The organism is Mesorhizobium sp. M0870 (genome assembly GCF_040319775.1).
Lineage (GTDB): Bacteria > Pseudomonadota > Alphaproteobacteria > Rhizobiales > Rhizobiaceae > Mesorhizobium.
Map to the genome: position 1 here is coordinate 280559 of NZ_JAMYOI010000002.1, position 57109 is coordinate 337667.

General features: G+C 62.0%; 54 protein-coding genes (2 of these 54 cut by a window edge). 12 read left to right on the forward strand and 42 right to left on the reverse strand.

The window, feature by feature from the left end; all coding sequences use genetic code 11:
- The 5 genes from ntrX to dusB form a co-directional block, all read right to left on the reverse strand.
- Positions 1-814, reverse strand: the 5' portion of a protein-coding gene (ntrX, locus tag NKH97_RS04510; protein ID WP_023812026.1) for a nitrogen assimilation response regulator NtrX. 548 nt of this gene lie to the left of the window's left edge; only the first 814 of its 1362 coding nucleotides appear in the window; the start codon lies at positions 812-814; the stop codon falls past the left edge of the window.
- Positions 804-3089: a sensor histidine kinase NtrY-like gene (locus NKH97_RS04515; protein ID WP_023812027.1), complete on the reverse strand. Its 2286-nt coding sequence runs from the start codon at positions 3087-3089 to the stop codon at positions 804-806. The genes ntrX and NKH97_RS04515 overlap by 11 nt, the downstream gene beginning before the upstream one ends.
- Positions 3090-3218: 129 nt before the next feature.
- Positions 3219-4679 (reverse strand): nitrogen regulation protein NR(I), encoded by a 1461-nt coding sequence (gene ntrC / locus NKH97_RS04520; RefSeq protein ID WP_023812028.1) that lies wholly within the window; start codon positions 4677-4679, stop codon positions 3219-3221.
- The gene (locus NKH97_RS04525; RefSeq protein ID WP_023812029.1) at positions 4676-5818 is read right to left on the reverse strand and encodes a two-component system sensor histidine kinase NtrB; all 1143 of its coding nucleotides are present in this window, start codon (positions 5816-5818) and stop codon (positions 4676-4678) included. The genes ntrC and NKH97_RS04525 overlap by 4 nt, the downstream gene beginning before the upstream one ends.
- A complete protein-coding gene (dusB, locus tag NKH97_RS04530) occupies positions 5815-6843 on the reverse strand; it encodes a tRNA dihydrouridine synthase DusB (RefSeq protein WP_352611759.1) in 1029 nt (342 codons plus the stop codon). The genes NKH97_RS04525 and dusB overlap by 4 nt, the downstream gene beginning before the upstream one ends.
- A gap of 262 nt (positions 6844-7105) precedes the next feature.
- Here dusB and NKH97_RS04535 point away from each other — a divergent pair, with 262 nt between their 5' ends.
- Both NKH97_RS04535 and NKH97_RS04540 read left to right on the forward strand, forming a co-directional pair.
- On the forward strand, positions 7106-8335 hold the full coding sequence (locus tag NKH97_RS04535) for a bifunctional 2-C-methyl-D-erythritol 4-phosphate cytidylyltransferase/2-C-methyl-D-erythritol 2,4-cyclodiphosphate synthase (protein ID WP_352611735.1): 1230 nt from the start codon (positions 7106-7108) through the stop codon (positions 8333-8335).
- The gene (locus NKH97_RS04540; protein ID WP_352611734.1) at positions 8332-8814 is read left to right on the forward strand and encodes a CinA family protein; all 483 of its coding nucleotides are present in this window, start codon (positions 8332-8334) and stop codon (positions 8812-8814) included. The genes NKH97_RS04535 and NKH97_RS04540 overlap by 4 nt, the downstream gene beginning before the upstream one ends.
- A gap of 45 nt (positions 8815-8859) precedes the next feature.
- Here NKH97_RS04540 and plsY read toward each other — a convergent pair whose 3' ends face one another.
- The 18 genes from plsY to NKH97_RS04630 all read right to left on the reverse strand — a co-directional run bounded on the left by plsY (position 8860) and on the right by NKH97_RS04630 (position 23410).
- The gene (gene plsY, locus NKH97_RS04545; RefSeq protein WP_352552030.1) at positions 8860-9534 is read right to left on the reverse strand and encodes a glycerol-3-phosphate 1-O-acyltransferase PlsY; all 675 of its coding nucleotides are present in this window, start codon (positions 9532-9534) and stop codon (positions 8860-8862) included.
- Positions 9535-9544: 10 nt separating this feature from the next.
- A complete protein-coding gene (locus NKH97_RS04550; protein WP_127294439.1) occupies positions 9545-10000 on the reverse strand; it encodes a type II toxin-antitoxin system RatA family toxin in 456 nt (151 codons plus the stop codon).
- Between the two features lie 12 nt (positions 10001-10012).
- Entirely contained in the window at positions 10013-10978 is a 966-nt protein-coding gene (lipA, locus tag NKH97_RS04555; protein WP_023812035.1) for a lipoyl synthase, read from the reverse strand.
- A 137-nt stretch (positions 10979-11115) separates the two neighbouring features.
- Positions 11116-11373 carry a GlsB/YeaQ/YmgE family stress response membrane protein gene (locus NKH97_RS04560; protein ID WP_023812036.1) on the reverse strand — a complete coding sequence of 86 codons (258 nt, stop codon included), beginning with the start codon at positions 11371-11373 and terminating at the stop codon, positions 11116-11118.
- Between the two features lie 89 nt (positions 11374-11462).
- Entirely contained in the window at positions 11463-12908 is a 1446-nt protein-coding gene (gene lpdA / locus NKH97_RS04565; RefSeq protein WP_128304448.1) for a dihydrolipoyl dehydrogenase, read from the reverse strand.
- A 12-nt stretch (positions 12909-12920) separates the two neighbouring features.
- Positions 12921-13556, reverse strand: a complete 636-nt coding sequence (locus NKH97_RS04570; protein WP_128304447.1) for an SGNH/GDSL hydrolase family protein — start codon at positions 13554-13556, stop codon at positions 12921-12923.
- Positions 13553-13969, reverse strand: coding sequence for a hypothetical protein (locus NKH97_RS04575; protein WP_023812040.1), 417 nt, complete (start codon positions 13967-13969; stop codon positions 13553-13555). The genes NKH97_RS04570 and NKH97_RS04575 overlap by 4 nt, the downstream gene beginning before the upstream one ends.
- A 13-nt stretch (positions 13970-13982) precedes the next feature.
- Positions 13983-15365: a pyruvate dehydrogenase complex dihydrolipoamide acetyltransferase gene (locus NKH97_RS04580; protein ID WP_352795552.1), complete on the reverse strand. Its 1383-nt coding sequence runs from the start codon at positions 15363-15365 to the stop codon at positions 13983-13985.
- 18 nt (positions 15366-15383) lie between these two features.
- Positions 15384-16787 carry a pyruvate dehydrogenase complex E1 component subunit beta gene (locus NKH97_RS04585; protein WP_352795554.1) on the reverse strand — a complete coding sequence of 468 codons (1404 nt, stop codon included), beginning with the start codon at positions 16785-16787 and terminating at the stop codon, positions 15384-15386.
- Positions 16788-16802: 15 nt separating this feature from the next.
- On the reverse strand, positions 16803-17840 hold the full coding sequence (gene pdhA, locus NKH97_RS04590; protein ID WP_023812042.1) for a pyruvate dehydrogenase (acetyl-transferring) E1 component subunit alpha: 1038 nt from the start codon (positions 17838-17840) through the stop codon (positions 16803-16805).
- Between the two features lie 194 nt (positions 17841-18034).
- Positions 18035-18358, reverse strand: a complete 324-nt coding sequence (locus NKH97_RS04595) for an FtsB family cell division protein (RefSeq protein WP_352552016.1) — start codon at positions 18356-18358, stop codon at positions 18035-18037.
- A gap of 272 nt (positions 18359-18630) precedes the next feature.
- Positions 18631-19905 (reverse strand): phosphopyruvate hydratase, encoded by a 1275-nt coding sequence (gene eno, locus NKH97_RS04600; RefSeq protein WP_352795555.1) that lies wholly within the window; start codon positions 19903-19905, stop codon positions 18631-18633.
- 375 nt (positions 19906-20280) lie between these two features.
- Positions 20281-20646, reverse strand: coding sequence for a PRC-barrel domain-containing protein (locus tag NKH97_RS04605; protein WP_127294419.1), 366 nt, complete (start codon positions 20644-20646; stop codon positions 20281-20283).
- Between the two features lie 86 nt (positions 20647-20732).
- Positions 20733-20936: a dodecin family protein gene (locus NKH97_RS04610; protein ID WP_127294417.1), complete on the reverse strand. Its 204-nt coding sequence runs from the start codon at positions 20934-20936 to the stop codon at positions 20733-20735.
- A 96-nt stretch (positions 20937-21032) separates the two neighbouring features.
- Complete coding sequence (gene kdsA / locus NKH97_RS04615) at positions 21033-21893, reverse strand: 3-deoxy-8-phosphooctulonate synthase (protein ID WP_031213495.1); 861 nt, start codon at positions 21891-21893, stop codon at positions 21033-21035.
- Positions 21890-22780 (reverse strand): VOC family protein, encoded by an 891-nt coding sequence (locus tag NKH97_RS04620; protein ID WP_352552014.1) that lies wholly within the window; start codon positions 22778-22780, stop codon positions 21890-21892. Before NKH97_RS04620 ends, kdsA begins: the two co-directional genes overlap by 4 nt.
- Positions 22781-22893: 113 nt before the next feature.
- Positions 22894-23184, reverse strand: coding sequence for a Dabb family protein (locus tag NKH97_RS04625; RefSeq protein ID WP_352795558.1), 291 nt, complete (start codon positions 23182-23184; stop codon positions 22894-22896).
- Positions 23185-23275: 91 nt separating this feature from the next.
- A complete protein-coding gene (locus NKH97_RS04630; RefSeq protein WP_023812051.1) occupies positions 23276-23410 on the reverse strand; it encodes a hypothetical protein in 135 nt (44 codons plus the stop codon).
- 331 nt (positions 23411-23741) lie between these two features.
- Between NKH97_RS04630 and NKH97_RS04635 the strand changes: the two genes are divergently transcribed.
- Complete coding sequence (locus NKH97_RS04635) at positions 23742-24998, forward strand: class I SAM-dependent methyltransferase (RefSeq protein ID WP_352795560.1); 1257 nt, start codon at positions 23742-23744, stop codon at positions 24996-24998.
- A gap of 86 nt (positions 24999-25084) precedes the next feature.
- Here NKH97_RS04635 and NKH97_RS04640 read toward each other — a convergent pair whose 3' ends face one another.
- Positions 25085-27064, reverse strand: a complete 1980-nt coding sequence (locus NKH97_RS04640) for a bifunctional 2',3'-cyclic-nucleotide 2'-phosphodiesterase/3'-nucleotidase (RefSeq protein ID WP_352795561.1) — start codon at positions 27062-27064, stop codon at positions 25085-25087.
- Positions 27065-27212: 148 nt separating this feature from the next.
- A complete protein-coding gene (locus tag NKH97_RS04645) occupies positions 27213-28478 on the reverse strand; it encodes an NAD(P)/FAD-dependent oxidoreductase (protein WP_352795562.1) in 1266 nt (421 codons plus the stop codon).
- 172 nt (positions 28479-28650) lie between these two features.
- Here NKH97_RS04645 and NKH97_RS04650 point away from each other — a divergent pair, with 172 nt between their 5' ends.
- On the forward strand, positions 28651-29304 hold the full coding sequence (locus NKH97_RS04650) for a 5-formyltetrahydrofolate cyclo-ligase (protein ID WP_352795563.1): 654 nt from the start codon (positions 28651-28653) through the stop codon (positions 29302-29304).
- 362 nt (positions 29305-29666) lie between these two features.
- Here the strand turns inward: NKH97_RS04650 and NKH97_RS04655 are convergent, their stop codons facing one another.
- Positions 29667-30140: an Lrp/AsnC family transcriptional regulator gene (locus NKH97_RS04655; protein ID WP_023812056.1), complete on the reverse strand. Its 474-nt coding sequence runs from the start codon at positions 30138-30140 to the stop codon at positions 29667-29669.
- A gap of 155 nt (positions 30141-30295) precedes the next feature.
- On the opposite strand from NKH97_RS04655, the gene ald reads away from it, so the two are divergent.
- On the forward strand, positions 30296-31411 hold the full coding sequence (ald, locus tag NKH97_RS04660; protein WP_352795564.1) for an alanine dehydrogenase: 1116 nt from the start codon (positions 30296-30298) through the stop codon (positions 31409-31411).
- A gap of 207 nt (positions 31412-31618) precedes the next feature.
- The gene (locus NKH97_RS04665; RefSeq protein WP_127295827.1) at positions 31619-32926 is read left to right on the forward strand and encodes an outer membrane protein; all 1308 of its coding nucleotides are present in this window, start codon (positions 31619-31621) and stop codon (positions 32924-32926) included.
- Between the two features lie 234 nt (positions 32927-33160).
- Here the strand turns inward: NKH97_RS04665 and NKH97_RS04670 are convergent, their stop codons facing one another.
- The 6 genes from NKH97_RS04670 to NKH97_RS04695 all read right to left on the reverse strand — a co-directional run bounded on the left by NKH97_RS04670 (position 33161) and on the right by NKH97_RS04695 (position 37667).
- Positions 33161-33628, reverse strand: a complete 468-nt coding sequence (locus NKH97_RS04670) for a DUF1203 domain-containing protein (protein WP_352795566.1) — start codon at positions 33626-33628, stop codon at positions 33161-33163.
- 132 nt (positions 33629-33760) lie between these two features.
- Positions 33761-34318: an OmpA family protein gene (locus tag NKH97_RS04675; RefSeq protein ID WP_128305998.1), complete on the reverse strand. Its 558-nt coding sequence runs from the start codon at positions 34316-34318 to the stop codon at positions 33761-33763.
- Positions 34319-34429: 111 nt separating this feature from the next.
- Complete coding sequence (locus NKH97_RS04680) at positions 34430-34993, reverse strand: GNAT family N-acetyltransferase (protein WP_023812061.1); 564 nt, start codon at positions 34991-34993, stop codon at positions 34430-34432.
- 5 nt (positions 34994-34998) lie between these two features.
- Positions 34999-35850, reverse strand: coding sequence for a 3-mercaptopyruvate sulfurtransferase (gene sseA, locus NKH97_RS04685; RefSeq protein ID WP_023812062.1), 852 nt, complete (start codon positions 35848-35850; stop codon positions 34999-35001).
- Positions 35851-35889: 39 nt separating this feature from the next.
- Positions 35890-36633 carry an alanyl-tRNA editing protein gene (locus tag NKH97_RS04690; RefSeq protein ID WP_352795569.1) on the reverse strand — a complete coding sequence of 248 codons (744 nt, stop codon included), beginning with the start codon at positions 36631-36633 and terminating at the stop codon, positions 35890-35892.
- On the reverse strand, positions 36633-37667 hold the full coding sequence (locus tag NKH97_RS04695; protein WP_352552002.1) for a cysteine synthase A: 1035 nt from the start codon (positions 37665-37667) through the stop codon (positions 36633-36635). Before NKH97_RS04695 ends, NKH97_RS04690 begins: the two co-directional genes overlap by 1 nt.
- Before the next feature lie 226 nt (positions 37668-37893).
- On the opposite strand from NKH97_RS04695, the gene NKH97_RS04700 reads away from it, so the two are divergent.
- Positions 37894-38715 carry an SDR family oxidoreductase gene (locus NKH97_RS04700; RefSeq protein WP_023812065.1) on the forward strand — a complete coding sequence of 274 codons (822 nt, stop codon included), beginning with the start codon at positions 37894-37896 and terminating at the stop codon, positions 38713-38715.
- Between the two features lie 78 nt (positions 38716-38793).
- Positions 38794-39768: an alpha/beta hydrolase gene (locus NKH97_RS04705; RefSeq protein ID WP_352793894.1), complete on the forward strand. Its 975-nt coding sequence runs from the start codon at positions 38794-38796 to the stop codon at positions 39766-39768.
- Between the two features lie 101 nt (positions 39769-39869).
- Here NKH97_RS04705 and NKH97_RS04710 read toward each other — a convergent pair whose 3' ends face one another.
- Positions 39870-41291 carry a DEAD/DEAH box helicase gene (locus NKH97_RS04710; RefSeq protein WP_023812066.1) on the reverse strand — a complete coding sequence of 474 codons (1422 nt, stop codon included), beginning with the start codon at positions 41289-41291 and terminating at the stop codon, positions 39870-39872.
- Positions 41292-41699: 408 nt separating this feature from the next.
- On the opposite strand from NKH97_RS04710, the gene NKH97_RS04715 reads away from it, so the two are divergent.
- A complete protein-coding gene (locus NKH97_RS04715) occupies positions 41700-43232 on the forward strand; it encodes an acyl-CoA carboxylase subunit beta (RefSeq protein ID WP_352795572.1) in 1533 nt (510 codons plus the stop codon).
- Positions 43233-43275: 43 nt separating this feature from the next.
- Here the strand turns inward: NKH97_RS04715 and NKH97_RS04720 are convergent, their stop codons facing one another.
- Positions 43276-45279: a hypothetical protein gene (locus NKH97_RS04720; RefSeq protein WP_352441548.1), complete on the reverse strand. Its 2004-nt coding sequence runs from the start codon at positions 45277-45279 to the stop codon at positions 43276-43278.
- Positions 45276-46820, reverse strand: coding sequence for an NAD(P)H-hydrate dehydratase (locus NKH97_RS04725; protein WP_352795575.1), 1545 nt, complete (start codon positions 46818-46820; stop codon positions 45276-45278). The genes NKH97_RS04720 and NKH97_RS04725 overlap by 4 nt, the downstream gene beginning before the upstream one ends.
- Positions 46821-47178: 358 nt before the next feature.
- Between NKH97_RS04725 and NKH97_RS04730 the strand changes: the two genes are divergently transcribed.
- The gene (locus NKH97_RS04730) at positions 47179-47517 is read left to right on the forward strand and encodes a P-II family nitrogen regulator (RefSeq protein ID WP_006205430.1); all 339 of its coding nucleotides are present in this window, start codon (positions 47179-47181) and stop codon (positions 47515-47517) included.
- A gap of 64 nt (positions 47518-47581) precedes the next feature.
- Positions 47582-48991 (forward strand): type I glutamate--ammonia ligase, encoded by a 1410-nt coding sequence (gene glnA, locus NKH97_RS04735; RefSeq protein WP_128306005.1) that lies wholly within the window; start codon positions 47582-47584, stop codon positions 48989-48991.
- Between the two features lie 736 nt (positions 48992-49727).
- Here the strand turns inward: glnA and NKH97_RS04740 are convergent.
- Positions 49728-50768 carry a glutamine synthetase beta-grasp domain-containing protein gene (locus tag NKH97_RS04740; RefSeq protein ID WP_352441550.1) on the reverse strand — a complete coding sequence of 347 codons (1041 nt, stop codon included), beginning with the start codon at positions 50766-50768 and terminating at the stop codon, positions 49728-49730.
- Positions 50769-51083: 315 nt separating this feature from the next.
- On the opposite strand from NKH97_RS04740, the gene NKH97_RS04745 reads away from it, so the two are divergent.
- Positions 51084-51281: a DUF2735 domain-containing protein gene (locus tag NKH97_RS04745; RefSeq protein ID WP_023812072.1), complete on the forward strand. Its 198-nt coding sequence runs from the start codon at positions 51084-51086 to the stop codon at positions 51279-51281.
- 104 nt (positions 51282-51385) lie between these two features.
- Here the strand turns inward: NKH97_RS04745 and NKH97_RS04750 are convergent, their stop codons facing one another.
- From NKH97_RS04750 to NKH97_RS04775, 6 genes are all read right to left on the reverse strand, one after another.
- A complete protein-coding gene (locus NKH97_RS04750; RefSeq protein ID WP_023812073.1) occupies positions 51386-53272 on the reverse strand; it encodes an MFS transporter in 1887 nt (628 codons plus the stop codon).
- Between the two features lie 191 nt (positions 53273-53463).
- A complete protein-coding gene (locus NKH97_RS04755; protein ID WP_023812074.1) occupies positions 53464-54255 on the reverse strand; it encodes an ATP12 family chaperone protein in 792 nt (263 codons plus the stop codon).
- Between the two features lie 11 nt (positions 54256-54266).
- On the reverse strand, positions 54267-55139 hold the full coding sequence (locus NKH97_RS04760) for a DMT family transporter (RefSeq protein WP_050592714.1): 873 nt from the start codon (positions 55137-55139) through the stop codon (positions 54267-54269).
- 62 nt (positions 55140-55201) lie between these two features.
- Positions 55202-56182 carry an RluA family pseudouridine synthase gene (locus NKH97_RS04765; protein WP_023812076.1) on the reverse strand — a complete coding sequence of 327 codons (981 nt, stop codon included), beginning with the start codon at positions 56180-56182 and terminating at the stop codon, positions 55202-55204.
- A gap of 62 nt (positions 56183-56244) precedes the next feature.
- On the reverse strand, positions 56245-56619 hold the full coding sequence (gene crcB, locus NKH97_RS04770; RefSeq protein WP_023812077.1) for a fluoride efflux transporter CrcB: 375 nt from the start codon (positions 56617-56619) through the stop codon (positions 56245-56247).
- A 76-nt stretch (positions 56620-56695) separates the two neighbouring features.
- Positions 56696-57109 carry the 3' portion of a hypothetical protein gene (locus tag NKH97_RS04775; protein ID WP_245273248.1) on the reverse strand. Its footprint extends 255 nt past the window's final position, so only the last 414 of its 669 coding nucleotides appear in the window; its start codon lies off the right edge, out of view; its stop codon occupies positions 56696-56698.

Genomic DNA, 57109 nt, shown 5'->3' on the forward strand with positions numbered 1-57109 from the left:
CATCGACCTTGACCCGCTTGGTTCCCCCTACCCGCTCGAACTGCTGCTCGACCAGCACGCGCAGGATCTTGTTCTGCGTCTCGCGCGGCATGTCGGCCACCTCGTCGATGTAGAGGATACCGCGATGGGCCTCCTCCAGCGCCCCGACCTTGCGCTCGACGCCATTCGATTCGGTGCCGAACAGCTCGATCTCCATGCGCTCGGGCGTGATGTTGGCGGCGCTCAGCGTCACGAAAGGTGCGCTCTTGCGCGCCGACAGCGTGTGGATGGCGCGCGCGGCCAGTTCCTTGCCCGAGCCAGACGGTCCGATGATCATCACGCGGCTGTTGGTCGGCGCGACGCGTTCGATCGTCTGGCGCAACTGGCTCATCGCCGACGACATGCCGATCAGATCGAAGGTTTCGCCGCTGCGCAGCTTGAGGTCGGAAACCTCGCGCCGCAATTTCGAGGTCTCCAGCGCACGCTCGGCAATAAGGATCAGCCTGTCGGCCTTGAACGGCTTTTCGATGAAGTCATAGGCGCCGCGACGGATGGCGGAGACCGCCGTTTCGATGTTGCCGTGGCCGGAAATCATCACCACCGGCAAGGTCGGATGCATGGTCTTGATCTCGTCGAGCAGCGCCAGCCCGTCCAGGCGCGAGCCCTGCAGCCAGATATCGAGGAAAATCAGCCGCGGCGCGCGATCAGCTATAGCAGCGAGCGCGCTGTCGGCATCGAATGCCGTGCGGGTTTCGTGACCTTCGTCGCTCAGTATGCCCGCGACGAGTTCACGGATGTCTTCCTCGTCATCGACGATGAGAATATCAGACGCCATTACCGACCTTTTCAGTTTCTCTTTCGTTTTCCGCCCTGCTTTCGCCGCGCGGAGCCGTTGCGGCCGCAGGCGGCAGGATGATGCTGATCATCGCGCCGCGCCCATCGTGGAAGTCCGCTGGAGCATCGTGTAGTTCCAGCCTGCCGCCATGGTCCTCCACGATCTTCTTGACGATAGCGAGGCCAAGTCCGGTGCCCTTCTCGCGTGTGGTCATGTAGGGCTCGAGCAGCCGTTGGCGATTCTCGCGCGGCAGGCCTTTGCCATTGTCGATGACGTCGATTCGAATCGCACCATTCTGGCGCCCGGCTTGAATCCGGATTATGCCGTGCGAACCGTCCTTCTGTTCCAATCCGTCGATGGCCTCGGCGGCGTTCTTGATCACATTGCCGAAAGCCTGCGCCATCAAGCGGCTGTCGAAAGTGCCCTTTAGCGGCTCCGTGCCGAAAATCCGCTCGAAAGTGATGTCGGCGCGGCTGACCTCGACCAGGAACGAGGCCTCACGCAGCGATTCGCGCAGATCTATCGCCTTCATCTCGGGCTTTGGCATGCGCGCGAACGCCGAGAATTCGTCCACCATACGGCCGATATCCTCAACCTGACGGATGATGGTGTCGGTGCATTGGTCGAAAACCTCGCGGTCCTCGGTAATCACCTTGCCGTAACGGCGCTTGATACGTTCGGCCGAGAGCTGGATCGGCGTCAGCGGGTTCTTGATCTCGTGGGCGATACGCCGCGCCACGTCCGCCCAGGCCGACGAGCGCTGCGCCTGAACCAGGTCGGTGATGTCGTCGACCGTCACCACATAGGATTTTTCCTCCGAGCCGTCGTCGCCGGCCTCGATCGTGATCTGCACGTTGAAGGTCCGCTCGGCACCGGCGCGGTAAAAGGTCACCTGCTCACGATAGACGGGTTTGCCGGACTTGCGGCCGATCTCGAAGACGCGGCCGACATGCGGCAGCACGGCGGAAAGATTCTGCCCAAGGGCTGCGCTGGCCGAAATCGCCAGCATCGCCTCGGCCGAGCGGTTGACGATGGTGACGATGCCGTAGGGATCGACGCCGATGACGCCGGCGGTAACGCCGGCAAGCACGGCTTCCGAGAAGCGGCGCCTCTCATCGATCAGGTCCTTGGCGGACAGGATCTCATTGCGCTGCGATTTCAGTTCGAGAAGCATCTTGTTGAACGTATCGCCGAGCGACGCGACATCGCCGTCCGAAGGCCTGACGGGAACCGCGACGTCGAGATTGCCGGTCGCGACCTCGTCGGCGGCGCCGATGAGCTGGCGAATGGGCCGCACCAGACGGTCGGCGACCGCAATGCCGGTCCAGATCGCGGACAGGATAATGATGAGCGTCAACGACAGATAGGGCAGCGCGAAGGCCACCTGAGAGGTACGGCGGTTATCTTCCAGCCCCCGATATTCGTCGGTGTTGGACCTGACGATCTGCCTTGCCTTGATCACTTCGGGGTCGACGAGCCGAATGGTGTAGAGGTAGAGTCCTTCGATCTCCCGCAGCTTGACGATGGCACCCATGATGTTGCGCGTTTTCGGTTCGATCAGCACCGGCTTGCCGTCGGTAGCGCTGGCCACCGCGCCTTCCGGCGGCTCGGGCATGGCGAAATCCGTATCGGTCTTGGCGCTCATGACGAAAGAGCCGTCCGGCTTGATCAGCGCCGCATGGGCCAGCGAACGGCCCACGGCTTCCTTGTTCATCAGGTCGAGAAAGCCGGTACGATCAAGGCCGTAGAGCGTGCGCGACGCATCGAGATCATAGGCCATGGACAGCGTCGTGCCCTGGAGGTTGCGGGCATTTTCCTGGACATAGGCGTCGGCGATCGACAGCGATGAATTGACGATCGTCTTGGTGCGGATCTCGAACCAGCGGTCGAGGCCGATGTCGAGCGTGATCGACGCGATGATGGCCACCATGATGGCTGGAATGGCAGCAACCAGGGCGAACATGGCGACAATGCGCACATGCAGCCGCGAAGCGGCCTTGCCATGCCGGCGCGCCATCAGGATGCGGTGCACCTCACGCCCGACCAGCGCGATAAGAAACAGGACGAAAGCCGTGTTGAGGGCAATCAACGCCAGCGTAGTCGACTCGTTCGGTGTGATCGGCGTGGCGCCAACGAGGATGGCGAACGAGATCGCCGCCGTCATCAGCGCGCCGACGACCGCGATCACGCCTGGCAGCGCAAGCAGCCGGCGCCCGTCACGAGCGCCGGGTTCGCTGAAAAGCGGTTGGTTTGTTGTCGGTGCCTGCGGAGCCATGTCGCCGTCTAGAGCCATGATTGCGTCGGATGTATGCAACGCATTGTGGCGATTATGCAACAAGTGTGACCGAGACGGAAATCTTTCGCGAGCCGATCCCCTGAAAAGAGCGCGGGCTCAGATCAAGGCTCAGCCCTGCCGCGATGATTTGTAGACGTTGACGCCGAGCTCGCGAATCTTCTTGCGCAGCGTGTTGCGGTTCAAGCCCAGCAGTTCCGCAGCCTTGATCTGGTTGCCACGCGTTGCCGTCATCGAGGCCAGGACAAGCGGAAACTCGACCTCGGACAGGATGCGCTGATAGAGCCCGGCAGGAGGCAAGTCGCCGGCAAACGACGCGAAATAGCGCTGCAGGAAATGCTCGACCGCCTGGCCAATCGACAAATCGTCGGGAATGAGGTTACCGCCTCCCGGCACTACGGGGCGCTCGCCGGTCTTCAGCTCGGCCTCGATGATCTCGGCGGAAATTTCGTCCTGCGAATAGAGCGCGGCAAGCCTGCGAACCAGGTTTTCCAGTTCGCGAACATTGCCTGGCCACGGATAGCGCTTCATCAACTCGATGCCGCCGGAAGAAATGCGCTTGGTCTGTAGGCCTTCCATTTCGCCGAGCTTGAAGAAGTGGCGGACGAGGTCCGGCACGTCCTCGGAGCGCTCGCGCAGCGCTGGCAGCCGGAGCGGCACGACATTGAGGCGATAGAAAAGATCCTCGCGGAAAAGCCCCTGGTTGATCAGCGTGCGCAGATCCTTGTTGGTGGCGGCGACGATGCGCACGTCGGTCTTGATCGGCGTGCGTCCGCCAACCGTCGTGTATTCGCCCTGTTGGAGCACGCGCAGCAGCCGCGTCTGCGCCTCCATCGGCATGTCGCCGATTTCGTCGAGGAACAGCGTGCCGCCTTCAGCCTGCTCGAAGCGCCCGGTCGAGCGATTCTGTGCGCCGGTGAAGGCACCCTTCTCGTGACCGAACAGTTCCGATTCGATCAGGTCGCGCGGGATCGCCGCCATATTGATGGCGACGAAGGGGCCGCCGCGGCGGCGGCCATATTCATGCAGCGCGCGCGCCACCAGCTCCTTGCCGGTACCGGATTCGCCCGAGATCATCACCGTCAGGTCGGTCTGCATCATGCGCGCCAGCATGCGGTAGATGTCCTGCATGGCGGCCGAGCGGCCGACCAGCGGCATTGCATCGGGCTGCTCTTCCGGCCGCGCGTCGATCTTCGGCCGACGCGGCTCGGAAAGCGCGCGGTTGACGATGTTGAGCAGTTCGGTCAGGTCGAACGGCTTAGGCAGATATTCATAGGCGCCGGTTTCGGAGGCGCGGATCGCCGTCATGAAGGTGTTCTGAGCGCTCATGACGATGACCGGCAGCTCCGGCCTCGCCTTCTTGATGCGCGGCAGCATGTCGAAGGCGTTCTCGTCCGGCATGACCACATCGGTGATGACAAGGTCGCCCTCGCCCGCCGCCACCCAGCGCCACAAAGTCGAAGCATTGGAGGTGACGCGCACCTCGTGGCCGGCGCGCGAAAGCGCCTGGTTGAGGACGGTACGGATCGCCGCGTCGTCGTCGGCGACGAGAATATTGCCGCGAACGGTCATTTGCGGTCTCCTTCACCGTCATCATCGGCGCCGTTTGGCGCTTCTTTCCAGGCCGGCATCAGGATGCGGAATGTGGTGCCGCGCGGCGTCGATTCGCATTCGATGATGCCGCCATGCTCGCCGACGATCTTGGCGACCAGCGCAAGACCCAACCCGGAGCCGTTCGGCTTGGTGGTGATGAACGGGTCGAACAGGATCGGCAAGATGTCTTCCGAAACGCCGGAGCCGTTGTCGCGCACGCAGAATTCCAGCGGCAGCGACACGCGGTCCTGCGTGCCCGGAACGGAAACACGGATGCCTGGCCGGAAGGCGGTCGACAGCACGATCTCGCCCTGCGGGTCGCTGCCGATCGCCTCGGCGGCGTTCTTGACCAGGTTGAGGAACACCTGGATCAACTGGTCGCGGTTGGCAAACACCGGAGGCAACGAAGGATCATAATCCTCCAATATCTTGATTCTCTTGGCAAAACCGTTCTTGGCAATCGCCTTCACATGGTCGAGAACGACATGGATGTTGACGGGGTAGCGGTCGATCGGCCGCTCGTCGGAAAATACCTCCATGCGATCGACCAGCGACACGATGCGATCGGTCTCGTCGGTGATCAGCCGCGTCAGCGCGCGGTCTTCGTCGGAAGCCGACAGTTCGAGCAACTGGGCAGCGCCGCGGATGCCTGAGAGCGGGTTCTTGATCTCATGGGCAAGCATCGCCGCCAGACCGGTGACCGAACGTGCCGCGCCCCGATGCGTCATCTGCCGGTCAATCTTGTCGGCCATCGACCGTTCCTGGAACATAACCACCACCGAGCCCGGAAATTCCGGTACCGGCGCGACATAGAGATCGACGACCTTCTCGATGCCGAGCCGCGGCGACGACACGTCGACGCGGTACTCGTTGACCGGAGCCCGGCGCTCGCGCACCTGGTCGACCAGTGTCAGCAGCGGGCTGCCGAAGGGAATGAGTTTTGACAGCGTGTTGCGGGCGAGCATGGTCGCGCTCGAGCGAAAAAAGTCTTCCGCATCGGCGTTGGCGAAGGTGATGAACCCCTCCTCGCTGATCATGATCACCGGGCGGCGGATGGTGTTGAGCACGATTTGGGCGGCATCCGCCATTTCGGCGCCCTGGCCGGCGGCGGCGTTCATGCGGCGCTCCGCAGGTTCAAGGGTTGCGGATCGCGCGAAAACACATCGCGCAGCAAGGCAATAACGCGCGCGGGCTCGAATGCGGTCAGTATAGCCTTTCGGCTGTCGTCGGCGACGCCGCCGGCATGCCGATCAAGATACCAGCCAAGATGCTTGCGCGCCTGGCGCAGGCCGCTTTCGGCGCCGTAGAGCGCCAGCATGTCCTCGTAGTGGGCCACGATGTAGTCGGCGACCGCGGTCGAGTCCCGTGGCATGTTTGGCGTCGCCTCGCCGGTCGCCGCGGCCGCAATGCCGCCTGCGATCCAGGGCGCGCCATAATGGGCACGGCCGATCATCACGGCGTCGGCACCCGATTGATCGAGAATGTCGGCCGCTTCCGCCGGCGAAGAGACGTCACCATTGGCGACGACCGGGATGGACACGGCTTCCTTGACGCGGGCGATGGCGCGCCAGTCGGCCTTGCCCTGGTAGAACTGGCAGCGCGTGCGGCCGTGCACGGTCACCATGCTGACACCGGCCTGCTCGGCGCGGCGCGCGAGCATCGGCGCGTTGAGCGCGCCTTCGTCCCAGCCAAGCCGCATCTTGACCGTCACTGGCACCTCGACCGCGCCGACAACGGCGTCGATCAGCGACAGTGCGTGGTCGAGATCCAGCATCAATGCCGAACCCGCATAACCGCCGGTAACCTTCTTGGCCGGGCAGCCCATGTTGATGTCGATGATGTCGGCCCCCTCACCGGCTGCGATTCTGGCACCTTCGGCCATGTGCATCGCCTCACGGCCTGCAAGCTGAACCATATGGACGGGCAGGCCGGAGTGGCGTATGCGCAGGTTGAAACCGGCCCTGCCCTTGGCGAGCTCTCCGCTGGCAACCATTTCGGACACGACCAGGCCTGCTCCATGCGCGTGGGCACGCTGCCGGAACGGCTCGTCCGTAATCCCCGACATTGGTGCGAGGAACACGCGATTGCGGAGTCTCACACCGCCGACATCAAGCGGCCCTGCCAATTTGGTCAAGTCAGGCAATTTGGTCAAGTTAACCATGCACAAAAACCAAGCATCTTCATTCGTTGCACATTCTCTAGCCAGAACCGGCGCAATGTGCAACGCGGAATGACGCCACATTTAGGCGCAATTGGGAAAATGCTGGCCTTCGGCTTTGGCCGCGACCAAAGCGCCGCGCGTCCCTCAGGACGCGCAAAGGACGCTTTGGAATTTCATACTTAGCGCACGATCTTTCCGAAAACCGATTACACTTTTCGGGATCGTGCGCTAGGACCAAACGGGCATGACTGACGCAAGTGAAAATCACGTTTCGGATGCGGATGGCAAGGTCGCGGTGGTGATCGTTGCGGCCGGCCGTGGTGCGCGCGCCGGACAGGCCAACGGACCGAAGCAATATCAACACATTGGCGGCTTTGCCGTCATTGCACACACGCTGGACATTTTTCTGGCCCACCCGCGGACCAGCGAGATCGTCGTCGCCATTCATGCCGATGACCACGAGCTGTTCCGGCAGGCGGCGGGCGCCAATGTAGAGCGCGTCACCGCCATCATGGGCGGGGCGACGAGGCAGGAATCCGTCCGGCTCGGCCTGCTTGCCCTTAGAGGCCACGCGCCGGCGCAGGTTCTGATCCACGACGCCGTCCGCCCGTTTGTCGATGCGGACCTGATAGATCGCACCATCGCCGCCATCGGCGAGCGCGAGGGCGCGTTGCCCGCTTTGCCCGTCGCCGACACGCTGAAGCGCGAATCGGCCTCCGGCGTGGTTGGCGAAACCGTTTCGCGCAGCGGTCTTCACGCGGCGCAAACGCCACAGGGCTTTCCGTTCTGGCCCATTCTTGCCGCGCACGAGAAAGCCCATCATCTGGGAAGAATGGATTTTACCGACGATGCCGCGATCGCCGAATGGGCGAATATTCCGGTCAAGATCGTTCCGGGCTCGCCGGACAATGTCAAACTCACCTGGGCACGGGATATTGCGATGGCGGACCAGCGGCTTTCCGGCGAACGCGTGCGCTTTCCCGATATCCGTACCGGCAATGGCTACGACGTCCACGCCTTCGAACCGGGAGACCATGTCACTTTGTGTGGCGTCGCCATTGCACACGACAAGAAGCTGTCCGGCCATTCCGACGCCGATGTCGGTCTGCACGCCTTGACCGATGCGCTGCTGGCGACTTGCGGCGCAGGCGACATCGGCACGCATTTTCCGCCATCCGACCCGCAGTGGAAAGGCGCTGCGTCGCGCATATTCGTCGAGCATGCGGCAAGGCTGGTGCGCGCGCGCGGCGGCCGCATCGCCAATGCCGACATCACGCTGATCTGCGAAGCGCCGCGCGTCGGGCCGCATCGCGAGGCCATGACCGCAGCCCTTTCTCAGATGCTGGCGATTACGCCGGATCGCATCTCGATCAAGGCCACAACCAATGAGAAGCTCGGCTTTGTCGGGCGCGAGGAAGGCATAGCGGCGATTGCCACCGCCAGCGTGGTGTTTCCCGGCGAGGTGCCGGAATGAGCAACAACGAGCTGGCAAATGCGCTGCTGCAAGCCTGCCAGAAGCGCGGCATCATGCTAGCAACGGCGGAAAGCTGCACCGGCGGCATGATCATCTCCGCGCTCACCGACATCGCCGGTTCCTCGGCCGTGGTCGATCGCGGCTTCATCACCTATTCCAACGAGGCCAAGATGGACATGCTCGGTGTCTCCGCCGCCACGCTTGAGGCGCACGGCGCGGTTTCGCGCGAGACGGCGATCGAGATGGCAACAGGCGCGCTTGTCCGTTCGCGCGCCGGGCTGACCCTGGCGGTCACCGGCATTGCCGGGCCTGGCGGCGGTTCGGCGGGAAAACCGGTCGGCCTGGTCTGGTTCGGGGTTGCGCTGGACGGCCGACCGATTGTCGCCGAGCACCAGCTCTTTGCAGACAAAGGCCGCGATTTCATTCGTCGCGAAACGGTCCGGCAAGCGCTGGAACTGGGCCTACAAGCACTCGGATAGGGTTATAAAAACGTTGGGCGGGCGGGCCCGAAAGCTGGATTGCGGTTACGTTTTCGATTCCGGGCTGCTTTGCCCTAAGCGTGGCTCCGTCCCAGCCAGCAGCCGCTGAATGTTGGCACGATGGCGCGCAATCACGTAGATGCTGCCCGCAATCACCAGCAACCGATAGGCCAACGGTTGCTCCAGGCCACAGATGAGGGCGATCGCGGTCAACGCCGCTACCATCGAACTCAGGGAAACTATCCGAGACGTAGCCAGCACAGCACCAAAAGCCGCCGCAGCCCCCACACCTACCGGCCAAGACAGAGCCAGCAACACGCCAAGCCCCGTCGCAGCGGATTTGCCACCTGTAAAATTCAGCCAGATCGAACGGCCATGTCCCAACAACACGGCAATTCCGGCCAGGCAAACAGCCCAAGGCACCCAGGTTTGCAGGTCAAGCGGGGTCGATGGCGTAACCAACGGCAACGTGATGAACCAGGGATAGAACCAGCGGGCAAAAACGATCGCCGCCGCGCCTTTCAGCACATCCAGCAGCAACACCACCAACGCAGGCCATTTTCCCAAGACCCGCAAGACGTTCGTTGCCCCGGTGGATTTGGAGCCATGCTCCCGGATATCGATGCCCTTGAGCAGCTTCCCCGCCAGATAACCCGTGGGCATGGTACCGAAGAGATAGGCGATTGCCAGTCCAACGGTGCTCGCTATCCAGAAAAGCATGCGCAGGGCCTCAAGACGGTTTTGCACCGTAGATGACGTCGGCGCGCTTCTCAAAGGCTTCGGCGAACATGCGGAAGGCGCGATCGAACATGGTTCCCATGACCGCGCCCAGAATACGGCTCTTGAACTCGTAGTCGATGAAGAAGCGGACGGCGCAACCGGCGCCGTCGGGTTCGAAACGCCAGACATTGCTCAAATATTTGAACGGCCCGTCGATGTATTTCACGTCGATGGCGTTCTCGGCGGGCTTCAGCAGCACCTGCGTCGTGAAGGTTTCGCGGATGGCCTTGTAGCCGATGCTCATGTCGGCAAGCAGAACAGTGCGCCCGTCACGCTCCTTGCGCGAGCGAACCGTCAGCGCTTCGCAAAGCGGCAGGAATTGCGGATAGGATTCAACATCGGCGACCAAAGCGAACATCTGCTCGGGTGTATGGGATACGCGTCGGGTGGCTTCGAATTTTGGCATGGAACCAGCGAGTTAAGCTGATTTCTTGAGAATCGCTTCCCGTGCCGCGCGCAGCTTGGCAAAATCGTCGCCGGCGTGATGCGATGAACGCGTCAGCGGGCTAGATGCCACCAGCAGGAAACCCTTGGTCCGGCCGATCGTCTCAAAGGATTTGAACTCCTCCGGCGTGACGAAGCGGATCACCGGGTGGTGCTTCTTCGACGGCTGCAGGTACTGGCCGATGGTCATGAAATCGACATTGGCGGACCGCAGATCGTCCATCAGCTGCAGGATTTCATTCCGTTCCTCGCCCAGCCCCACCATGATGCCGGACTTGGTGAAGATTGACGGATCAAGCTCCTTGACCCGCTGCAACAGCCGGATCGAATGGAAATAGCGGGCGCCCGGACGAACCGTCAGATAGTTCGACGGTACGGTTTCGAGATTGTGGTTGAAGACGTCGGGCTTGGCGGCCACGACGATCTCCAGCGCGCCGTCCTTGCGCAGGAAGTCGGGCGTCAGGATTTCGATCGTCGTCGAAGGCGTCGCGGCCCGGATGGCACGAATGACTTCAGCGAAATGCTGCGCACCGCCATCGGAGAGATCGTCACGGTCCACCGAGGTGATGACCACATGGGTAAGGCCCATCTGCTTGACCGCATGCGCGACGCGGGCCGGTTCATCCGGGTCAAGCGCTGTTGGAATGCCCGTGGCGACGTTGCAGAAGGCGCAGGCGCGGGTGCAGATCTCGCCCATGATCATGAAGGTGGCGTGCTTCTTTTCCCAGCATTCGCCGATGTTAGGGCAGCCGGCCTCTTCGCAGACCGTCACCAGCTTGTGCGATTTGACGATTTCGCGCGTTTCGGCATAGCCCTTCGACACCGGCGCCTTGACGCGGATCCAGTCGGGCTTGCGCAGCACGTCCTGATCAGGCTTGTGCGCCTTTTCCGGATGCCGCAAGCGCGGGGCGTTGGCGATCGTATCGAGGACAGTGACCATCGGGAAACCTGGTTCATTCGCGACGCCAGTCAGGCGTTCGCTGTCATAACGTCATCTAAGACTTTTCAACGCAAAGAAAAAGGCCGCCACGGCGCATGCCGCAACAGCCTTTTTCGCATAGCAACTCTTCAGTGATGCTAACGGCGCACCAGACGCCCGGCCCAGATCAGCAGGCAGGCACCGATAAAGCCGGTGATCAGATAGGCAATCCAGCCGACGCCGAACGGGCCAAAATTGAGAGCCTGCAGAATGGCGTTCAGCACGACCGCGCCGACGATGCCCATGACGATGTTCATGAAGATGCCGGTGTTGCTCTTCATGAACATTTCGGCGAACCAGCCTGCCAGGCCGCCGATGATGATGGCTGCTATCCAGCCGACGCCATTCAGGTGCATATGCCTTCTCCTTGTGGGATACGTGAAAACGCATTCGCAAACGAAGTACCTTGCCGCCGGGTTCCATCTGTAGCAGCGCTTTCAATCTATCAGGCGTTGAGGGCGCGGCCATAGGCGTCGAGCACGCTTTCCTTCATCATCTCCGACAGCGTCGGGTGCGGGAAGATGGTGTGCATCAGCTCTTCCTCGGTCGTCTCCAGGTTCATCGCCACGACAAAACCCTGGATCAGTTCGGTCACTTCGGCACCGACCATGTGGGCGCCGAGCAATTGACCGGTCTTCTTGTCGAAGATGGTCTTGATGAAACCCTGATCCTCGCCGAGCGCAATGGCCTTGCCATTGGCGGCGAACTGGAAGCGCCCGACCCGGATGTCCTTGCCCTCGGCCTTGGCCTTGGCTTCCGTCAGGCCTACCGAGGCGACCTGCGGATTGCAGTAGGTGCAGCCCGGAATCTTCAGCTTGTCGGTGGCATGCACGCCAGGAAAATCTGCGATCTTCTCGATGCACACGACCCCCTCATGTTCGGCCTTGTGAGCGAGCATCGGCGGGCCGGCGACATCGCCGATGGCGTAGATGCCCGGCACGTTGGTCTTGCCGTAACCATCGATGACGACGCAGCCACGCTCCGTCTTCACGCCAAGCGCCTCGAGTCCGAGGCCCTCGATGTTGCCCTGGACGCCGACGGCCGAGATCATCCGATCGGCGGTGATCTTCTCGACCTTGCCGTCCTTCATCTCGACATGCGCGGTGACCGAGTTGGCACCCTTCTCGACCTTGGTCACCTTGGCTTCGAGGATGATCTTCATGCCTTGCTTCTCGAACTGCTTCTGCGCGAATTTCGAGACTTCGGCATCCTCGACCGGCATCACCGCCGGCAGCAATTCGACCACCGTCACTTCGGCGCCCATGGTGCGGTAGAAGGAGGCGAATTCGATGCCGATGGCGCCCGACCCCATGACCAGCAGCGACTTCGGCATCTCCTTCGGCACCATGGCTTCAAAATAAGTCCAGATCAGTCTGCCGTCCGGCTCGATGCCGGGCAGCGCGCGCGGCCGGGCGCCGGTCGCCAGGATGATGTGCTTGGCGGTATAGGTGCCCTCGCCCTTGACGCCTTTCGGCACTGGCGGCTGCGGCTCCATCGGCTTCTTGGCCGTCTTCGACACGACGATCTCGCCCGGCTTCGAAAGCTTGGCCTCGCCCCAGATGACGTCGACCTTGTTCTTCTTCATGAGGAAGGCAACGCCGCCATTGAGCCGCAGCGACACCTTGCGCGAGCGGTCGACCACGGCTGACGCATCGACGCTGACCTTGCCGTCGAGCTTCAGCCCGTAATCCTTCAGGTGGTCCGAATAGTGCATGATCTCGGCCGAGCGCAGCAGCGCCTTGGTCGGGATGCAGCCCCAGTTGAGGCAGATACCGCCGAGATGCTCGCGCTCGACGATCGCCGTCTTGAAGCCGAGTTGCGCGGAACGCACCGCGGTGACATAGCCGCCAGGGCCGGAGCCGATGATGATGACGTCGTAGTTCTCAGCCACGGTTTTTCTCCTTCACAATTCCAGCATGACGCGCACGACGGGTGCCAGCGCCTTGCCGATGTTTCGCGTGTTTTCGGCATCGAGATGGACGCCGTCGAGCGGGGTGGTTTGCGCCACGCTGCCGGCGTCGAAGAAGCCGCAGCCGGCCTCATCGGCAAGAGCGGCATAGAGCGGCGCCAACCGCGTCGAAGCCTCGTCACCGCCGGCGAACATCTCCTTGAATTCGGCATTGTCTGTACGGCTGACCACAGGCGGCGAAACGATCAGGATCTGCGGCGCCGGCCAGTCGAACGGATAGTCGTGACCGCGCACGATGTCGATCAGCCGCTGGATGCCCTGCTTGGCCGCGACGGGATTGCCGTGGATCCACGGCTTCATGTCGTTGGCGCCGAGCATGATGACAATCAGGTCGATCGGCGCATGGGTCGTCAGGACGGTTGGTAGCAGTTTTGCACCGTTGCGGTCCGCACCGGCCAGATGATCGTCGAAGGCCGTGGTGCGGCCGTTGAGGCCATCGGCAATCACTTGCACGTCGGCGCCTAACGCTGCCTGCAGCACGCTCGGCCAGCGGTCTTCCAGCGCATGGCGGCCACCTTCGGCATTGTAGCCCCAGGTCAGCGAGTCGCCGTAACAAAGAACCGTCTTCATGCGCCCACCTGTGCGTTAATCGAGCCGCGCCTCAACCGCCAGCGCACGAACAGCCAGTGAACCAGCACAGTGGCCAGGTTCGGCAAAACCAGGCCGGCGACGATCGGCAGGTCACCTTCCCACTGGCGCTTATCGACCGGCTGAGAGAACGTCCAACCGATCAGGCCGAGCCCGATCAGCACGAACAGGACAATTGCGCAGAGGCCCAGCCAGTTGATGATCGACGGTGCGTTCGAAAAAAGCTGCGCGATGAAAAACACGATCGTCGCGACAATGGTGACAAGCACCGACGTCATGAACACCAGAATGTATTCTTCCTGCGCATGGGTTGCGACCGCCAGCTGTTGAGCAACCAAGCCGCCTGCCAATCCTGACAGGAAAAACGCCATAAGGGAGGTGAAGAAGATCCGCACCGCCCTCTCCGTCCTAAACCAGCATGCTCATCGGGTTCTCGATCAGGCGCTTGAAGGCGACCAGCAGTTCGGCACCCAGCGCGCCGTCGACGGCGCGATGGTCGGTCGACAGCGTCACCGACATCACGGTGGCGATTTTGATCTCGCCGTTCTTGACCACCGCCCGCTCCTCGCCGGCACCGACGGCAAGGATCGTCGCATGCGGCGGGTTGATGACGGCGGCAAAGTCCTTGATGCCGAACATGCCGAGGTTGGACACCGCCGTGGTGCCGCCCTGATACTCTTCCGGCTTCAGCTTGCGGCTGCGCGCCCGGCTGGCCAGATCCTTCATCTCGTTGGAGATGGTGGACAGCGTCTTTTCGTCGGCATGCCGAATGATCGGTGTGATCAGGCCGCCCGGGATCGACACGGCGACGCCGACATCGGCATGCTTGTGCTTGACCATGGCGCTTTCGGTCCATGAGGCATTGGCATCCGGCACCGCCTTCAGCGCCATCGCCATCGCCTTGATGACCATGTCGTTGACCGACAGCTTGTAGGCGGGCGCATCGCCTTTGTCGGTCTTCTTTACCGGGGCTGCGGCGTTAATCTGCGTGCGCAATGCGAGGAGTGCATCGAGCTCGCAGTCGAGCGTCAGGTAGAAATGCGGGATGGTGGTCTTGGCCTCGACCAGGCGGCGCGCAATGGTCTTGCGCATATTGTCATGCGGGACGAGATCGTAGGAGCCAGCCTCGAACAGCTTCAGCACCTGATCGTCGGACATCGCCTTCACAGCAGGAGCAGTTGCCGGAGCCCCGGCGGGTGCTGCCTTGGCGGCAGGCTTGGCGCCGCCACCGGCAATCGCGGCGTCGATATCTGCCTTGACGACGCGGCCATGCGGGCCGGTGCCGGTCACGGCAGACACATCGACGCCGGCTTCCCTGGCGATGCGACGTGCGAGCGGCGAGGCGAAGGTGCGCTCGCCGGCCGCATGACCATTGGCAACTGGAGCCGCCTCTGCCTTGGGTGCGGTCGCGACCGGTTCCGCCTTTGATGCTTCCGCCTTTGATGCTTCCGCCTTTGGTGCGTCAGCCTTGGGCTCCTCCGCTTTCGGCGCCTCGGCTTTCGCTGGTGCGGCACCGCCACCGCTTTTCGCGACGGCGCCTGCATCCTCGCCCTCTCCGGCGAGCACGGCGATCAGCGCATTGACCTTGACGCCCTCGGTGCCGGCGGGAACGACGAGCTTTGCAACCGTGCCCTCATCGACAGCTTCGACTTCCATCGTCGCCTTGTCGGTCTCGATCTCGGCAATGACATCGCCCGGCGAAACCTTGTCGCCTTCCTTGACGAGCCACTTGGACAGATTGCCCTCTTCCATCGTGGGCGACAGGGCCGGCATGGTGATGTTGATTGGCATTTTGTCCTCCCGCCCGGTTCAGCGATACGTGACGGCTTTGACCGCCTCGATGACTTCGCCGACATTCGGCAACGCCAGCTTCTCGAGGTTGGCCGCATAAGGCATCGGCACATCCTTGCCGGCGATGGTGATGACCGGCGCGTCCAGAAAGTCGAAGGCGCGCTGCGACACCTGGTTGGCGATATGGTCGCCGACCGAGTTCTGCGGATAACCTTCCTCCACCACCACCAGGCGGTTGGTCTTCTTGACCGAGGCGATGATGGTGTCGAGATCGAGCGGCCGGATCGTGCGCAAGTCGATGATCTCGGCATCGATGCCAAGGCCACGCAGTTCCGCTTCAGCCTTGACCGCATAGGTCATGCCGATGCCGAAGGAGACGATGGTGACATCCTTGCCTGATTTATGGATGCGCGCCTTGCCGATCGGCAACACGAAATCGTCCAGCTTCGGCACGTCGAAGGACTGACCGTAAAGGATTTCATTCTCGAGGAAGATGATTGGGTTCGGATCGCGGATCGCTGCCTTCAGCAAGCCCTTGGCGTCAGCGGCGGTGTAGGGCATCACCACTTTCAGGCCCGGAATGTGGCTGTACCAGGCGGCATAGCACTGCGAGTGCTGGGCAGCGACGCGTGCGGCGGCACCGTTCGGTCCACGGAACACGATCGGCGCGCCCATCTGGCCGCCGGACATATAGAGCGTCTTGGCGGCCGAGTTGATGATCTGGTCGATCGCCTGCATGGCGAAGTTGAAGGTCATGAACTCGACGATCGGCTTCAGGCCGGCCATCGCCGCACCCACGCCAACGCCGGCAAAGCCATGCTCGGTGATCGGCGTATCGACGACGCGCCGCGGCCCGAATTCCTGCAGCAGGCCCTGCGTGATCTTGTAGGCGCCCTGGTATTCGGCAACCTCCTCGCCCATGACGAAGACATCGCCGTCGCGGCGCATTTCCTCGGCCATCGCATCGCGCAGCGCTTCGCGCACCGTGGTGGAGACCATCTCCGTGCCGGCCGGAATGTCCGGATCGGCGGCGATCTCCGTCTTCGGGGCGGCAGCCACCGGTGCGGCGGCCGGCTTTGTGGCCTCCGCCTTGTCCTCTGCTGCGGCCGGAGCCTCTGCCTTTGCAGGTGCTTCCGCCTTGGCGGGCGCCGCAGACCTGCCGATATCCCCGGCACTTTCGCCGTCCTGCAGCAGCACGGCGATCGGTGTGTTGACCTTGACGCCTTCGGTACCGGCGGCGATCAGGATCTTGCCCAGCGTGCCTTCGTCAACAGCTTCGACTTCCATCGTCGCCTTGTCGGTCTCGATCTCGGCGATAACGTCGCCGGCGACGACCTTGTCGCCCTCGTTCTTCAACCACTTGGAAAGATTGCCCTCTTCCATGGTCGGCGAGAGAGCGGGCATGAGAATTTCGATCGGCATGTCCTTGCCCTCCCGTTACAATACGATATCGGTCCAGAGCTCGGACGGATCCGGCTCCGCGTCGTTCTGGGCAAATTCGGCGGCGTCGGCGACGATGTCGCGGACCTCCTTGTCGATGGTCTTGAGCTCGTCCTCGGTCGCCCACTTCTTTTCCATCAGCCGTGCCTTGACCTGCTCGATCGGGTCATGGTCCGAGCGCATCTTCTGCACTTCTTCCTTGGAGCGGTATTTTGCCGGATCGGACATCGAGTGACCGCGGTAGCGGTAGGTCTGCATTTCGAGAATGATCGGCCCGTTGCCGGCGCGGCACCATTCGGTCGCCTGGTCGGCGGCAGCCTTGACAGCGCGCACGTCCATGCCGTCGACCTGGATGCCCGGGATCTTGAACGAGGCACCACGATGCGAAAAGTTGGTTTCCGCCGAAGAGCGCGACACCGAGGTGCCCATCGCATAGCGGTTGTTCTCGATGATGTAGATCACCGGCAGCTTCCACAGCGAGGCCATGTTGAAGCTTTCATAGACCTGGCCCTGGTTGGCCGCGCCGTCGCCGAAATAGGTCAGCGAGACATTGTTGTTGTCGCGGTAGCGGTTGGCAAAGGCGAGACCAGTACCAAGAGACACCTGCGCACCGACGATGCCGTGGCCGCCGTAAAAGTGCTTTTCCTTGGAGAACATGTGCATGGAGCCGCCCTTGCCCCGGGACAAGCCGCCCCGACGCCCGGTCAGCTCGGCCATGACGCCGCGCGGCGACAGCTCCATCGCCAGCATGTGGCCGTGGTCGCGATAGGCGGTGATCATCTGATCGCCGTCGATCAGCGCCATCTTCATGCCGGTGACGACCGCTTCCTGGCCGATATAGAGGTGACAGAAGCCGCCGATGAAACCCATGCCGTAAAGCTGGCCGGCCTTTTCCTCGAAACGACGGATGAGCAGCATGTGCCGGTAGGCGGCAAGCTCTTCATCCTTGGTGAACTCGGCGGGCTTGGGGGCGGAAAGCCCCGATTTGCCGTCGGATTTGGATTTGGCAGGCGCTTTTCTGGCTGCGGTGGCCATGCATCACTCCCTGTTGGCGTCTCTTCGTGGACATTAGAGCAGGATGAAATCTGCTCTGGGGAGATCAGCTCCTCCCCACCGATTTTAGGGAGGCTAACACGCGTCAAAGCGTTGCGCCATGCCGAATTTGCATAGCTGGCATGCGCCTAAGCAATTAAAATCGTTGAAAATATTGGCGATTAACTGGAAATCAGTTATTTCACCGAGGTCGGCAACATAATGGTGATTTCATCGGCTTGGGACAGATTGAGCGCCTTGCGTGCCTGCTCATCGAGCATGTCCTTCTCGAGCGTGCCTTCATGCATCAGCCGAACGCGGCGCTCGAGTTCCATGCGGCGCGCCTTGATCGCATCGAGCTGGCCTTGCAGCGCAACCGTCTGGGCTTCCAGCTGATATTTCGAATAGATGCCGAATTCGCCATGATAGGCGTGAAAGCCGAAATAGGCCAGGAACGCCACGCAAAGCGAGGGAATGATCAGCCGGCCGGTGTTTCTCTGCTTGTGCTGACGCGTCCACATCGCCCGATTCCTCTAGAGCGTGATGCCGAAAAGTGTGAAGCGGTTTTCGGACGACATGCGCTATCTCTTTGATTTAGAGTCGGATTCAGATTTCAGGTCGAACAGACCTGAAATCATCCGGCTCTAGCCCGCGAACTCAGGCGGCTCACGATCTTTTTCGCCCGATTGTGCTTAACGGACGGTTACGGGAGACCTGTTTGGCGGCACCGAAACGAAAAAGGGCGGGAATGCTCCCGCCCTTTTGTCCGGTATCGATGAGCCGGTGTTCCGGATCAGCCCTTGATCACCGACTTGCCGGCATAGCTTGCCTGCTTGCCGAGTTCTTCCTCGATGCGGATCAGCTGGTTGTACTTGGCCATGCGGTCGGAGCGCGACAGCGAGCCGGTCTTGATCTGTCCGCAATTGGTGGCAACCGCGAGATCGGCGATGGTCGAATCCTCGGTTTCGCCCGAGCGGTGCGACATGACGGCGGTGTAGCCGGCCTTGTGCGCGGTCTCGACGGCGTCGAGCGTTTCCGTCAACGAGCCGATCTGGTTGACCTTGACCAGGATCGAATTGGCAACGCCCATGCGGATGCCGTCGCGTAGCCGCGCCGTGTTGGTGACGAACAAATCGTCGCCGACCAGCTGCGTCTTCTTGCCGATCAGGTCGGTCAGGTACTTCCAGCCTTCCCAATCGTCCTCGGCCAAGCCGTCCTCGATCGAGATGATCGGAAAGTCGGCGGCAAGCTTGGCCAGGTATTTGGCCTGGGCCTTGGGATCGCGCGTCTTCTTCTCGCCCTCATAGACGTAGTTGCCGTCCTTGAAGAACTCGGTCGCGGCGCAATCGAGGCCGAGCGCGATCTCGTCGCCCGGCTTGAAGCCGGCCTGCTCGATCGATTCCATGATGAAATCGAGCGCCACCGGGGCGCTTTTCAGGTTCGGGGCAAAGCCGCCCTCGTCGCCGACATTGGTGTTGTGGCCGGCATCCTTCAGCTTCTTGCGCAGCGTATGGAAGATTTCCGAACCCCAGCGTACACCTTCGCGCAGCGTCGGCGCGCCGATCGGCAGGATCATGAATTCCTGGAAATCGATCGGGTTGTCGGCATGCGCGCCACCATTGATGATGTTCATCATCGGTACCGGCAGGAGATGCGCCTTGGTGCCACCGACATAACGGTACAGCGGCAGGCCGGCGGCATCAGCGGCCGCCTTGGCCACCGCCAGCGACACACCGAGAATGGCGTTGGCGCCAAGCCGGCTCTTGTTGGGCGTGCCGTCAAGCTCGATCATGGTCTGGTCGATATGGATCTGGTTTTCGGCTTCCATGCCGCCGATGGCCTCGAACAGCTCGCCGTTCACCGCTTCGACGGCCCTGAGCACACCCTTGCCGAGATAGCGGGCACCGCCGTCGCGCAGTTCGACGGCCTCGTGGGCGCCGGTCGAAGCACCCGATGGCACCGCCGCGCGGCCCATCGAGCCATCTTCGAGAATGACATCGACCTCGACGGTCGGATTTCCACGGCTGTCCAGGATTTCACGCCCGACAATGTCGATGATGGCGGTCATTTGCGATGTCCTCGATTGATCTGAAGAATGCCGCACGTCTTAGCCAAAGTGCTGCAAAAGGCAATCGGCCGGCTGGCAATTATTGCCGCGGCATCAGCCTCCGAACGATTCACGAAGCGCAAATCGCTGTCATCATAAGTCATGTACGGCAGGCCGGGTTGTGGCTATGGTGCGGGGGCGCGGGGCGAAACAGGAGGAGTTTCGCCATGTCCCAGTTGAGTGGTATCGTGAGTCTGTTCCTGATCGCGGCGGCATTCCTGACGTCGTGCGACAATCAGCAGTCGCCGCCCAAGGCGATGGCCCCCTTACACGTCAGCGAATAAGCCGGAATCCAAAGCGGCCCCGTCTCTCGACGGGGCCGCTTTATCGTTGCTGTTAATGCCAGTAAGGCGTGACCTTGTAATAATTGTAGGATTCGTCGCGGGCCGCCTCGCCATCCGCCCCGGTCAATTCGTTGATCGAATAAGCAGGTGCCGCCCTGAGTTGTTCCTTGGAAAACGGCACGACATACCCGCCTTTGTCCTCATCGTAGTCGAGGCTTGCCCACGGAATGGCGTGATATTTCTCGCCGATACCGAGGAAGCCGCCAAAACCGATGACCGCGAACATGATGCCGTTCGTCATCTTGTCAAGCATCACATCCTCGATGCTGCCGATGCTCGTGCCTTCGGTATTGTAGACCGATGTGCCGATGACCCGCGAAGCGGCGATGGCTTGGGTGTGACCTGTCTGGGTTGCCATGATTGTGCTCCTCATTGTGGTTTCGAACCATACTTGGACAATGAGGGGCGCGGGCGAAGGTTCCCGACTTTTTCGGCGTCGACCGTTCACTCCGCGAGGATGAAGGTAACCTTCATATTGACGCGATAAGCAACAATCTTGCCGTCTTGGACGACGATCTTCTGGTCCTGGATCCAGGCGCCCTCGACGTTCTTCAGGGTTTTGGATGCGCGCGCAATTCCCTGTTCGATGGCGTCCTGAAAGCTCTTGTTCGACGAGGATGTGATTTCGGTGACGCGGGCGACGGACATGGCTTCCTCCTGCCAAAACGCTTATTTGCCAGCCAAGCGTATAGCCGGCTCGTGCCTTCCACAAGCGCCGGCAGTCGGCGGAGTATGCGTCCGCCCTTAGAGGCCCTTGGCGATGCGGTCGAATGCCATCAGCCGCTCGAGCAGGGCCGGCATGTCCTTCAACGGGAGCATGTTCGGGCCGTCGGAAGAGGTCGAGTTGTCGGGATCCTGATGGGTCTCGATGAACACGCCGGCAACGCCGACAGCGACTGCCGCGCGGGCCAGCGTCTCGACAAAGCGGCGCTCGCCACCCGAGGAACCACCCTGCCCGCCCGGTTGCTGCACCGAATGCGTGGCATCGAAGATCACCGGCGCGCCGATCTCGGCCATGATGGGCAGAGCGCGCATGTCGGACACCAGCGTGTTGTAGCCGAAGGACGCGCCGCGCTCGGTGGTCAGCACATTGGCATTGCCGGATCCGGTGATCTTGGCGACGACGTTCTTCATGTCCCAGGGGGCGAGGAACTGCCCCTTCTTCACATTGATAACCTTGCCGGTCCTGGCGGCGGCGACCAGCATGTCCGTCTGGCGCGACAGGAAAGCCGGAATCTGCAGGACATCGACATGCGGCGCGACGATCGCGCACTGCTCCTCGGTATGGACATCGGTCAGCACGGGGAGCGAAAATTCCTTGCGCAACTCGTCGAAGACGGGAAGGGCTGCGTCCATACCGGCACCGCGCGTCGCCGACAGCGAGGTGCGGTTGGCCTTGTCGTAGCTGGTCTTGTAGACGAGCCCTATGCCGAGCCTGCCGGTCAGTTCCTTCAGCGCGCCGGCCATATCGAAGGCGTGCTGGCGTGATTCAAACTGACAAGGGCCGGCGATCAGCGACAGAGCCGCCTTGTTGTCGAAGACGACATTGCCGACGGTTACCGACGAATTGGGCGCCATCGAATTGGACGCTTGCGGCTTGCTCATGGGATCTCCCGGAAGATGAAGGCCGCGCCCTGTCCGGGTGCAGGCCGCACGACGATATCATTGCCCGCTATATCGTGTTGGACGGAATTGGCTGCAAGCAGCCTCGATGTCACATCGGCGTTCCGAACCGAAAAGACCACCGCTGCGAAGCGTAGATCTGTCGGCGCGCCGGCAGGCAGGCCGAAGCGCGCGGTGAAAGCCGCGCCGTCAAGCACGCTCAAATCTGCATTCGGCAAGGGAAACATGCCGCCCTGCCTGTCGGCGGCCGGATCGTCCACCGCCACGGAAATCAGCCCATGCTGCTTTCCGGGCGCATCGCTGATCGCCAAGATCTCGACAATTCCGGTCGCGCCGTTGGCGTGGGCCTGCAAAGCCGTACGGTCAACATCAGGCGCGTTGACGCGCTCGCAGGCAAACAGGAAGGCGTCCGTGGCTTCGGCTCCGGCCGCGAAGGCGAGCTTGAACGATGCGATGTCGCTTTTGCCGGCAGGGTCGGTGAAGGCGCGCGAAAAGCCCAGCATGTCTCCCGCCGAGATGCCGGCATCGACATAGCGTGCATGGTCGGCATCGGCATTGCCCGTGCTTAGAACAATGGCGGAAAATCCCTCGTCGCCGTTGCTGTCGCGATAGGCGCGATCACGCGTGACGAAGACATTGCCGTCTGCGATAGCCTTTGTCGCCACCTGTTCGTCGCCGACCGCGAGCGGTTCGAGATACGTGCCGTCGGCCAGGAAAACACAGCAGTTTTCCGTTCCGAAGGGATGGATGCCGGTCGGGGCCACGACGAAGCCAAGCGCGGTGAGCCGGGCTCGCGCAACCTCAAGGCTCTGCGTCGGCAGCACCAGGTGATCGAGCGGATGAGTGCCTGCGGCTGCGGTTTGGGTCATGCAGGCGCGATGTGCATCATTCCGCAAGTCGGTTCAAGACTTGATCGCAATCCCGGCCAGTTCGCCCAAGTCAGTTCACCGGACTTCGAAAAAGGCACCACCTGGACAAGGCATCAGCTTCCGGCAACGACATCGGCGGAATAGCGCAGTTCCCGCATCGGTTTGACCTTGCTGGTGGTCTGCGCATAGAGCGGGTGCGCCTTGTAGGCGGCCAGCGCGGCGTCGTCGGCGAACTCCGCATAGACGACCACGTCGACCTCATCGGACAGTGGATCGACCTTGGTGTTCAAGGTGACCTCGAAAAGGCTGGAATGAGGAATGTCGCCGAGCGCCAGCAAGCCGGTGCGCACAGCCTCGGCATCCTCTTTTCGCCGCGCGCTGAAGAAAACGATATGCCGGATCAACCCCGCCTCCTCGATCAAAGTGCTGGGGTCTTTTGTGACGGCAGGACGTTGGCGTCAATCGACAAGGATGTCGCGGCTGCAGCCGCCGGAGCTAAACCTTGCCGGTAGCATATCGCACAATGCGGCTAAGTTCTCTCACCGTGGTGTCGAGATACCGGCCCTGATTGTACATGCCATCCCAGATCAGGAAAAACGCGATTGCGGCAATGACGATTACATAACGCATGGCTAAATCTATCGCACAAGGAATTCTGCGGCCATAGGCGTTTTTTAACGCGCTGCGCCTTGGCTGTCCAAAGGCACAGATGCCCGCCGGCGCGAGCAATCTGCTTGGCACAGCCCCGCTTGCAGCCTGCCCCTTGAAGTTTCCCCGCATGACGTGGAAGATTGTCGCACGGATTCACCGGGAAGCGCTGAAGCTCTGGTAGGGGCGCGCACTTCATTCGAGCCCGCTCGCCGACGAACCGGTCGCGGCGGCGTTCGAAACTGGCGAATGGTCCAAGAGAACCGTGGCTCGGCAATCTGCCCCGACACCGCGGAAATCCAGGGGGCATGAGATGGCACAAAAGGAACTTTTTGGTGCAGCATTGAGCGACGCGGTCAGGCTCGATGAGTTCAATTTCGCCGAGATCGTCAAAGGTCTGCCGGCGAAAGCGCGCATGGTGCTGTCGGCGGCGATGAACCTGCCGCGCGGTTCGCTCAAGGTCAGGCTGCCGGACGGCCGTGCCGTCTTCGTCGGCGGCAAGGGACCTGGCCCAGATGCCGAACTGGTGCTGAAGAATTGGCGCTTGCCCGGCCGCGCCTTTTCCGGCGGCACGATCGGCGTTGCCGAATCCTATATGGACGGCGATTGGGAAAGCCCTGATGTGACCAGCTTCCTGGAGCTGTTCGTGGTCAATTCGGTCATCGGCGAGCGTATCGCGGGCGGCACCAGTTGGCTGATCAACACCGTCCAGCGCATCCGCCACTGGTTCAACCAGAACACGCGCACCGGTTCGAAACGCAATATCTCGGCGCATTACGACCTCGGCAACGCCTTCTACAAGGAATGGCTCGATCCGAGCATGACCTATTCTTCGGCGCTCTACACGACCGGTGCCAACGACCTGGAAGGCGCCCAGGCCGCCAAATATCGCGCTCTGGCGAAGGATACAGGGATCGGTCCGAAGGACCATGTGCTGGAAATCGGCTGCGGCTGGGGTGGCTTCGCCGAATTCGCGGCGCGCGAGATCGGCTGCCGCGTGACCGGGCTGACGATCAGCCGCGAGCAGCACGATTTTGCCACGGCTCGCATCGCCAAGGCTGGCCTTGCCGACAAGGTCGACATCAAGCTGCAGGATTATCGCGACGAAACCGGCACCTATGACCGCATCGCCTCGATCGAGATGTTCGAGGCGGTCGGCGAGAAATACTGGCCGGTGTTTTTCGGCAAGATGAAGGCCTGTCTGAGGCCTGGGGGCACTGCCGGCCTGCAGATCATCACCATCAACGAAGCCGCCTACGACACCTATCGCGCAAGGCCGGATTTCATCCAGCGCTACGTCTTCCCGGGCGGCATGCTGCCGACACCGTCGATCCTGAAGGCACTGGGCAAGGATCATGGCCTTGCTCATCTACGCGAGCGCGTGTTTCCGGATGACTACGCGCGCACGTTGGCCGAATGGCGCCACCGGTTCCGGGCGTCATGGGAGAAGATCGTTCCGCTCGGCTTCGACGACCGCTTCAAGAAGCTCTGGGAGTTCTACCTGCACTATTGCGAAGCCGGCTTCCGCGCCAGCTACATCGACGTGCGCCAGGTGGTCTACAAGGCGTAAATCGACACGCTCTTCGATTTTTCATTGCCGCTGACCAAGCGATGTCGAGCACGATCTCGACATGGCCGCGCGGTCGCCGTCACCCTTCAAAGCAGGATGCGGTATTTCGCGAAGCCTGCCTCGCCCTCGCCCGCCGGCTCGATCTTCAGCGATTTCACCTGCGCAATGAAATCCTTGGCCTTGGGGCCGGTTTCGAACACGGCGCTGGCTCCAGGCAGCGGTGCGAACGACCAGTTGTCGTCCGCCGATGGGTTGATCATGCCCTCGCTGACGATATAGCGAACGATGACGTCGCGATTGGTGTCCGGCGCTTCGTAGATGATCTTCGAAGCATTGATGTCGGGGAAATTGCCACCGCCGCCAGCCCGGTAATTGTTGGTCGCAACGACGAATTTCTGGTTGGGATCAATCGGTTTTCCGTCGAACATCAAGTCGACGATACGATTGCCGCCGGCATTCGCCAACCCGCCCTTGGCATCGTATTTCGGCGGCTGCGACAGGTCGATCTTGTAGGTGACGCCGTCGATGATGTCGAAATTGTAGGACGGAAAATCGGTGTTGATGAGGGCTTGGTCGGCCTTATCAGGCTCGATCCGGTTGAAGATGCCGGCCGACATTTCCAGCCACTCCTTGACCTGCGCACCGGTTATTTCGACCGCCCGCACGGTGTTCGGATAGAGATAGAGGTCGGCAACGTTCTTGATGGCGATGTCGCCTGCCGGCACGTCGGTATAGTAGTCGGCGCCGTTGCGCCCGCCGGCCTTGAAGGGAGCGGCGGCCGACAGCAGCGGCACGTCCTTCCATTGCGTGTTCTTGAGAATTTCCTTGAGGTACCAGGTCTGCGCCTGGCTGACGACCTGCACCGACGGATCGTCGGCGACCAGCGCGAAATAGGAATAGAGCGGCGCGGAGGTCTTGCCGACAGGGCGGCGCACATAGGCCAGTGTCGCCTGGTGGTCCTGTTCGAGGGCCGCGATGATGCGCTTGTCGTCCGGGACAGTCGGCTTGTTCTTGTTGTCGACGCGTTCGAAGATCGGCCGCGCCTCGGAAGTGGCTGAAACGACCTTCCATTTCGACCCGTCACGTTCCAGCATCAGGTCGACCAGCCCCATATGCGAGCCCCAGAAGCCGCCCATGACGGCGGGCTTGCCCTGCAGCGTGCCTTTCTGCGTGTCGACACCATCGAGCGACTGGAAATCCTTCTTGCCGGGGAACACCAGATGCTGGTGACCGGTGAACACCGCATCGATGCCGTCGACACCGGCGACGAAGAACGAGGCGTTTTCCATCATCTCGCCCTGCTTCACGTCGATGCCGGAATGCGAGAGCGCAATGACGATGTCGGCGCCCTCCTCTTTCATCTGCGGCACCCAGGCCTTGGCCGCCTCGACGATGTCGCGCGTCTTGACGTTGCCTTCCAGGTTCTTGAGATCCCAAACCATGATCTGCGGCGGCACGAAGCCAATGATGCCGATCCTGATCGGCTGCTCGGCGCCCGCGCCGTCCTTTATCTTCTTGTCGAGGATGACATAGGGCTTGAGATAGAGCTTGTCGTCGCGCGGGTTAGCGGCAAGCTCGGTCCCGCGGATCAAATTGGCGCAGACGAAGGGAAAATTGGCACCGGCCAGCACCTTGTCCAGGAACGACAGGCCGTAGTTGAACTCGTGGTTGCCCAGTGTCGAGCACTCGTAGCCGAGCAGGTTCATGCCTTTCATGATCGGATGCAGGTCGCCGTCCTTCAGCCCCTTCTCATAGGCGATGTAGTCGCCCATCGGATTGCCCTGCAGCAGGTCGCCATTGTCGATCAGCATCGAATTCACGGCTTCCTTGCGCACAGCATCGATGAGAGACGCCGTGCGCGACAGACCCAGCGTGTCGTTCGCTTTGTCGGCGTAGTAATCGTAAGGCAGCACGTTCACATGGATGTCGGTGGTTTCCATGATCCGAAGATGGGCCTGGTTGCCTTGAGCGCGGGCGGAGAACGGATGCAGCATGATCAGTGCCCCTGCGGCGGCGGCACCCGCAAGGAGATCGCGGCGGGATACGGGATGGAGCAGTTGCGACATGTTTTCTCCTCGACAACCTGACAAAGCCCTGCCCCGAAGCGAACTTCGCTCTGAAACCTGCTTAAGTCCATTCAACAAGTCGCGCGCATGAAGCCGTCAGTCCATCAGCAACAGATTGACGTGCGCATGAACGATCGGGGCGAAGAAATCAGCCCTTGTCGTCGTCGCCCTGGGTGATCAGCCGCGCGCTACGTTGCCCCGTCGCGTAGATCCATAGCCAGCTCAGCGAAACCGCAAGCCGGTTGCGAAAGCCGATCAGGAAATAGATGTGCGCCACTCCCCACAGCCACCAGGCGAGCCAGCCGGTGAGCTTGATCCAGCCGAAATCGATGGCAGCGGCGCGTTTGCCGATCGTCGCCAGATCGCCGGCATGCCTGTAGTGGAAAGGACGCGCGGTCGTGTCGCCGCCGAGCCTGGCCTTGATGGTGGCCGCAACATGTCGGCCCTCCTGTTTGGCGGAAGGCGCCACGCCGGGAACCGGCCGCCCGTCCGGCCGCAGCACATGAGCGGCGTCGCCGATGACAAAGATCTCCGGGCTGCCGGGCACGCTGAGGTCAGGCTCGACCAGCACCCTGCCCGCGCGGTCCGCCTTCGCTCCCAGCCATTCAGCGGCTGGCGAAGCGGCAACGCCGGCTGCCCACAGGATCGTTCGGGCTGCCAGTTGCTTATCGCCAAACACAACACCTTCGGCGTCGCAGCGCGTGACGGCCTGGCCGAGCTCGACCGTCACGCCGAGCCGCTCGAGCGCTTTGCTGGCATAGTCGGAAAGTTTCAGTGCGAAATTGGCCAGAATGCGGTCGCCGGCCTCGATCAGCACCACGCGCGTCTGCCGCGTGTCGATGTTGCGGAATTCGCCGCGCAGCGTGTCATGCGCCAGCTCGACGATGGTGCCGGCAAGCTCGACGCCGGTCGGTCCGCCGCCGACGATCGCAATGGTCAGCAACGCCTGGCGTTTGGCGGGATCGGTCTCCCGCTCGGCCTGTTCGAAGGCCAGGAGAATGCGGCGCCGAATGGTGGTGGCGTCCTCCAACGTCTTCAGGCCAGGTGCGAACGGTTCCCATTCGTCATGGCCGAAATAGGCGTGGCGGGCACCGGTGGCGAGCACCAGCGTGTCGTAGGCGACCGCGCTGCCGTCATCGAGCAGCACGCGCTTGCCGGCGCGGTCGACACCGGTGACATTGGCGAGCAGCGTCGTCACATCCTTGCGCTTGCGCAGGAGGTGGCGGATCGGCCAGGCAATCTCGGAAGTGGCCAGCGCCGTCGTCGCCACCTGGTAGAGCAGCGGCTGGAAGAGGTGATGGTTGCGCTTGTCGATCATGGTGATACGGACCGGCGCGCCAGCAAGTGCACGGGTGAACTCGAGGCCGCCGAAACCCGCGCCGACAACGACGACATGATGCCTAGCTTCGTTCATTTCGTTCATTTCGTTCACCCCGATAGCAAGATTGCCTGTCCTGGATGTAGGTATTTTTGTGCAATGCAACAACAGATGGACAGTGCCCGAGACTCGTCGTTGCATGTCGTGAATGCACATGTTGTATCGTATCGCGAGGTATAGCGTCATCGAACACGCGATGAGGTGAGGCATGGCCAACGATCGTGACGACGATGCTCCGGCGCAATATTCTTCGCCGCCCTGTTTCATGCACGAACTCGATCGGCAATTCCGTGCGCCTTCGAGCGACTGGACCGATGTGAGACGCTGGCGCAAAGCCGAGCGCGAACGCCTGATCGCCGCGCGTCTTGCTGTTTCGGCCGACGCCCGAACGGTAATGTCGCAAAGCATTGCGGAAAGCCTCGACGCGATGATCGGCGAGATCGCCGGGCGCATGGTCAGTCTCTATTGGCCGTTTCGTGGCGAGCCGGATTTGCGGCCTTGGATGGCGTCCATAAACGAACGCGGCGGCCGCACCGCCCTGCCCATCGTCATCGAGAAGGGGCAGCCGCTGATCTTCCGCGTCTACAAAGCGGGCGACCGGCTGGAGAAAGGTGTCTGGAACATCCCGATCCCGGCCGAGGGCGATCCGGTGCTGCCGGACATCGTCATCTCGCCGATCGTCGGCATCGATCCCCAGAACTACCGCCTGGGGTATGGCGGCGGTTTCTTCGACCGTACGCTGGCAGCGATGCCGTTCAAGCCGCTGGTCATCGGCGTCGGCTACGAATTGCAGCGCATCGCGACCATCTACCCGCAGCCGCACGATATCCCAATGGATCGGGTGGTAACGGCGGTCAGCTAGCCCCGGCCCCACAGGGTAGTTAGCGGCCTGTCAGCAGCCAGGTTGTCATGGTTCGTCTCGATGGATCGCAGAAGCATTCGGGATTGACCCAAGGCACCCACCTTCGTCATCCACGGGCGAAGCAGGAGCGAAGCTCCGTCGCGGAGACCCGAGGATCCATGCCGTGACCTTGACCAAGGAATGCAGCCGAGCAGAACTCTGCACCGTAGTGACGCTTTGAAGTCGCGGCATGGACCTCGGGTCTGCGCTGCGTCGCTACACTCCTTGCTCCGCCCGTGATGACGAAGTGACGCCCGTTTCCGCAAATCGAAGGCAGGTGGTTTGTCTATGCAGCGACCCGTCAGAACTTCTGTGTCGAGGAACTAGGCCATCTCCGGCTTCATGCCCATGGCCGTACGGTCGACGATCTCACGCAAGGCGAACGACGAATTGATCTTGGTCACATGCGGCATCGCCGACAGCCATTCCTTGTGGATTCGCTCATAGTCGACGAGATCCTTGGCCGCGATCCTCAGGATGTAGTCATATTCGCCCGACATCAGATGGCAGGACAGCACGTTCGGGCAGCGTTTGATCGCCGCCTCGAAATCCGACAGAGTCTTCTCGAACTGTCCCGACAGCGATATGTGCACGATCGCCGTCATCTGGTGGCCAAGTGCTGTATTGGAAAGCCGGGCATGATAGCCACGGATGGTTCCGGATTTCTCCAGATTGTCGAGCCGGCGCGAACAGGCCGACTGCGATAGGCCGACCTTTTCGGCAAGTGCCGCGTTGGGTATCCTGCCATCCTTCTGCAATGCCTCAAGAATGGCGATATCAATCCTGTCGAGCGTCATTATTCGTGAATCCTGCGAATATCTTGTTATTTCGCGCAACGATTATCGAAACCGGCCGGTTGGCGCAAGCGCATTCGCAAACACCTGCGCAACGATTCGTGGTTCACTCCATCCAGACAGGGAACGAGCCCAAAGGGCCGGATCAGGAGAAGAAAATGCGCGTCGGCTGCCCCAAGGAAATCAAGAACCACGAATACCGCGTCGGCCTCACTCCCGGCTCGGTCCGCGAATATGTCGCCCATGGCCACGAAGTGCTGGTCGAGACCGGCGCCGGGGCCGGCATCGGCGCCGATGACAACGCCTATCGCGCCGCCGGCGCCACGATTGCCAAGACGGCCGCCGAGGTGTTCGCCAGGTCGGACATGATCGTCAAGGTCAAGGAACCGCAGCCCAGCGAATGGGCGCAGCTTCGCGAAGGCCAGATCCTGTACACCTACCTCCACCTGGCGCCGGATCCGGAGCAGACCAAGGGCCTGCTTGCGTCCGGCGTGACGGCAATCGCCTACGAGACTGTGACCGACGACCGTGGCGGCCTGCCGCTGCTGGCGCCGATGTCGGAAGTTGCCGGACGCCTGTCGATCCAGGCCGGCGCCACGGCGCTGCAGAAGGCCAATGGCGGCCGCGGTTTGCTGCTGGGTGGCGTGCCCGGCGTGCTGCCCGGCAAGGTCACCGTGCTCGGCGGTGGCGTCGTCGGCCTGCACGCGGCCAGGATGGCGGCCGGCCTTGGCGCCGACGTCACCATCATCGACCGCTCGATCCCGCGCCTCCGCCAGCTCGACGACCTCTTCGCCGGCCGCGTCCACACCCGTTACTCGACTGTCGAGGCGCTGGAAGAAGAGTGTTTTTCAGCCGACATCGTCGTCGGCGCGGTGCTGATCCCGGGTGCCGCGGCACCAAAACTGGTTTCGCGCGAAATGCTGTCGGGCATGAAGAAAGGCTCGGTGCTGGTCGACGTCGCCATCGACCAGGGCGGCTGCTTCGAGACTTCGCACGCCACCACTCATGCCGAGCCGACCTATGAGGTCGACGGCGTCATCCACTATTGCGTCGCCAACATGCCGGGTGCCGTGCCGGTCACTTCGGCCCACGCGCTCAACAACGCGACGCTGCACTATGGCCTGCAGCTTGCCGACAAGGGCCTGAAGGCGCTGGTCGACGATCATCACCTGCGCAACGGCCTCAATGTCCATAAAGGCAAGATCACCAACCGGGCAGTCGCCGAGGCGCTCGGCTACGAACTGGTCGAGCCGAAAGCCGTTCTTGCCGCCTGATTTTTCGCGAAAACAGCTCCTTTCAATCCAGCCCGCCGGTTCCAAGCCGGCGGTTTTTTTCTTGCGAGCCTGTTTTTCAGGCAAAGCTTGGTGTCGAAACACGTGACGCAACGGCACTTTGCTCATCATTGTTGCATATTTGTCATTCCCGTACCGGCCGACTCCCTGCTAGAGACATTCTGGGTTTATTCATTGGGGTACGGGCATATGTTCATTCGCACATCCGCGAAATCTTTTCTTCTTGGTGCTGTTTCTGCTGTAGCTTTGATGTCTGCTGCTCATGCAGCTGACGTCGTGCAACCGGTAGAAGAAGCTGCCGGCTTTAACTGGAGCGGCCTCTACGTTGGTTTCGGCGTCGGTGCCGGTGCCAACGTACACAAGCTCGGCAGCGATTTTATTCCAATCTCGCTGAACGGCATTGGTGGCGAAGGCGTCTATGGTGAGCTGACGGTTGGCTATGACTATATGGTCTCGCCCCGGTTCCTCATCGGAGGTCTGCTGGACGCTCACGTCGGCAACATCGGGACCACGCTGGACATTACGGGGTTCGACGCTTCGATCAAGGAAACCTACGGTTTCGACGCTGGCCTGCGTCTCGGCTACCTCTTGACGCCGAACACTCTGGGTTACGTGCTGGGTGGCTATTCCTGGCAGAAGTACAAGCTCGATACGAACGCCGGCTTCGACTTTGATTGGGATCAGAGCGGGTATTTTGTCGGAGGTGGCATCGAAACGGCCATCAACAGCAATTGGACGATCAAGACTGAGTATCGCTATACGCGCTTCGGGACCAAGGACGATCTTCTTTCCGACGCTGGCCTTGTCGGAGTTCCGGACGGTCTCCTCAATCTTGACACCTCGCGCCATACCTTCCAGATCGCAGCCAATTACCGTTTCGGTGCGCAGAACGGCGGCGGTGCTGCCTTCGAGACGCCAGCCTACAACTGGACCGGCTTCTACATCGGCGGCGCTGGTGGCGCCGGTGCATCCGTGCATCAGATCAACGTTCCGCCGCTCGGCGACCTGGAATTCAATGGTCTCGGTGGCGAAGGTGCCTTTGGTGAACTGAACGTCGGCTACGATCATGACTTCGGCAGCTGGGTCGCAGGCGTCATGGTCGATGCACGCTACTCCGGCATGACTTCCGAACTGGAGCTCGGCGGCGGATCGATCAACGTCGATACCGACTATGGGTTCGATGTGTTGGGCCGCGTCGGCATGAAGATGAACGAATCGACCCTTGCCTATGCGCTTGCCGGCTATAGCTGGCAGCATTTCGATCTGAACGCTTCCGATCCGATCGGCGACATTCTCGACTGGGGTTCCAGCGGTTTCTCGGTTGGTGGCGGCCTTGAAACGGCTCTGTCCAGCAACGTTACCGTCGGTCTCGAATATCGCTATTCGCAGTTCGCCAAGAAGGACTTTTCTTCGGAATTCGGCGCACCTGACGACACCCTTACCGCGACTTCCTCTTTCCACACCGTGCGTCTCGGCGCGAAGTACAAGTTCAACTAAAAGGCCCTCCAGCCAAACAGTTGCAGCCCGTCGGCCATGCCGGCGGGCTTTTTTGTTGCGCGGAATACCTCGGCGCAAAGCCCAGGCAACAAAAAAGCGGAGCCAAAGCCCCGCTTCCTCGATGTCGAGATTTGCCGCCGGTTCATCCGCGGTCGGCAAATCGATCGACAATGGCTTTCTATCGCGATTATGCGACGGGAGTACGACAACTGTTCCCAGCGGCTAATCTCAGCCTCAAGCGCGCTCGATACGGCACTGGTAGCAATTGTTGCGCGCCGAACGGACATGGACGTAGGCGATCTCGTCGCGTTCGAACAGCGTCTCGGCCCGTGCAGCAATTGCCGTGGTCGGGATGACGCCGCCGCTGCCATAGACGATACGATCATCCCTGCCATAGCCGCGCACGATGTAGTCAGGGCTATCGAGAACCTCGGGCAGCGCCTCGCTCTCAGCGGCACCATCGCATTCCTCGGCATGCAGGAAGATCGGCCCCGTTTCGGCGTAGGGCTGAAGGCTAGGGAATGGCCTGTATGCCAGAACAAGGTAGGCATCGCCGGCTCCTATATTCTTCAAGCAATGCCGGCAAGGCATGCCGTCACCGTCGGAGATCTTTCGCTCGGGCATTTGGCCATAAGCATCGATCCCGCTGCGCTGCAACGTCCTGACATCTTCGGTCGGCAAAGCTTTGAACTGGATGGTCATCGAAAAATCTCCGGTGTCGTGACTGGAAATTATGTCCTTGAACCCTCGCCGCCCACCCGATTCCTGCCAAATGTCGAAGAGCCGGTCGCCCCTCGGCGATCGGCTCTCATCAAGTCCCGTCGGAGCTGCGGCTCAACGGATGAAATCGTCGAAGCGGCGGAGCGTCACCCGGCGATTCTGCCAGTTTTCGGTCTGCGTCCGCACGAGCAAAAACTCCTCGCCGTAACCAACAGTTTCCAGGGCATGGCCGGGCACGCCGAATTCGCGCACCAATGTGCGCTTCAGCGAAGCGGCGCGCTGTTCGGACAGAGCCTGATTCGACTGGAAGGAGCCGACGGCGTCGGTATGGCCCTCGATCAGCACGCGGGCGCCGCGATCGCGGCGCAGGATGCGCCGCAGCGCGTCGGCAATGGTCTCGATCTTGTCGTATTGCGAACTGGAAATGGCCGCCGAACCGAAGGCGAAGTTGATCGACTGGATATCGATCGAGCGGGCCATGCGGCGCAAATCCGGGCGCCGCTTGAATTCGCGGATGGTGACGCGCTCGTTCGGCCGCAATTTCACACGCGGCGCCGCCTCGAGCTTCCGCTCGATCGTCGCGGCCGAAGGCGTTGTCGCCTGGGCTGCGGCCAGGCTTGGCATGGCAATTGCCGCGATCAGCGCGGCGGCAAGTGTACGGCGGGTCAGCATATCTTCGTCTCCTTCGGCCTTGGCCGCATTGATGGTGCCGGCAACATGCCAAAAACAGCCTGAAGGGCCGATGAACGACGGGTTCAGATTCGAGCTGGTATTAGCTTCCGGCTAGGGCCGCATGACGCTGGCCGCGCGCTCGGTGAAAGGCAGCGGATGGACGATTTCCCTCTTTTGCGCCACCGGTGCGAAGCCGAGCTTCTGGTAGAGCGGCAGAGCCGCCGGATGATCGAGCGTGCAGGTCTGCACCGTCACCCGCTTCGGCCCATGCGACCATGCGGCGGCGATCGCGGAGCCCAGGAACCAGCGGCCGATGCCTTGCCCGGTGGCATGTTCCATCATGCCGAAATAGGCAAGCTCGACTTCCTCCGGCAGATGCGGCTTGAGGTCGAAGAAGCCGGCGGGGGCGCCATCGAGGTAGAGCACCCTGATGTCGCGGTCCTCGCGATGGATGCCGGCCGAAAGCTCGTCGTCATCCAGTCTCAGCACATTGACCCAGTGCCATTTGCGCCCCACCCGGTCCATCAGATAGCGGTAGAAATGCAGCGGAATGTCCTTGGTCTTCAGCAGCGCGACCTGACGGTTATACGGCACAGGCGGCGAATAGGCCGGCGGCACATGCATCTCGAGGAACGTCACCGTGACGTCAATGTCTTCCAGCGTGCCGTTTTCCATCGTCTTCATTCCTTGCCGGTCACCACAGGCGTGTCGGAAAGCCCGCCCCACTCCGTCCAGGAGCCGTCGTAAAGCCTGTTGTTCGTATGGCCAAGCGTTTCCAGCGCCAGCGTCACCACCGCCGCGGTAATACCGGAGCCGCATGAAGTGACGACAGGTTTCGACAGATCGATGCCGGCCTCCTCGATCACCTTGCGCAGGCGGTCCTTCGACAACAGCTCGCCATTTTCCGACAGCGCCGAATAGGGCAGATTGCGCGCGCCAGGCATATGGCCGGAGCGGATACCCGCGCGCGGCTCAGGTTCAGTGCCGGTGAACCGGCCCGGCCCCCGGGCGTCGGCGATCTGGCTTGCCCTGGTGTCGACGATCCGGCGCATGTCGGCGAGGCTGGCGACGCGCCCGGGGTCGAAATCGGCATGAAACACGCTTGGCGCGATCTTGGTCGGCTCAGCCGTCACCGGCCTGCCGGCGGCTTTCCAGCCATCGAAGCCGCCATCCAGAATATAGGTCTGGAAGACGCCCATCACCCGGAACATCCACCACGCCCGGGGCGCCGAGAAGAAACCCGGACCATCATAGACGACGATGGTGTCATCGGCCGAAACACCCATGGCGCCGACATACTGGGCAAAATGCTGCGGCGACGGCAAGGTATGCGGCAGGGGCGAATCCGGGTCCGAAACGGCATCCTGATCGAGAAATCGTGCGCCCGGGATGTGGGCCGACTCATACTCGCCGCGCGCATCGCGCTTCTGCGCCGGGAGATACCAGGATGCGTCGATGATCGTCAGGCCCGGCTCGCCGAGTCGTTGCTGCAGCCAGTCTGCGTCGACGGTGAAGGGGCTGTCCTCGGCCATTTTGTTCTCCTGCTCGCTTTTTGGCGATCACTGTCCTGTTCAGTTTGCCGTCATCGGCCCAAAGCGGATGCGGAAGCGCCGGTTCTCGCGGCCCTTCTTCTCGATCTTGCCGATGTGGATTTCGCCGACTTCGCCGGTGCTCTTCACATGGGTGCCGCCGCAGGGCTGGCTGTCCACCGAGGCGTTGTCGCCGATACAGACCAGGCGGATCTTGCCGGTGCCGACCGGCGGCCGAACGTTCTTGGATTTCACTAGGCCGGGATTGGCAGCCAGATCCTCGTCACTGATCAGCCTGACAAAGATCGGATGATCGGCCCGCACCAGTTCCATCAGCCCGGCGGTGACGTCCTCCTTGGTGAAGCCGGCATCCGGAGCGTCGAAGTCGACACGGCTGTCGTCCTCGGAGACCGAGGCACCGGTGATCGGGAATGGACAGACGACGGTGAGCAGGTGGCAAGCCGCGTGCATGCGCATCAGGAGATGCCGCCGCTCCCAGTCGATCGCCAGCCTCAGCGCCTCGCCCACCTGCGGAACCGCCTGCTCCGGCGCTGGCACGTGTATGATCTCGTCCTTGGTCTCACCGGTGAGGGTGGCGGCAATGGCGATGCGGCTGCCGTCGCCACGCTCGAGATAACCGGTATCGCCCGGTTGGCCACCCGAAGTGGCGTAGAAGATCGTGCGGTCGAGGATGATACCGCCGCGATCGTTGACGGCAACGACCGTTGCGTCCGCCGTCCGCAGGTAGGCATCGTCGCGAAACAGGGCGTCCGTCCTGTTTGCCATCACGCGACCTTTTCGAACGGCACCGGAATTGTGCTCTTCAGCTCCATCCAGCTTGGCACCGGCAGCTGCTTCTCGCGCAGGAATTCCGGGTTGAACAGTTTTGATTGATAGCGCGTGCCATAATCACAAAGAATGGTCACGATGGTGTGGCCGGGACCCAATTCCCTGGCCAGACGGATCGCGCCGGCTATGTTGATGCCGGTCGAGCCGCCGACGCAAAGGCCCTCTTCCTGGATCAGGTCGAAGACGATCGGCAGCGCATCCTCATCGGGGATCTGGAATGAAAAATCCGGCGTGAACCCTTCGAGGTTGGCGGTGATGCGCCCCTGCCCGATGCCTTCGGTGATCGAGCTGCCTTCGGACTTCAGCTCGCCGCTGGTGTAGAAAGAATAGAGCGCGGCCCCCAGCGGATCGGCGAGCGCGATCTTCACATCCCGGCTTTTGGCTTTCAGTCCGGAGGCGACGCCGGCCAGCGTGCCGCCCGAACCGACCGCCGAGACAAAGCCGTCGACCTTGCCGCCGGTCTGGTTCCAGATTTCCTCCGCCGTGGTGCGGATATGGCCGTCACGGTTGGCGACATTGTCGAACTGGTTGGCCCAGATGGCGCCGTTCGGTTCTGTCTTTGCCAGTTGCTCGGCCAACCGCCCCGACAGTTTCACGTAATTGTTGGGATTCCTGTAGGGCACGGCCGGCACTTCGATCAGTTCGGCGCCGAGCAGTTTGATCGTGTCCTTCTTCTCCTGGCTCTGTGTGTCCGGGATGACGATGACGGTGCGATAGCCGAGCGCCTTGGCGACCAACGTCAGCCCGATGCCGGTATTGCCCGCCGTTCCCTCGACGATCACACCGCCGGGCTTCAGCAGCCCACGCTTCTCGGCGTCGCGGATGATGAACAGGCCCGCGCGATCCTTGACCGACTGGCCCGGATTCATGAATTCGGCCTTGCCCAGGATCTCGCAACCGGTTTGTTCCGAAGCTTTGTTGAGGCGGATCAGAGGCGTGTTGCCGATCGCGTCGATCACAGAACGGGGCATTCAGGATTCCTTGTGTAGGTGCGCCGAAACCCTAGAAACCCGAAGCTGCGGTTTCAAGGCAAGAATTTGTCTGGTCCAGTCGCATTTGCGGCACTGTTATCGCGCCAACGCTTCTCAACATTGCCTTCATGCCCCACAGTTCATTTCCGCACGGCGATGAAAAGCACCCTTTTCATTCGATTTCTTCACCGCTAGAGCAAAGCACCAACATTTCGCAGGGCGCAGCATGACACTCTACCGGGCCAACCCGAAGCACGGCGTCGCCTGGATCACGGGCGGCTCAAGCGGCATCGGCCGAGCGCTGGCCAGGGATCTTGCGTCCCAGGGCTATGCCGTCGCGGTGACGGCGCTTGACGACGATCCGATCGACACGCTTGTCGTCGAGACCGCGCAGATGCCGGGCAGTGTCACGGCCTTTCCTTGCGATGTCACCGACGAGCCGCGCATGGCAAGAACCGTCGCCGCGATCGAGAAGGAACTCGGTCCCATCGTGCTCGCCATCTTCAATGCAGGGAACTACATTTCGACGCCGGGGGAGAATCTTGTCGTCAACGACTTTCGGCGGTCCTTCGAGGTCAATTATTTCGGCATCATCAACGGCCTCGTGCCCGCGGTCGAACGCATGCGTGTGCGGGCGCGCGGCCATGTCGTGCTGGTCGGCTCCGTGACATCCTATTTCGGCTGGCCGACAACGGCCGCCTATGGCGGCACCAAGGCGGCCATCAACATCCTGGCCGAGTCGCTGAAGTATGATTTCGACAAGATGAACGTACGCATTCAGGTGTTCAATCCCGGCTTCATCGACACCCCGCTGACCGAGAAGAACATGCTGCCGATGCCGGGACTGATGCCGGTCAGCCGCGCGTCGCGGCGCATGGCGCGGGGCATCAAGTCCGGCGGCTTCGAAGTCCATTTCCCGCGCCGGACAAGCTGGCCCCTGAAACTGCTCGGCCTGCTGCCGAGGCCGCTGTGCAGAGGGTTTATCAGCCTGATGACCAGTTGGAAGGCGCGGCCGCTACACTACGACCGCAAGCCGCCGATCGAATAGGACGCCTGCGAAATTGGCAGGCTCCCCGTTTCGGGCCGCCGTCGCCATGGTTGAGACAAATGCCGCGTGGAGTCTGCGATGGGGCGACGGATCGTGCTTGCTGTGCTGGGCCTTGTCGCCATTCTCGCACTGGCCTTCGTGCTCGGCCCGCGCGTTCGCGTCGACACCACGATCCGTTTCGATCCCTCGCTCATTGCTGACGATCCGCAGGCCTATGTGGCAAAGGCGGAAGCCGCCATCCCCGGAATCCGTGACGGGCTGGAAAAAGAGATCGTCTGGGCCGATCCGTTGGTGCATGCCAGGACCCCGCTGTCGATCGTCTACATCCACGGCTTTTCCGCATCGAAGGGCGAAATCCGCCCGCTGCCGGACGAAGTGGCGGAACAGCTTGACGCCAATCTCTTCTACACACGCCTTACCGGTCACGGGCAGGATGGCGCGGCGATGACGCAAGGCAGCATCAACGCCTGGATCAACGACTATGAGGAGGCACTCGCCATTGGCCGGGCGATCGGCGACAAGGTGATCGTCATCTCGACGTCGACCGGCGGCTCGCTGGCGGTCTGGGCGGCAACGCAGCCCGGTGCATCGGACGGGGTGGCGGCGATCGCGTTCATCTCGCCGAATTTCGGCGTCAAGGCTTCGGGCGCCGAGATCCTGACCATGCCGTGGGGCAAACAGATCGCCAGGCTGGTCGCCGGCAAGGAACACAGCTTCGTGCCGCGCAACGCGCTGCATGAAAAATTCTGGACCACCCGCTATCCGATCGAAGCGACCTTGCCGATGCAGGCGCTGACCGAGCTTGCCTATGGCGCGCCGGTGGAGAAGGCGACCACCCCTGCACTGTTCATCTTTTCTGATTCGGACAAAGTGGTGCGGGCCGATCGCACCCGCGAGATTGCCGGGCGCTGGGGGGCGCCGCATGAACTGGTTCCGGTCGACGACACCGGCGACCCGGACAATCACGTCATTGCCGGCGGCGCGCTGTCGCCATCGACCACGGCGTTTCTGGCGCAAAGGATCGCCGTCTGGATCGAAGCGGTGGTGAAGTAGGCAGACGAAAAAGGCGACCGAAGCATCGCTTCAGCCGCCCTTTCCTTGGTCTGTCCCGGCAGTCAGCCAGCCTGAGCTTGATTGACTACAGCGCTGCCTACTTACGCAGCCCGCGCCGCCGGACGCTTGCCGCCGAAGCGGCGCTTGTTGTTGCCCTTGAAGGCCGGCTTGGCGCCATCAGGCTTGCGCTCGCCTGCGAAGGCCGGCTTGTCGCCGAAGCGCTTCTTGCCAAAGCCGTTGCCCTTGTTCTCGCCACCGGGCCGCCTGCCGTCGCGACGGCCATTGCGGTCGTTGCGATCATTGGCCGGCTCGAATCGCTCGTTCTTTTCAGCCGGATTGCGCAGCGGATCGGGGCTGCCGAGATGGTCGGCAACGATCGGCAGCTTGGTGCGGATGATGCGCTCGACCTGGCGCAGCTTGCTGTTCTCGGAAGGATCGCAAAGCGTTATCGCGATGCCGTCCATGCCGTTGCGGCCGGTACGGCCGATGCGGTGGACGTAGCTCTCGGCTTCATCAGGCAGGTCGAAATTCACGACATGGCTGATGCCGGGCACGTCGATGCCGCGCGCCGCGATGTCGGTCGCCACCAGAATGCGCACCGAGCCGTCGCGGAAATCGTTCAGCGCTTTCTGGCGGGCGTTCTGCGACTTGTTGCCGTGGATGACGGCGGCCTTGAAGCCATCGCGCTCGAGGTCCTTGGTCACCCTGTCGGCACCATGCTTGGTGCGCGAAAAGATGATGACGGACTTCATCGCCTCGTCGGCGAGCATCGTCGACAACACCTGGCGCTTCTGCTTGGTGCGGGCAAAGACGACGCCCTGCACGATCTCGGCCGCCGCCGTGCTTTGCGGCGCGACTTCGACACGAATCGGGTTCTTCAGCAGGCCCTTGGCCAGTTCGGCGATTTCATTGGGCATGGTCGCCGAGAACAGCACCGTCTGACGGTCGGGCGCGGTCGCCTTGGCGATGCGCTTGACGTCGTTGATGAAGCCCATGTCGAGCATGCGGTCGCCTTCGTCCAGCACCAGCCATTTGGTGTCGGCAAGCACGAGATCGCCCTCACGCACAAGATCGGTCAACCGGCCGGGCGTGGCGATCAGGATGTCGACGCCGGGAGCAACCTTCTTCACCTGGCTGAAGCGGGACACGCCGCCAAGAACGAGCGCGGTCGAGACATGCGCGCCCTTGGCGAGGATCTTGATCGTGTCTTCGATCTGCACGGCGAGTTCGCGCGTCGGCGCCAGGATAAGCGCACGTGCCGTCTTCGGCCGGCGCTTGGTGCCAAGCGCAATGATCTTCGACAAGATCGGCAGCGCGAAGGCCGCAGTCTTGCCGGAGCCGGTCTGGGCAATGCCGAAAATGTCACGGCCTTCCATCTGCGGCGGGATCGCCTGTGCCTGGATCGGCTTCGGCTCGGCGAAGCCGGCGTTGTGGGTGGCCTTGAGCAGCGCGCCCGTAATACCCAGTGCCGCGAAACCGGTGAGTTCCGCAGTGCTACCGGGCAAAGTGTTTTCGTTGGTCAAAATAATCTTCTTTCACGCGGCTTCTGGCCGCAAACATCAATGGCGGCAGGGCGCAACCTGCCGTCGAAAAATCTGTGATGAACGACAAGGCGGGCGGACGTATTCGTCCACTCGGCTGCGCTGTCGTGCCCGCAGGCATCATGCCACGGGGCTTTTTCGCCGCTTTGTGATTTACCGGAAAAAGGGCCGATATACCGGAAAGAGGGAAAACAGACGCAACCAGTCTCATTCGTCGAGAAGGCCGGATTCGTTCCCGGCCCAAGCGCCTATGGGCTGCATATGGCTGAGTTCGCCCTCAATTGCAAGGGGCTTCATGTTGCAGCGCAGCAAAGCCCGTGGCGCAAGCGCCGCTTGCGCTCGCTTGCCGGCACGATTACGACGAAATGCCGCTGGCTTGGGAGGTAATCGATGAAAGACGTTCTCAAGGAACTCGAGCGCCGCCGCGAGATCGCCCGCATGGGCGGCGGCCAGGTCCGCATCGATGCCCAGCACAAGAAGGGCAAGCTCACCGCGCGCGAACGCATCGAGGTGTTTCTCGACGAGGGCTCGTTCGAGGAATTCGACATGTATGTCGAGCACCGCTCGACCGACTTCGGCATGGAGAACACCAAGATCGCCGGCGACGGCGTCGTCACCGGCTGGGGCACCGTCAACGGCCGCCCGGTCTACCTCTTCGCCAAGGACTTTACCGTATTCGGCGGCTCGCTGTCGGAAGCGCATGCCGAGAAGGTCATCAAGGTGCAGGAGATGGCGCTCCGCAACCGGGCGCCGATCATCGGCCTCTACGATGCTGGCGGCGCGCGCATCCAGGAAGGCGTGGCAGCACTCGGCGGCTATGCCGAGATTTTTCAGCGCAACGTGCTGGCCTCAGGCGTCATTCCGCAGATTTCCGTCATCATGGGACCGTGCGCCGGCGGCGACGTCTATTCGCCTGCCATGACCGACTTCATCTTCATGGTGCGCGACACTTCCTACATGTTCGTTACTGGGCCGGATGTGGTGAAGACTGTGACCAACGAGACGGTGACCGCCGAGAGCCTCGGCGGCGCCTCCGTCCACACGACGAAATCCTCGATCGCCGACGGCGCCTATGACAATGACGTCGAGGCGCTGTTGCAGATGCGCCGGCTGGTCGACCTGTTGCCGGCCTCCAACACGTCGGAGCTTCCCGAGATCGAATGCTACCAGTCGGTCACCGACCATGATTTGTCGCTCGACCGGCTGATTCCCGACAACGCCAACAAGCCCTACGACATCAAGGAACTGATCATGAAAGTTGTCGACGAAGGCGACTTCTTCGAGATCCAGCAGAACTTCGCCAAGAACATCGTCACCGGGTTCGGGCGCGTCGAGGGCCGCACCGTCGGCTTCGTCGCCAACCAGCCAATGGTATTGGCCGGCGTGCTCGATTCCGACGCCAGCCGCAAGGCGGCCCGTTTCGTGCGCTTCTGCGATTGTTTTTCGATCCCGATCGTCACCTTCGTCGATGTCCCCGGCTTCCTGCCGGGTACGGCGCAGGAATATGGCGGGCTGATCAAGCATGGCGCGAAACTCCTGTTCGCCTATGCCGAGGCCACCGTGCCGAAGATCACCGTCATCACCCGCAAAGCCTATGGCGGCGCCTATGACGTGATGGCGTCAAAGCATCTGCGCGGCGACATGAACTACGCCTGGCCGACCGCGCAGATCGCGGTGATGGGCGCCAGGGGAGCGGTCGAGATCATCTACCGCAAGGACATCGGCGACGCGGAAAAAATCGCGGCCCACACAAAGGCTTACGAGGATCGCTTCCTGTCGCCTTTCGTCGCTGCCGAACGCGGCTATGTCGACGAGGTGATCATGCCGCACTCGACCCGCCGCCGCATCGCGCGCGCGCTGCGCATGCTGCGCAACAAGGACATGCAGAACCCCTGGAAGAAGCACGACAACATCCCGCTGTGAGGCGTGGCTGGGCATCTATCCGAGGAGGTAACCGTCGGGCAGCTCACTCCTCTTCCGCCGCACCAAACCCCGCTCCCATCGTGGCACGGACAGGGCTGCCCCATGGCGTTGCGTGGTTGTCGATGCGCATCTGGAAGATGAAATAAGTCGGCGAGCAGAAGCCGATGCCTTTCACTTTGCCGATGCCCGGCGTGTCCGGCGGCAGCGACTGGCACATATAGTCCTCGCGGCAGAAATGATCGGCCGAACAGGCCGGCCGGTTGCCGCGATTGACGGCGCCGCCAAGACATTGGTCGAAATTATTGGTGGCTACGCAGATATCGAATTTCTTGCCGCCGACCAGCCCGCAGATCTCGTGCGGCAGAGGCTTGCCGACTTTGAAGGCGGCAAATGTACGGTCCTTGTCGTTGCAGCCGCGATAGGCAATCCCGGCGGGCACGCCGATCTTCGGCGGCCGGCAGGTGTAAGCGGTGCGCGAGACGTCAGGCGCGAAGGCCGCGAACTGGCCTGATATGCTGTAGCGGTCGTTGAAAGGCTGCGCCGCGTTGCTGGCGATCGAGCCGGTCAGGCAGGGATGGCCGGAAAACATTTTTTCGCTGTCCTTGGGCAGCAGGCATTGCGCCAGTTTCGTGTGCACGCCCGAAGCGGTGGCCAGCGGCGTGCAGATGGTATCACTGCTGCACTGCCAAGTCGCGCCGAAGCGGGTCGCATCTTCCTGCATCAGGCACGGCATGGCCATCTCCGCCGGCGCGTAATCGACCGCGCCGGCGTTCGTCCAGACCGCCGGCGGCGCAAAGGAGAGCGGACGGAAGCGGTTCGGCTGCTTGCCTTCGGCCGTGGCGGCCAGCCACGCCTGGCGCCGCGGGATCTCGGCATGAAGATGCGGCGAAACCCCGACCTCGATGCGGTTCAACGGCGATGTCGTCTTGTCGTCTAGCCCGATGAAATGGAAACCGGCGGTCGAACCGGCCTGATGGCACCCCTGGCAGGCGCCATTGTCCAATCGTTCGACCAGCGCTTCCGGCGTGCGCACGAGTTTCAGCGCGGAATAATCGAGCGATGCGAATTCCTCAGGTCGGAATAATTGCGTAAACGGGTGATTGGCCTGCCGCGCACTGCCGAAGGTCGACCATGAAATAATCTTTCTGGCCAGGAACTCGTCGGGAATTTCATAAACGCCTTCATCGACCGCCGGCAGATTGGCGCCGACATAGGCGGCAAGCCGTGCTTTCAGCGCCGCGTCCTGCGAGAGCCGTGCGGTGTCGGGCGTGTTCTCCAGCGGCTTCTCGCTGATAGCAGCGCCATCGATGCCGAATACCCGCATGAGATAGGCGGCTTGGCCACCGAACTCGGTTTCCTGTCCGGAGGGGAAGCGCACCACCTGCGCGTTGAGCTCCAGCTGCTTGAAGGTCAGCCCGGCCTTCTCCAGCGGCCCGCCGGTCAGCCAGCCGGCATCGACGCTCTCGTCAAGCTGTGGCGTCCAGCGTCCGGCAGTACCGACGCAGCCGCCGTCGGCATCGGGCGCGGCGCTGTAGACGGCATTGAAATTGAACGGCAGGCGCGATGCCAGCAGCTTGCCGTTCTTGCGAAAACTGTAGGCCAGGCGGTAGACGAAGCGCACCTCGCCGCAGTTCCTGTCGCCTTGCAGCCGCGTGAAATCGCGACGGTCGAGCCGGTTGACGATGCCGACCAACCGGAGGCGCGCGGCATCGGTCTTCAGCCAGCGCATGTCCATGATGCGGCCGACATTGCCGTCGGTTATCTCGTAGAGCGGCCGCCCACCGGCTTTCATCTCGGCGCGCAATGCCGCAACATCAGAGGCAACGATGTCGACGATGGCGTGATAGGCGGGTGCCTCGTCGTAAAGCGTCTTTAGACCGTCCTCGCCGTCGACGCCGAAAACGTCGACGAAGCCGAAACCCTTGGCATCGAGTGCGGCGAGCACCGCCGGATCGTCGACGATGATCAAAGGGCCCTCGGCGCGCGCCGTCGACGCCACGAAGACGGCAAAGACTGTGGCAAGCAGCAGAGCCAGGGCGCGGTTCATGGAACAGCCATGCGCGCGTCGAAGAGTTCACGCAACACCGGCAGCAGCGCCAGCGGCAGATCCTCGGCGATCAAGCCGGGTCCGAACCGGCTGCCGGCTTCGGCATGCAGCCACACCGCCGCGCAGGTGCCCTCCAAGGGCGGCATGCCTTGTGCGAGCAAACCGGCAATGATGCCCGACAGCACGTCGCCTGACCCGGCTGTGGCCAGCCACGGTGCACCGTTGGAGTTGATCGCCGCTTTGCCATCGGGCGCTGCTATGACCGTGTCGGCGCCCTTGTAGACGATGACGGCATTGGCCCGCGCTGCGGCCGCCCGCGCCTTGTCCAATTTCGACATGGTTTTGTCCCCGGCGATATCTGGAAACAAGCGGCCGAATTCACCCTCATGCGGCGTGATCACCAACGCTGGCGCGTTCAGGTGACGGGCGGCTTCGAACAGCGACTGCGGCTGATGGGCCATAGATGTAATGGCGTCAGCATCAAGCACGATCGCTCCTCCGTGGTTTGCGGTTTGCGATGCGCGTGCACCCTCCGCCAAGGTCTTGATCAGTTGCAGGGCGAAATCGCCGACCTTGGGCTTTGGCCCGAGCCCCGGTCCAAACACCAGCGCCTCGGGATGGCGCGCCGTCAGAAATTCCTGCACCTCCTCAAGTGACCCCGCCTCTCGCAGCATGATCGAGGTCAGGTGTGTCGCGTTCACCTGCATGGCATTGCCAGGCGACAGCACGGTGACCGCCCCTGCCCCGCATCTAGCGGCGGCCATCGCCGACAGCCGCGCCGCGCCGGTAGCACTGGGACCGCCGGAAAAGACGCCGACATGGCCGCGCTTGTATTTGTGCGCATCGACCGCCGGCAGGGGAAATTCCCGCAACCACAGGTCCGGCACATTCTCGAAGGTCGAGACAGCGAGCTTGGCGATGATGCCGTCATCGATGCCGATATCGGCGAGCACGATTTCACCGCATTGCCCGCGCCCCGGCAGCAGCAAGTGGCCGGGCTTTTTCCGCGCGAAGGTGACGGTGACCTCGGCACGAAACGCCCTGCCCAATATTTCGCCGCTGGCACCTGAGACGCCCGACGGCAGGTCGATCGCGACCACAGGCAGGCGCAGGGCTGTCACGGTATCGACGGCCTTCGCGGCATCGCCGGAAAGCGGCTTGGACAGCCCTGCCCCATAGAGCGCGTCGATCACGATCGAGCCGAACTCGGCGTCGAAATCGGACAGCGGCCGGGACTTGATCAGTGATTCCGCGGCGGCGAGCGCCGCATCGCTTTCCGGCCTCGGCGCTCCGGATGACCAGATCGTTGTGCCGACGCCGCTGCCGGCCAGGAGGCGGGCGACGACATAGCCATCGCCGCCGTTGTTGCCGGGCCCGCACAGCACATGGATGTGCTTTGCCGAGGGATAGCGCTTGAGAACCTCGGCCGCGACCGCTTCGCCCGCGCGCCGCATCAGGCTGATTCCATCGGCCGGACCGGCCGCGATCGTCAGCCGATCAGCCGCGGTCATTTCGGCGGGGACAAGAAGTTCGTTGCTCATGGATTGCCGATCCGCATGCTATCAAGCATTGTCCAATTTCGATCCTAAGCAAACAAGGGGGAGTTGCCGAGATCTGCGGCCATAACGTCGGGACGAAGGCATCGCGGGCAGAAAATTGCCTGCGGGATAGGCGATGTGCCTGATTTTTGTGCGGACGCGGGTGTTGGCGCTGTGTAGGCTCTGGCAGCCCATGCCGCTTCCGGTGCAGTGAATGACGCGAATTTGCATCCCGGTGCGGCGCGGCTTTGAAATCTTATGAGACCGCTTAGAATCCGCTGAATTGGCACAGTTCGTGCTTGATGGAGGCGCAAGCGGGGGGTCACAACCCGTTTTTTTGGCAGTGGAGGCCACTTTTTACATGAAAAAGATCGAAGCGATCATCAAGCCATTCAAGCTGGACGAAGTGAAGGAAGCGCTTCAGGAAGCCGGACTGCAAGGCATCACTGTCACCGAGGCAAAAGGCTTCGGTCGTCAGAAGGGCCACACCGAACTCTATCGCGGCGCCGAATATGTCGTCGATTTCCTGCCCAAGGTGAAGATCGAGGTCGTGCTTGGCGACGACGCGGTCGAAGGCGCCATTGAGGCCATCCGCAAGGCGGCCCAGACGGGCCGCATCGGTGACGGCAAGATCTTCGTTTCCAATATCGAGGAAGTTGTGCGAATCCGCACCGGCGAAACGGGCATGGACGCGGTCTGACCTGACCGGCCCTCCTCCTGAAAACGTCATCAACAAAAAACGTCATCAAACAGGGATACATGACATGACGACAGCCAAAGACATCATGAAGCAGATCAAGGACAACGACGTGAAATTCGTCGACCTGCGCTTCACAGACCCGAAGGGCAAGCTGCAACACGTGACGATGGATGTCATCGAGGTCGAGGAAGACATGTTCGCCGATGGCGTGATGTTCGACGGCTCGTCGATTGCCGGCTGGAAGGCCATCAACGAGTCCGACATGGTGCTGATGCCCGATCCGGACACTGTCCACATGGACCCGTTCTTCGCGCAGTCGACCATGGTCATCCTGTGCGACATCCTCGATCCGGTTTCGGGTGAATCCTACAACCGCGATCCGCGCGGTACGGCCAAGAAGGCCGAGGCCTACATGAAGGCCGAAGGCATCGGCGACACCATCTATGTCGGCCCGGAAGCCGAGTTCTTCGTGTTCGACGACGTGAAGTACAAGGCCGATCCCTACAACACCGGATTCAAGCTCGACTCCACGGAACTGCCGTCGAACGACGACACCGACTACGAGACCGGCAATCTCGGCCACCGTCCGCGCGTCAAGGGCGGCTACTTCCCGGTGCCGCCGATCGACAGCGCGCAGGACATGCGCTCGGAAATGCTGACCGTGCTCGCCGAGATGGGCGTGCGCGTCGAAAAGCATCACCATGAGGTGGCGGCGGCCCAGCACGAACTCGGCATCAAGTTCGACGCACTGGTGCGCAACGCCGACAAGATGCTGATCTACAAATATGTCGTCCACCAGGTCGCCAACGCCTATGGCAAGACGGCCACCTTCATGCCGAAGCCGATCTTCGGCGACAACGGCTCGGGCATGCACGTCCACATGTCGATCTGGAAGAACGGCAAGCCGACCTTCGCCGGCAATGAATATGCAGGTCTGTCGGAAAACTGCCTCTTCTTCATTGGCGGCGTCATCAAGCATGCCAAGGCGATCAACGCCTTTACCAACCCGCTGACCAATTCCTACAAGCGCCTGGTGCCGGGTTACGAAGCGCCGGTTCTGCTCGCCTATTCGGCGCGCAACCGCTCGGCGTCCTGCCGCATCCCGTTCGGCTCGTCGCCGAAGGCCAAGCGCGTCGAGGTCCGCTTTCCCGATCCGGGCGCGAATCCCTACCTCGCCTTCTCCGCCCTGCTGATGGCCGGCCTCGACGGCATCAAGAACAAGATCCATCCCGGCCAGCCGATGGACAAGGATCTCTACGACCTGCCGCCGAAGGAGTTGAAAAAGATCCCGACCGTCTGCGGTTCGCTGCGAGAAGCCCTGCAGAGCCTCGACAAGGACCGTGGCTTCCTGAAGGCTGGCGGCGTCTTCGACGACGACCAGATCGACAGCTACATCGAGCTGAAGATGGCCGAAGTGATGCGCTTCGAAATGACCCCGCATCCGGTCGAATACGACATGTACTACTCCGTCTGAGGCTTCAATCTCAGCCTAAGATTCGCCATAACCAAGCCCTTGAAAGACTTCCCTCTTTCAAGGGCTTTTTGCTGCGCTCCAATAGGAATTGCCAGCCGACCGGCATGTCTCGCCTGCGCGGCAGCCGCATGCGCGCCCGTATCCGCCTTTCGTCTTCGGCGATCGCACGATGCCCGGATTCTTGGACCTACGGTCCATCGGAGCGGCCGGCTTGAGCGTCGGTCCGGTGACTTCAATCACTACTCGGCGATGTCCAGTGAAGATCAAGGCGGCCGCTCGGTCGCCAACGTTGGAGCCAGGAGCGAGCGGAGCACTGTCTCAGGCTACAGTGACCGCTCGTCCGGCGCCCACGCCAATGCCGCCGTTCAGAAAACCCCGCCCGTCCGAACAGCATTGCGTGACGTAACCCCAAGGCCTGCGAATACGCATGCCGTAGCGTGATCTGTCAACGTCGCAAGCCGGGCCGCGAATGGCCGATTCTGCTGTATGAACAGATGCTTATGGAAGGCCCTTTGCCCCGGATAAGGGCTGGAAAAGGCGCTTTTCCGGGCTTTATAGCGAGTGATCGCCGGAGGCTCACATGGCTGCGGCAAGAACTCCCGGGCGATTTGCGACCGCGTGAATTCCCTGACTTTTTCTGGGTATGTTTTCCCAGGAATGCCGTCAGCCGGGTAACGGCCAAAAAAGAACCCCGGCGCGAAACGCCGGGGTCTTCTTGTCATGCAGTCCGAAACGCTTACGCGGCGGCCGAAACCTGGGCGCTTGCCGGAACCGAGGCGATCGTCTTCAGGATCTGCGAGGCGATCTGGTAGGGGTCGCCCTGCGAGTTCGGACGGCGGTCTTCCAGATAACCCTTGTAGTCGCTTTTGATGAAGGAATGCGGCACGCGGATCGAGGCGCCACGGTCGGCAATGCCATAGCTGAACCGGTTCCACGGCGCGGTCTCGTGCTTGCCGGTCAGACGCTTGTCGTTGTCGGGACCGTAGACGGCGATGTGGTCCATCAGGTTCTTGTCGAAAGCCGCCATCAGCGCTTCGAAATAGGCCTTGCCGCCGACTTCGCGCATATAGGAGGTCGAGAAGTTGGCGTGCATGCCCGAGCCGTTCCAATCGGTGTCGCCGAGCGGCTTGCAGTGGTATTCGATGTCGATGCCGTACTTCTCGGTCAGGCGCTGCATGAGGTAGCGGGCCATCCACATCTGGTCGGCGGCTTTCTTGGAGCCCTTGCCGAAAATCTGGAATTCCCACTGGCCCTTGGCAACTTCGGCGTTGATGCCTTCGTGGTTGATGCCGGCGGCGAGGCAGAGGTCGAGATGCTCCTCGACGATCTGGCGCGCAATGGAGCCGACATTGGAATAGCCGACGCCGGTGTAGTACGGGCCCTGGGGTGCGGGATAGCCGCTCTCGGGGAAGCCGAGCGGCCGGCCGTCCTTGTAGAAGAAATATTCCTGCTCGAAGCCGAACCAGGCGCCCTCGTCATCGAGGATGGTGGCGCGCTTGTTGGATGCGTGCGGCGTCACGCCATCGGGCATCATGACTTCGCACATGACCAGCACGCCGTTGGTGCGGGCGGGATCCGGATAGACCGCAACCGGCTTCAGCACGCAATCGGAGCTGTGCCCTTCGGCCTGCTGGGTCGAGGAACCATCGAAGCCCCACAGCGGCAGCTGCTCAAGATCAGGGAATTCGGCGAATTCCTTGATCTGCGTCTTGCCGCGAAGGTTGGGGACCGGGGTATATCCATCGAGCCAGATATACTCGAGCTTGTATTTCGTCATTCTAGCCTCTCGTTGCTTGATCACCGAACACTGAACGGCGTCGACATGCGTCTGCCGTCAGCAGACGGCCTGCCGCACACTTAAAATGCAATTCGTGTGCCATTCTTGGTCCGGAGGGTGCGGCAAAATTGACGCGGCATCCGCTCGAAAGTCGGTGAGCGCCTAAGCAATGCGCCCGGATCCATCACAATCGTTATTTGCACAAATAGTGTGCAAATACTGGTCTTTTCATAGGCATATTGCCTAACTTGATTGCAGACCTTATCTTTGGACCAAGTTGAATCGAAAAGGTTCGGCGGAAGAAAGGAATCCGGCATGGAAATCATTTCCACACGACCGTCGGCCAAAATTCTGATGTTCCCGGCGGCAGCGCGCCTCTCTGCCTCAAATTTGAGCGGAAGGGCTAAGTTTGCGGCAGAGCTTGCCTCGCTGCGTGGTGCCCGCGCAGACTTCGGCGACGGCTGGTACCATGAGGCAGCCATCGAGGATGAGGCCCGGGGCCGCAAGAGCTGACACAGAGGGGCAGCAGCCCTCGTCAACGGATAATTGGCCTGAAAAGAGGAAGCCCGGCGCGATTGCTCGCGCCGGGCTTTATCTTTGTATGCTGGAGCTGTCAGCTACTGCTTGTCGTGCAGGTTGGTTCCCAGCGTATCCCTGACGAAGATCATGCCGATGATCAGCGACATCGCCGCGATCACCACCGGATACCAGAGGCCGTAGTAGATATCGCCCTTGGAGGCGCTGAGCGCGAACACGATCGCCGGCAGCAGGCCGCCGAACCAGCCATTCCCGATGTGATAGGGCAGCGACATGCCGGTATAGCGGATGCGGGTCGGGAACATCTCGACCAGGATCGCCGCGATCGGCCCGTAGACCATGGTCACGTAGAGGACCAGGATGAACAGGATGCCGATGACCTTTGCCCAGTTGACCGCCGCCGGGTCGGCAAACATCGCGAACGCACCGGCCGCCGGAACACTGTAGACGGTCACGTCCGTGGCGCCGGCAGCCTCATCGGCCGTCAGCAGCTTGTCCTTGACCGCCTGGGCGAGCGGGACAGTGGCCTTTTCACCGGCGCGAATGGCTGCCGCGTCGAGCTTCAGTTCGGGATTGGCCGCGACAAAGGCGTCGAGCTTTTGGTCAGCAACCTTGGCGGCAGCACGCTTCAGCGGGTAACCGCCGTCCTGAAGCGCCAGGTTGATCGCCTTCTTGAAAGCCGCATCGCTTGGAGCAGCCTTATCAGCGGCCGCCACGGCGTCGTAAGACGTCACGGTCTCGGCGCCGATCTTGACGCTGGCCGCTGTTCCCGCTGCCGCTGTCGTGACGATATCATAGGGCACCGAGCTTTTGGCCAGGAAGTCCGTCGCAATATCGCACGAGGTGAGAGGCTTGCGTGTTCCGGTTGGATTGAACTGGAACTTGCAGTCCCCCGGAGCAGCGGTCACCGTCGCACGCGTGTTCTGCTGGGCGGTGGCGAGCGCCGGGTTGGCGGCCCATGTCAGCGCCTTGAACAGCGGGAAGGTGGTGACGATCGCCAGCGCGAGACCGGCCATGATGATCGGCTTGCGGCCGATCTTGTCGGATAGCCAGCCGAACACGACGAAGAAGACCGCGCCGAGCGCCAGCGCAATCGCGATCATGATGTTGACCGACTGTGGGTCGACCTTGAGCACATTCGCCAGGAAGAACAGCGCGTAGAACTGGCCGTTGTACCAGACCACAGCCTGGCCGGCGGTGAGGCCGAACAACGCGAGCAACGCGATCTTGGCATTCTTCCACTGGCCGAAGGCTTCCGTCAGCGGCGCCTTGGAGCCCTTGCCCTCGTCCTTCATGCGCTGGAAAGTCGGCGATTCGGCAAGCGACAGGCGGATCCAGACCGATATGCCGAGCAGTATGGCCGAGAGCAGGAACGGAATACGCCAGCCCCAAGCCGCGAAATCCTCCTTGCTCAGCGAATTCTGCACGACCAGGATGACGATCAGCGACAGGAACAGGCCGAGCGTCGCCGTCGTCTGAATCCACGACGTATAGAAGCCGCGGCGATCGTCGGGAGCATGCTCGGCGACATAGGTCGCCGCACCACCATACTCACCGCCGAGCGCCAGGCCCTGCAGCATGCGCAGCCCGACCAGGATGATGGGCGCCGCAATGCCCCAGTTCGCCGAGCCGGGAAGCAGGCCGACCAGGAAGGTCGACAGGCCCATGATCAGGATGGTGACAAGAAATGTGTATTTGCGGCCGACGAGATCGCCAATGCGACCGAACACCAGCGCGCCGAACGGGCGCACCAGGAAGCCGGCGGCGAAAACCAGCAGCGTGAAGATGTTGCGAGTCGCCTCTGGATAGGAGGCGAAGAATGCCGCGCCGATCGCTCCGGCCAATGCGCCGTAGAGATAGAAATCATACCATTCGAAAACGGTGCCGAGCGAGGAAGCGAAGATGACTTTCTTCTCCTCCCGCGTCATGCCGCGGCTTGCTCCGCCGGCGGTCGATGCGATTGCCATTGCGTTATCCTCCCGTGAGACCCGTTCTCGATGCTGCGCGACACCGTCCGCGTTCTCCTCCGAGCACGGACTCAACGACAGCCATTCGGAAAAATGACAGAAAGCGCCTGCCAAAGGCAGCGCGTCTTTGGGATTATGACTTTGGTATTAGGTGCACTGCGGGATGAATCCGGGCGAGCTGGGAAAACTCCTTAGCGCTTGAGCGCTTCCAGCAGGCCGACAGCAGCCATCATGTCGCGCTTGCGAGCCGCGCGGCGGGCAACGGCCTCCGCATCCTGCCCCCAATGCTCGATCTGCCAGTCCTCGTCGACATGGGCAGCGGCCCAGGCAGGATCGGCATCGAGTTCGCCGAAATCGACAGCCAGCGCCAGCAGAGCCGAACCGGTCAGCGACGTCATCACATGGATGGCGGCGAGCCGCAGCGGCTCTGTTCGCTGGGCAAGATGGCTGCCCAGCACGGCGATGGTCTCGCGCGGCTGCTCGACATGGATGATGCCCTCGGCGAGATTGAAGCGGACCCCGAGTGTTCCCCTCACCCAGTCTATCACCGGGTCCCAATGCTGGCTCTGCCGCTCCACCAGCCCTTGCGGTGCGTCGGCGCGATAGCAGAGCAGATCGGATGAGGCAAAGCGCAGGATATCCTCCAGCACCGCCTGGGGGTCGCTGGCGACACCGTCGATGGCGGTGTTGACGAGACGCATCACCGGCATGGTCACCGGATCGATGGTCTCGCTTTGGGCGGCGAATTCGTCGGCGACAAGCACTGCTGCTGCCTCGGTAGGCAGCGCCAGCAGCGCCTTGCTCGGGGTGCGCACCGGCTTGCCGTCGAGATGCACGGCAAACCCATTGTCGACAGGTGCGACAGAGGCGGCCTTGTAGAAGCGCTTCGGCAGATGCGTCTTCATCTGGATCTGGGCGCGACGCACCGGATCGGGATGGGAAAGATATTTGCCCGCTTCGAGGTCGTTGAGGATATCACGCATGAAGGTCTCTCTTACACCGGCGTCAGCTTGCGCGCCGGCCGGTTGACGATGATCAGGCCGGCGGCAATTAGGCCAAGTGCCAGGAAAATGCGCATGGTCAGCGGCTCATTCAAGAACATGGCGCCGCACAGCACGCCGAAAACCGGCGACAGGAAGGTGAAACTGGACAGGCCTGATGCCGGATAGCGCCGCAGCAGCCAGAACCACAGCACATAGGTGAAGGCGACGATGTAGACAGCCTGGAAAAGCAGCGCCAAAGTCGGCAGCACGGTCGGATCGCGAACGGGCGGGCCGGCGAGAGGCAGCACCAAGACGCCTACGATCGCTGCCCCGGCGAGCTGGTAAAGCAGAAGCTTTTCGGCGCTCGCCTCGACCAGCTTCGACCGCTTGATGAGGATGTTGGTCAAAGCCCAGAAGAATCCGGAGCCGAGGCTCAGGAGATCGCCGAACAGCATGTCTCCGCCGCCGCCGAGCTTGTCGGAAAACACCGCGGCAAGACCGGCAAAGGCCAGCAGCAGGCCAAGGAATTTTCTCAACGTGATCTGCTCGCCAAGCAGGAAATGGCCGCCGAGCAGCATCCAGAACGGCATCGTGTTGACCAGCAGCGTGTTGCGGGCAACGGTCGTATGCTCCAGGCCGACATAAAGGCAAAGGAACTCGATGCCGAAAAGCGCGCCAACCGCGATGCCGGCGAGCAAGGTCCCGTCGCGCGTGAAAAGCGCGATGCCGCGCCACCGGCACCAGGCAAAGACACACAGGCCGCCGATGATCGAGCGCGCGATCGATAGGAAAACCGGATCATAGCCAGCGTAGGAGATCTTGGCGGCGACGTAATTCAGCCCCCAGGAAAAGGTCAGCCCGACCATGATGGCGGCGGCGGCCATGTCGACCGTGTCGCGACGATCAAGCGTATCGGTGGCGAGCCCGTCGGTGGCGCCGCTCACGATCAGTCCTCCGCGCTGGCGTCGTCGAAGCCGATCAGGTTCCAGCTCTGTCGCATGTGCGGCGGCATTGGCGCGGTGACATCGATGACGCCCTTGTCGGGATGCGGAATGATGATGCGGCGCGCATGCAGATGCAGGCGGTTTTGAATGCCGCCGGGAAAGTCCCAGTTGGTGTCGGCCTCGAAATATTTCGGATCGCCCAGGATCGGACAGCCGATGTGGGCGGCATGAACGCGAAGCTGGTGGGTGCGGCCGGTATAAGGCTCCATCTCCAGCCAGGTCATCGTCTGCGCCGCCTGCTCGATGATGCGGTAGTAGGACACAGCGTGGTCGGCGCCCTTTTCACCATGCGCGGCGACCCGCACGCGGTCACCGTCCGGCGTCGGCTCCTTGATCAGCCAGGTCGAGATCTTGTCCTCGCGCTTGGGCGGCACGCCCTTAACCAGCGCCCAATAGGTCTTCTTGGTCTCGCGGGCGCGAAACGCTTCCGAGAGCTTCATGGCGGCCAGCCGGCTACGGGCGACGACCAGAACACCCGAAGTGTCGCGGTCGAGCCTGTGAACCAATCTGGGCTTCTCGCCCTTCTGGTTGCGCCAGGCTTCCAGCATGTCGTCGACATTGCGGGTGACGCCCGAGCCGCCCTGCACCGCAAGGCCCGCCGGCTTGTTGAAGACGAAAACCTTAGGGTCCTCATGGATCAGCATCTTGGCGAGAACATCGGCATCGCCCTGGTTGCGGATCGAGTGGCCGGTCAGCGCACTCTCGCCCTTCTTGTCGACCTCGAGCGGTGGGACGCGAACCATCTGGCCGGGCTCGACACGGGTGTCGGCCTTGACCCGGCCGCCGTCGACACGGATCTGGCCGGAGCGCAGAAGCTTCTGCAAATGGCCGAAACCAAGGCCCGGGAAATGGGTCTTGAACCAGCGGTCGAGCCGCATGCCCGCCTCGCCGGCCTCCACCGTGATCTGTTCAACGCCTGCCATGTTTTTTGTCGCTTATCCGTTTCCCGAGCGAAGCTCGGCCTGTTCTTGGCGCGGCAATAGCACTAAGGCAGGCTTCTTGCGAGCCAAAGTCCCAGAAACAGGGCGATAATGGCGCCAACGACGCTGGCAAGGGCATAAGCCAGTGCAGGCAGCGTGGCTCCCCGCTCCCACAGCGTCGCGAAATCGAGCGAAAAGGCGGAGAAGGTGGTGAAGCCGCCAAGAATGCCGGTAGCAACGAACAGCCTGACCTCGTTCGATCCGCCACGGCGCATCATGGAGGCGATGAACAGCCCCATGGCGAAGGAGCCGATGACGTTGATGGCCATCGTGCCCCAGGGATAGTTTGGGCCGACAAGGCGCAATGCGCCGATGTTGGTGAGGTGACGAATTCCGGCACCGATGCCGCCACCGACGACGACGAGAAGCAGATTGAACATGACCGTTTACTGCCCCCGCACGGCTGCCCGGTCAATCCCTTGTTGCGCGCGCAACCGCACGGATCGGCCGAGTTCGTCACCACTCAGGCGTTGCCCATCTCGGATATTTTTTCCTGAACTCGTTATAGAGGTCATCGATCTCCGCTTTGCCGATTGGGCGCACCTGTTCGTAGAGGTAGCCCTTGACGTCGCCGGACAGCTGGTACGCCGCGATGCGCCTGTATGCTGCGGCGATGCCTTTGCCCTCGACAATGTATTGGTCCGGTATCGAGACACAGAGCTGCGCGCCCGGCTGCAGATGGATAACGGGCGGGTCGGTCACGACAACGTATTTGGACTTCAACGTCGCCGGTCTGAATCGATCGCGACTATCGACCTGACAAGCCCACTCGATGCGAGGGTAAAGGTCCTTGTCCATTTCATACAGCAATGAATCGCTCATCATCCCGCTGGATGCAAACACCGACAACCGGTCCTCAGGTCCCATCTT

Bases quoted from the DNA above. Each gene is read 5' to 3' on its own strand.
- NKH97_RS04550 (WP_127294439.1), bottom strand. From the start codon at position 10,000: ATGCCAAAATTCGAAGCCACCCGACGCGTATCCCATACACCCGAGCAG.
- NKH97_RS04750 (WP_023812073.1), bottom strand. From the start codon at position 53,272: ATGGCAATCGCATCGACCGCCGGCGGAGCAAGCCGCGGCATGACGCGG.
- NKH97_RS04640 (WP_352795561.1), bottom strand. From the start codon at position 27,064: ATGTCGCAACTGCTCCATCCCGTATCCCGCCGCGATCTCCTTGCGGGT.
- NKH97_RS04740 (WP_352441550.1), bottom strand. From the start codon at position 50,768: ATGACGAAATACAAGCTCGAGTATATCTGGCTCGATGGATATACCCCG.
- NKH97_RS04580 (WP_352795552.1), bottom strand. From the start codon at position 15,365: ATGCCAATCAACATCACCATGCCGGCCCTGTCGCCCACGATGGAAGAG.
- ald (WP_352795564.1), top strand. From the start codon at position 30,296: ATGCGCGTCGGCTGCCCCAAGGAAATCAAGAACCACGAATACCGCGTC.
- sseA (WP_023812062.1), bottom strand. From the start codon at position 35,850: ATGGCCGAGGACAGCCCCTTCACCGTCGACGCAGACTGGCTGCAGCAA.
- lipA (WP_023812035.1), bottom strand. From the start codon at position 10,978: ATGGTCACTGTCCTCGATACGATCGCCAACGCCCCGCGCTTGCGGCAT.
- kdsA (WP_031213495.1), bottom strand. From the start codon at position 21,893: ATGAGCAAGCCGCAAGCGTCCAATTCGATGGCGCCCAATTCGTCGGTA.
- crcB (WP_023812077.1), bottom strand. From the start codon at position 56,619: ATGTTCAATCTGCTTCTCGTCGTCGTCGGTGGCGGCATCGGTGCCGGA.
- NKH97_RS04655 (WP_023812056.1), bottom strand. From the start codon at position 30,140: ATGACGCTCGACAGGATTGATATCGCCATTCTTGAGGCATTGCAGAAG.
- NKH97_RS04765 (WP_023812076.1), bottom strand. From the start codon at position 56,182: ATGGCAGGCGTTGAACAGATCACGGTGGAGGCCGGCGAGGCGGGCATG.
- NKH97_RS04570 (WP_128304447.1), bottom strand. From the start codon at position 13,556: ATGAAGACGGTTCTTTGTTACGGCGACTCGCTGACCTGGGGCTACAAT.
- NKH97_RS04720 (WP_352441548.1), bottom strand. From the start codon at position 45,279: ATGAACCGCGCCCTGGCTCTGCTGCTTGCCACAGTCTTTGCCGTCTTC.
- NKH97_RS04540 (WP_352611734.1), top strand. From the start codon at position 8,332: ATGAGCAACAACGAGCTGGCAAATGCGCTGCTGCAAGCCTGCCAGAAG.
- NKH97_RS04745 (WP_023812072.1), top strand. From the start codon at position 51,084: ATGGAAATCATTTCCACACGACCGTCGGCCAAAATTCTGATGTTCCCG.
- NKH97_RS04695 (WP_352552002.1), bottom strand. From the start codon at position 37,667: ATGCCCCGTTCTGTGATCGACGCGATCGGCAACACGCCTCTGATCCGC.
- pdhA (WP_023812042.1), bottom strand. From the start codon at position 17,840: ATGGCCACCGCAGCCAGAAAAGCGCCTGCCAAATCCAAATCCGACGGC.
- NKH97_RS04725 (WP_352795575.1), bottom strand. From the start codon at position 46,820: ATGAGCAACGAACTTCTTGTCCCCGCCGAAATGACCGCGGCTGATCGG.
- ntrC (WP_023812028.1), bottom strand. From the start codon at position 4,679: ATGACCGTTCGCGGCAATATTCTCGTCGCCGACGACGACGCGGCGATC.
- NKH97_RS04635 (WP_352795560.1), top strand. From the start codon at position 23,742: ATGGCACAAAAGGAACTTTTTGGTGCAGCATTGAGCGACGCGGTCAGG.
- NKH97_RS04675 (WP_128305998.1), bottom strand. From the start codon at position 34,318: ATGCTGACCCGCCGTACACTTGCCGCCGCGCTGATCGCGGCAATTGCC.
- NKH97_RS04515 (WP_023812027.1), bottom strand. From the start codon at position 3,089: ATGGCTCCGCAGGCACCGACAACAAACCAACCGCTTTTCAGCGAACCC.
- NKH97_RS04585 (WP_352795554.1), bottom strand. From the start codon at position 16,787: ATGCCGATCGAAATTCTCATGCCCGCTCTCTCGCCGACCATGGAAGAG.
- NKH97_RS04670 (WP_352795566.1), bottom strand. From the start codon at position 33,628: ATGACCATCCAGTTCAAAGCTTTGCCGACCGAAGATGTCAGGACGTTG.
- NKH97_RS04755 (WP_023812074.1), bottom strand. From the start codon at position 54,255: ATGCGTGATATCCTCAACGACCTCGAAGCGGGCAAATATCTTTCCCAT.
- NKH97_RS04700 (WP_023812065.1), top strand. From the start codon at position 37,894: ATGACACTCTACCGGGCCAACCCGAAGCACGGCGTCGCCTGGATCACG.
- glnA (WP_128306005.1), top strand. From the start codon at position 47,582: ATGACGACAGCCAAAGACATCATGAAGCAGATCAAGGACAACGACGTG.
- NKH97_RS04680 (WP_023812061.1), bottom strand. From the start codon at position 34,993: ATGGAAAACGGCACGCTGGAAGACATTGACGTCACGGTGACGTTCCTC.
- NKH97_RS04560 (WP_023812036.1), bottom strand. From the start codon at position 11,373: ATGCACCTGAATGGCGTCGGCTGGATAGCAGCCATCATCATCGGCGGC.
- NKH97_RS04690 (WP_352795569.1), bottom strand. From the start codon at position 36,633: ATGGCAAACAGGACGGACGCCCTGTTTCGCGACGATGCCTACCTGCGG.
- NKH97_RS04665 (WP_127295827.1), top strand. From the start codon at position 31,619: ATGTTCATTCGCACATCCGCGAAATCTTTTCTTCTTGGTGCTGTTTCT.
- NKH97_RS04610 (WP_127294417.1), bottom strand. From the start codon at position 20,936: ATGTCCGTCGCCCGCGTCACCGAAATCACATCCTCGTCGAACAAGAGC.
- NKH97_RS04760 (WP_050592714.1), bottom strand. From the start codon at position 55,139: ATGGCCGCCGCCGCCATCATGGTCGGGCTGACCTTTTCCTGGGGGCTG.
- NKH97_RS04645 (WP_352795562.1), bottom strand. From the start codon at position 28,478: ATGAACGAAGCTAGGCATCATGTCGTCGTTGTCGGCGCGGGTTTCGGC.
- NKH97_RS04535 (WP_352611735.1), top strand. From the start codon at position 7,106: ATGACTGACGCAAGTGAAAATCACGTTTCGGATGCGGATGGCAAGGTC.
- NKH97_RS04605 (WP_127294419.1), bottom strand. From the start codon at position 20,646: ATGGCAACCCAGACAGGTCACACCCAAGCCATCGCCGCTTCGCGGGTC.
- NKH97_RS04730 (WP_006205430.1), top strand. From the start codon at position 47,179: ATGAAAAAGATCGAAGCGATCATCAAGCCATTCAAGCTGGACGAAGTG.
- NKH97_RS04630 (WP_023812051.1), bottom strand. From the start codon at position 23,410: ATGCGTTATGTAATCGTCATTGCCGCAATCGCGTTTTTCCTGATCTGG.
- NKH97_RS04650 (WP_352795563.1), top strand. From the start codon at position 28,651: ATGGCCAACGATCGTGACGACGATGCTCCGGCGCAATATTCTTCGCCG.
- NKH97_RS04715 (WP_352795572.1), top strand. From the start codon at position 41,700: ATGAAAGACGTTCTCAAGGAACTCGAGCGCCGCCGCGAGATCGCCCGC.
- NKH97_RS04595 (WP_352552016.1), bottom strand. From the start codon at position 18,358: ATGTGGACGCGTCAGCACAAGCAGAGAAACACCGGCCGGCTGATCATT.
- NKH97_RS04525 (WP_023812029.1), bottom strand. From the start codon at position 5,818: ATGAACGCCGCCGCCGGCCAGGGCGCCGAAATGGCGGATGCCGCCCAA.
- eno (WP_352795555.1), bottom strand. From the start codon at position 19,905: ATGACCGCCATCATCGACATTGTCGGGCGTGAAATCCTGGACAGCCGT.
- NKH97_RS04705 (WP_352793894.1), top strand. From the start codon at position 38,794: ATGGGGCGACGGATCGTGCTTGCTGTGCTGGGCCTTGTCGCCATTCTC.
- plsY (WP_352552030.1), bottom strand. From the start codon at position 9,534: ATGCTTTTCTGGATAGCGAGCACCGTTGGACTGGCAATCGCCTATCTC.
- NKH97_RS04620 (WP_352552014.1), bottom strand. From the start codon at position 22,780: ATGACCCAAACCGCAGCCGCAGGCACTCATCCGCTCGATCACCTGGTG.